Below are 41,874 nucleotides of genomic sequence, written 5' to 3'. Positions count from 1 at the left end.
CGAGGCGATGGAGGCGTACCTCAATTCGCGCTCGGTCGCCGTGATGAATACGTAAGCCGGCACGCTCCACCAACACGAGCAGATTCCCTGAGGAGAAAAGCAAGATGAAGACCATCGACTGGCGCGGTGTGTTCCCCGCCGTGACCACCAAACTGAAGCCCGACTTCTCGCTGGACCTGGAGGCCATCCGCGCCGGCATCGAGCGCCTGATCGACGCTCGCGTCGCCGGCCTGGTGATGATGGGCATGGTCGGCGAGAACGCCCAGCTCGACCCGGAAGAGAAGTTCGCGGTGCTGCGTACCGCCGTCGAAACGGCGCGCGGCCGGGTGCCGGTGCTCTCCGGGCTGGCCGAGACGAGCACGCAGCGCGCGTGCGCCTACGCCGACGAGGCGCAGAAGCTGGGCATCGCCGGCTTCATGGTGTTCCCGGGCCTGACCTACAGGTCGGATGCCCGCGAGACCGTGCAGTTCTATCGAACGGTCGCACGCGCCACGGAGCTGCCGCTGCTCCTGTACAACAACCCGCGCGGCTACGGCGTGGACCTCACGCCCGACATCGTCGAGCAGCTGCTCGCGGAACCCAACATCGTGGCGCTCAAGGAGGAGTCCTACGACATCACCCGTGTCACCGACCTGATCACGCGCTTTGGCGACCGCCTGAACGTGGTCTGTGGCGTCGACGACATGATCCTGGAGAGCGCGGTGCTCGGCGTCACGTCCTGGGTCTCCGGCATGGCGAATGCGGTGCCCGAAGTCTCGGTCAAGCTGCTGGAACTGGCCAGTGCCGGCGACTACGCCAAGGCGCGCGAGCTCTATCGCGTGCTGACGCCGCTGTACCACCTGGACACCGAGGTCAAGCTGGTGCAGCACATCAAGTTGGCCGAGCACATGATGACCGGCAGCAGCGAAGCGATGAAACCGCCGCGCCTGCCCCTGGCGGGCAAGGAGCGCGAGCGGACGATGGAGATCACGCGCAAGACGCTGGCGGGTCTGCGCGCGTTGGGTTATTGATCGGAGCCGGAGTGGACGATGCGGCCGCCCCGGTCAGCAAGCGAAAGCCGGGCTTTCCCTGACCGCTCAAAGCTCGTTCACACATCCTGATCGCGAGCGCGGCAGAGAATCCCGGAAGGCGACGGCTGGTAGGGGTCGAAGCTGCCTCCGTGCAACTTGCTGCGGAGAGAGAGCTTTGTTCGTCGCTGTCACCAGCTCCCTTAGGCGTGATGGGGCCTCGAGGACACGATCCTCAACATACGTCTCCCATGCGGTCATCGCCATCATGAGCCCAGTCCGCTGGAGGACCTCGATTACCGAGTGGCAGGCCAGCAGCGCGCCACGCCCCGAAGCCTGCGGACAGACCATTCCTACTTCTTCCCCGAAAGCAACTCCCAGATTTGCTCGACCATGTCGTTGCCGCGCTCGGCCAGGCGATAGAGCCTCACTTCCAGGTCGCATGACCAGCGCCGCGAACCTGCGGAGACCAGGCGCCCGTCGCTGACCTCTCGCGCGGCGGAGCTCTCCGGCAGCCACCCCAGTCCGTGGCCGGCGAGCACCATGGCCTTCAAGGCCTCTGCCATGTGCGTATCGAACGACCTGACGAGATGCAGCTGTTCACCGGAATTGAGCAGGATCATCTCGACCACCTGGCCAAGGTACGCGCCAGACGAATAGGACAGGAACGGCACGCCGCTTCCGCTCTGGCCAGGCAGCTTGAACTTGGGCGCGCCGCTGCGCAGCGGCGCCGAGAACGGCACCATGCGGTCGGTCGAGAGCGTCAGGTGCGGGAAGCGCTTGGGGTCCAGGAGGACGGGCAATTGGGGGTGGTGGTAGGCAAGCAGCAGGTCGGTCGCTCCCTCCGTGAGTGCTCTCGCGCCCTCGGGAACGTTGACCGCGTTGACATGGGCGAGCACGTTTCCGAGGACGCCCTTGAGTTCATTGAGCCAGCGAGGGAAGAACGTCACCGACAGGGTGTGGGCCACCGAGAAGCGGACCAGGCTCTCCGCCGTCGACGTCTGCCCTCGCAGCAGCGCGCGCATGTCGTAGGTCCGCCGGAGCATGTCGATGGCGAACTCCCGGAAGATGCGGCCCGACGGCGTCAACTGGACGCCCTGGACCCTGCGGTCGATCAGTTCGACACCCAGCCACTCCTCCAGGGACTGAATGTGCCGGCTGAAGGTGGGCTGCGAGACATGGCGCCGTTCGGCGGCGCGAGCGAAGCCCTTCGCATCCGCGAGGGTGAGGAAATCTTCTATCCACCGGATCTGCATCTGGACCGCCCCCCGATTCGGAAGATGGCTGCGCGTTATGCATATTGTGAATCAGTTGGCGCGTGGCGAACCGGGCAGACCTAGCATCCATGCACTTTCCTTTGGACGCTTCAGAACGCCACCCATGCCCAGCTCCCGCACCGAACACGACCTCCTCGGCGACCGTCAGGTCGCTGCCGACGCCTACTATGGCGTCCACACGCTCCGCGCGATCGAGAACTTCCCGATCACCGGCATCACGATTTCGGCCTACCCGGACCTGGTCAACGCGCTGGCGGCGATCAAGCAGGCTGCGGCCGTGACCAACAAGGAGCTGGGCCTGCTGGCCCCCCGGCTGGCGGATGCCATCGTGCAGGCGTGCGAGGCGATCCGGCAGGGCCGATGGCACGACCAGTTCGTGGTCGACGTGATCCAGGGCGGCGCCGGCACCTCCACCAACATGAACGCGAACGAAGTGATCGCGAATGTCGCGCTGGAGATGCTGGGACGCGCCAAGGGGGAGTACGGCGAGCTCCACCCGAACGAACACGTCAACATGAGCCAGAGCACCAACGACGTCTATCCGACGGCGTTGAAGCTGGCCGGCTACTTGGGCGTGCATCGCCTGATCGAGGCCATGGAGGTCCTGCGCCTGGCCTTCCACGACAAGTCCATCGAGTACGCCGATGTGCTGAAGATGGGCCGCACGCAGCTGCAGGACGCCGTGCCCATGACGGTGGGCCAGGAGTTCTCCACCTACGCGGTGATGCTGGAGGAGGACATCCAGCGCCTGCGCGAGGCGGCGCTGCTCATTCGCGAGATCAACCTGGGCGCGACGGCCATCGGGACCGGGATCAATGCGCATCCCGACTACGCGCGGACGGTGTGCCGGCACCTGGCAACCATCACGGGCGTGCCGCTCCTGACCGCGCCCAACCTGGTGGAGGCGACGCAGGACTGCGGGGCGTTCGTGCAGTTGTCCGGCGTCCTCAAGCGGGTTGCCGTCAAGATCTCGAAGGTCTGCAACGACCTGCGGCTCCTCGCCTCGGGGCCTCGCGCCGGCCTGGGCGAAATCAACCTGCCGCCCATGCAGGCCGGCTCCTCGATCATGCCCGGCAAGGTGAACCCCGTGATCCCCGAAGTCGTGAACCAGATCGCATTCGAGGTGATCGGCAACGACCTGACCATCTGCTTCGCCGCCGAGGCCGGCCAGCTCCAGCTCAACGCCTTCGAGCCCATCATCGCCCACAGCCTCTTCAAGAGCATCGGCCATCTGCGCGCCGGGCTCCTGACGCTTGCCGACAAGTGCGTGCGGGGCATCACCGTGAACCGGGACGCCCTGCGCGCGAGCGTTCAGAGCTCGATCGGCCTGGTCACCGCACTCAACCCGTACATCGGCTACGCGAATGCGACCGAGATTGCGCAGGAGGCGCTGGCGACCGGCGCCAGCGTCTATCAGCTGGTGCTCGCAAGGCAGCTGCTGACGAACGAACAGCTCGACCAGATCCTGCGACCCGAGGTGCTCACCCAGCCTCGCGCGCTCCTGCGGCTGCAATAAGCCCGGACCCCCGGGCCCGCCAGCCCATGTCACCCCACCCATGGCGCACCCAGGCGCCGCCACCCGCTCACCGCATCGAGCATGGAGACAAGCATGAAATTCAACAAACTGACCACCTGGATCGGGCTGGCGATGCTGCTCGGCATAGCGACCGGCTATGTATGCCATGCACTCGCGCCTGACGCCGCTGCGGCCAGGGAGGCGGGCAGCTACTTCAGCGCCGTGGCCGACATCTTCCTGCGCCTGATCAAGATGATCATCGCGCCCCTGGTGTTCTCGACGCTGGTGACCGGCATCGCGGGGATGAGCGACGGCAAGAGCGTCGGCCGCATCGGCGCGCGCGCGATGGGCTGGTTCATCTCCGCATCCCTGGTATCGCTCCTCCTCGGCTTGTTCTGGGCGAACCTCCTGCATCCCGGGAACAGCATGAATCTTCCGCTCCCGGACGCGCACGCCACCACGAACCTGGCGACCTCCTCGCTGAAGTTCAAGGACTTCATCGTCAACATCTTTCCGAAGAGCATCTTCGAGGCGATGGCAGGGAACTCCGTGCTGCAGATCGTCGTGTTCTCGCTGTTCTTCGGTTTCGCGCTGCGGGCGGTGAAGGAACGCGCCGGCCCGGCCATGATGTCCGCGATCGACGGCCTGGTTCACGTGATGATCAGGGTGACCGACTACGTCATGCTGTTGGCCCCCGTCGGCGTCTTCGCCGCGATCGCGGCGGCGATCACGGTGCAGGGACTGGGTGTCCTCGGCACGTTCGCGAAGTTCATCGCGAGCTTCTACGTCGGCCTGTCGTCGCTCTGGCTGGTGCTCGTTCTGGCTGGCTACCTGGTGCTGAAGGGACGCGTGCTGGAGTTGCTCGGGCTGGTGAAGGAACCCACCATCATCGCCTTCTCGACCGCGAGCAGCGAGGCCGCGTACCCGAAGACGATGGAGCAACTCGGGAAGTTCGGCGTCAGGAGCGAGGTGACGGGCTTTGTCCTGCCGCTCGGGTATGCCTTCAATCTCGACGGGTCCATGATGTACCAGGCCTTCGCGGTGCTGTTCGTCGCCCAGGCCTACGGTGTGGAGATGTCGTTCGCGACGCAGCTTTCCCTGCTGCTGTTCCTCATGGTGAGCAGCAAAGGCATGGCGGGCGTGTCCAGGGCTTCGCTCGTGGTGGTCGCAGCGACGCTTCCGATGTTCGGATTGCCCGAAGCGGGACTGCTGCTCATCATGGGTGTCGATGTGTTCCTCGACATGGGCCGCACCGCGACGAACGTGATCGGCAACAGCCTCGCGACGTCGGTGATCGCAAAATGGGAAGGCAAGTTGAGCGGATCCACCGTGGGTGAAGAGCGGACCTTCCATGAACCCCTCCAGGTGCCCACCCTCGCCCGTGACGCCGAGGCCGTGGCTTGATACTTCCCTGGCTTGACGTGGTGCATTCAGGGTTGTGCCAAGAAGTGCACAGGTGCGGCCTTCACCGACGCATGCGCGGATGCAGAGGGTCAATGCACGGGCCGGGCGAGCCGGCGGCTTTGCCTCGAAACGGCGTAGTTCACCGAGCAGTACAGCACGGCCACCGCAAGGTACACGGGCACCAGTGAGCGGTAGTTGGCGATCAGCACCTTGGCGTTCTGCATCAGTTCGCCATACGTGACGACGTAACCGAAGGTCGTGTCCTTGACCACGATGACCAGTTGTGCGACCAGTGCCGGAACGATGTAGCGCAGCGCCTGTGGAAAGACGACATGAGCGAAGACGCGTGCTTCGTTGAGCCCCAGGGCCCGAGCCGCATCCGTCTGGCCGCGGGGAACGGCGAGCACGCCTGCGCGGTACACCTCCGCGACCACGGCGGCGGTGCTGAGTCCCACGGGCAAGGTCAACATCCAGTAGGCACTCAGCTTGATCCCTACCGACGGGAGGACCAGGAAACACACATAAATGAGGAGCAGGGTCGGCACGCCGCGCAGGAATTCGATGACCGCGACAGCCGGCCAGCGCAGGAGGCGCAGGCGCGAGAGGCGGCCCACCAGCAGCACCAGCCCGAGGACCAGCGCGATGACGGCCGCCGCTGCCGCTGATGCCAGCGTGCCGAGCAGGCCCTTGCCCAGGAACACCCAGGTGGTCTCCCAGGCGAAGAATTCCCACAGCCGTGCGTCGAACTGGCCCGCGGCATGGAACCGGACCACGATGCCTGCCACCAGCACGAGCAGCGTCGCCGAGACGGTCACGCTCACGATGCGGGTGATGGCCTGCGCTTTGGGGTTCAGGTCGCCGAAGAGGATGTCTTCCAGGGCGCGGCTCATCGCAGGATCCGCACCTTCCTGTCCAGGGTGGCTCCCGCCCAGGCGATGAGCAATCCCGAGACCAGGTACATCGCAGCAGCCAGGGCGAAAGCGGGGATGCCGGCGGCGGAGTCGTTGGCGATCCTGGCCACCAGCGCTGTCAGTTCCCGGCCCGGAAGGGGCACCTGGGACGCCAACGAAGTCGACAGCATCAGCCCAATGAGCAGCGAGGTCATCGGCTGCACGACCGAGCGCAGCGCCTGCGGCAGGACGATCGACGAGACGATGACCATCGGGCTCATGCCCAGGCTGCGTGCAGCGTCGACCTGGCCGCCAGCGACGGTGTTGATGCCCGTACGCAGGTAGTCCGACGTGAAGGCGGAGCACACCAGGGCCAGGGTCAGGATGACGCTCGGCTCATAGTCGATCACGACCTGGAGATCGGGCAGCGCGAACACGATGAAGATCAGCAGCGCCACGCTCGGGATGTTGCGAAAGACCTCGACGTAGGCGGTCAGCACGAAACGAAGCGGCCGCAGCGGCAGGAGCCGGGCCACCGTCACGACGATCCCCAGCGCGAAGCCGGCCACGAACGACAGGGCCGTGAGCTTCCATGTGAGCAAAAGGGCCTGCCCGAAGGCAGGCCCGTGGTCGGCCAGGAGCCGGACGACACTGCCCATCGGTCAAGGAACCGCAGGCGGCGCCGGGACGTTGGTGCTGCCGGTACGCTGCCCGATGGTCACCGTCCACAGCCTGGCCCAGGTGCCATCCGCTTCGATCTTCTTCAGGAAGGCATTGACGAAGGCCACGCCATCCGAGCCCTTGGGAAGCCCGACGCCGTACGGGTCTTGCGGACCGAAGGGTGCCCCTGCCAACTGCGCATCGCCAGTGCCGAGGCTCAACACGTTGAGCAGGAGCGTGTAGTCGGTCACGTAGGCGTCCACGCGTCCCTGGCGCAGGGCGTCGACGGCTTCCTGGTGGGTCTGGAATTCCTGCACGATCGCCTTGGGCGCGAATTGCGCAAGGATCGCGGGCCCGGTCGATCCCGCCTGGGTGGCGGTTTTCTTGCCGGCGAGATCGTTATAGGACTGGATGGCCTTGTTGTTGGCCTTGACCAACACGCCTGCCTGCGAGGTGTAGTAAGGCCCGGCGAAAGAAATCTTCTCCGCGCGGGCAGGGGTGATGGAATAGGTCGCCAGCACCATGTCCACCTGGTCGTTGATCAGCACCTGTTCGCGTGTGGACGACGTGACCTGCGTGAACCGGTACCTGGACCCGTCGCCCAGGATGTAGCGGGTGAGGAGCTGGGCCAGACCCGCATCGAAACCGCGGATCCTGCCGTCCTTCTCGTTGAGCTGCGAGAAGAGGTTCGACGTCTGGGTGCCGCCGAGGCGCAGTGTGCCGGCCTGCTTGATCTTGCTGGCCCACTTGTTCGACGCGATGGTTGCGGCGTCGGCCACGGGGCCCTGGGCGACCAGCGAGTCGAATGCTGCCGCATTGATGGGGGTGCCTTGTGCGAAAAGCGGCGCACCGGTCGCAACTGCCAGTGCGACCGCGGAGGCTTTCAGGACGGATGAGATCCACATTGACATTGATTCCCTCGGTTGGTGTGTACCGCCGACGAATGTATCGCAGCCTGCGCGGGTCGGATGGGGCCCACCGGATGCCGGGCTGCACGATGCGTTGAGTGGGGACTGGGTGGCGAACAGCTTCTTGCCGACCTGCTGCACGACCTCCACAAGAAGCGCAGGCGCCGCAGATCCAGGTTGACTTCGCCGGAACGAACCCTTGTGGTCACTGCGTCCATGATGCGTGGGATCGGGGGGCGCACCAGCGCAGCCTGCAGTGCATCACTCCCGGTTCCCCGGGCCGTGTCGCAGCGATGCCGTGTCCTCGAGAAAAGCGGCATAGTCCTGCCTGGCCAGCGCGAGCAGCGTCATCAATGCCGTGGCGTCCGCAGCCTCGCTGCGCTCGATCTGGCGGCACCGCTGTGCCAGGCGCAGCGCACCCAGCATCGCAGCGCCGCCCAACACGCGATGCGCGATGCTGCGCGCTTGTTCGATGTCGCCGGCCAGCAGCGACTGTTCCAGCGCGTCGAGCCCGGGTCCGGTCTGGCGCTCGAACACGCCCAAGGCGCAGGCAATGGCCTCGCCGTCGGCTTCCAGGCTGCGGCCCAGCGTCGCGCGATCGAATGCGACAGGAGTGCCGCCGATCGGCCGGCTGGCAGCAGCCGCGGCAGGCCACGTGTGCACCCCGAGCCAGTGGCCCACCTTCTCTGCCAAAGCAGCCATGTCGGCTGGCTTGGCGAGGTGATCGTTCATGCCGGCTTCGAGGCAGCGATCACGGTCGTCCGCGCCCCTGCGCGTGGTGAACGCGACGATCGGGGTGCGCAGTCCCCTCGCGCGGAGCTCGCGGGTCGCCTGCAGCCCGTCCATCTCCGGCATCTGGCAGTCCATCAGGATCAGGTCGAATGGCTGCGCACGGCAGGCGGCAAGCGCCTCGCGGCCATTGGCCGCAATGGTGATCCGCTCGTATCCGAGCCGCTCCAGCATGCGGCGGGCAACCAACTGGTTCACCTCGGTGTCCTCCACCAGGAGGATGGAAGCTGCGGGGGTCGCCCCGGTGGAGCGCAGCGCGCCATCGGAGCGCCTTCGGTCGCCGATGTCCATGCAGCTTCCCACGATGCGCAGTGGCCGGCCGTCCGCCGCGCGCGCGCTGACCCGCGCCTGGCTCAGCACCCATGCCACGTCACCGCACGCGCGGCACAGCCTGTGCTCGAGCTCCACGCGGTCGGATTCGCCCGCGAGCAGTCGCAGCCAGAACGCCTGGAGTGCTTCGCCATCCTCGCTTCTCTCCAGATAGGGCAAGACCTTGGACAACGGGGCGATGCGTTCCTGCTGCGGCAGTCCCAGCAGCGCCCCCCAGCTGCCGGAGAGGTAGACCTCGCTCGAGCGAAGGTCCACCTCCCAAAGCGCAAGCCCGGTGGCCTCGACGGCGTGCGCCAGCCGCCTGGCGCCGGCTTCGAGCTCCCGCTTCAGGCGCACTTCGTCCGACACGTCGACCGCCGCGCCCACGAACGCGCAGGATCCGAGCGGTGGAGACAGCGATGCCAGCTGCACCCGGATCCACTGTTGCGCGCCAGGCCGGCCCCGGACCCGGAAGCAGGTGACGAAGCTTTCGCGCCTTGCGACAGCGGCCTTCCAGCCGGCGACGACCTCGCCGCGCATCTTCGGATGCACTGCCGCCACCCAGGGCAGGCCCGTGACCTCGTCGCCCTCGCTGCCTGTCAGTCGGCCCCAACAAGCGTTCGCATACAGAAGCAGCCCCTCGGCGTCGACGCCGAACACCCCGACCGGCAGGAGCTCGGCCCATTCTGCCGCTTTCGTCCACTCCATATCGACCACCAGAGCCTTCATGATCTTCCCGAGAAAGGATTGCGCGGGTGCAGTCAGGCATCAGGTGGCCGCTGCCGCCAGCGAAAAGCAAGCGGCGCTTCGCGCCAGTGGCGCGATGGGCGGCATCACCGACCCATGAACGGCTTCGTCGAATCATCTGACGACCCAGTTGGCTTCGCCCCATCGGTCCAAGATCGGGGCTCGGGACACTTTACGGCTCTCGATGTGGCGAGGAGTCCGGCAAACGTTTCCTGGCGTCGCCCGTGCAAGCGTGGCGGGCGCTGTGCTGGCCAGCAGCGCAAATCCGGGACTGCATTGACCGATGAGCCCGGTGGATCACTCAAGAGGCAGATAGGGTGACTCAGGCCTGAGCCGCCAGAGCTCCCGACCGACCTCACTCCCGCGCCGGAACGCTTCGTCGCACTTCGGAAGGATCCATTCCATAGGTTTTCCGAAAGGCCTTGATGAAGCTGCTGCGGCTGGCATAGCCGGCATTGCGGCCGATGACTTCTATGCCCAGGCCGCTTGCCTTGAGCTGGTGCATCGCCTGCCGCAGTCGCAGCTCCCGAAGGACCTGCATCGGCGGTTTGCCGACCACGCTGGTGAATCGGGCCACGAAGGCAGAGCGACTGAGGCAAGCCAGGTGGGCAAGGCTGTGGAGCGAATGGTCGTCGCCCGGGCGCATGGCCATTGCCGCAAAAGCCCGCGCAACCAGTGGATCACTCAGGATGGAGAAGTGCTCCACCCATGCGTTCATCGACACGAGGGACCTGCGCAGGAGCAGCACGATGACCTGCTTCAACAAGGCGGCACTCATCGCGCCGCTTCCGATCTCCTGCGTCATCAGTTCCGCGACCGCTGCCTGCAGTTTGGTGTCTACCTGGTCCTCGGGCCTGAACTGCTCGAAGATCGGCTCCGTCAGTCCGCCAAAGAGGTCCGCGCACGCGCCATAGGTCGCATGGAAGTAGCCGCACACGAGAACGAGGGAAGGCTCGCCACTGCCCGCCGTGACCTTGCGCACCGCGTCCGGGGACCTGTTCGGCGTTCGGCCGTTGATCGAAAGCAGGCCGGAGAAGCCGTTGCTGCCTTCGACCTCGATGCGGAACAGCGATTTCGCCGGAACGACGATCAGCGTGTGCGGCATCAAGGGAATGGGGTCCAGGTTGTCCACGATGGCCCGACCGTTGCCCACCAGGTTGTAGTGCATTCCCGGCGCATTCACGCCGCCCAACTCCAGGCTGTATCCCGTGCTGACCAGGCACTCGGTGAGGGCCACGAAGTTCACTTCCAGGGTTCCCAGCAGACTCTCGAGATCCGCGGGAGCGATGCGCAGGACCGGGGGTTCGTTCACGCTGCTGACTCCCAGGTGGCGTGGGGAAGAAGGCCGTCGACACCTTTATGGTACGAAATTGCCAATCGCTGACCCGTGCAGGATCCCCTCGGAACATGGTAGGTCGACAGCAGGTGTAGCGGCCCAGGATGCGGATCCGCTCGCGCGACGGTCGCCAGACGCGGCCAGCTCTTTTTTCCTGGAGTCTTGCCATCCGTTTCGACCTACGCACCTCCGTACCGTTCCGTCTTCACCGCTTCGGCCGGCACGCCGAGATCGACCAGTGCTGTCGCCGCCGCTTCCACGAAGTCCGTTGTGCCACAAACGAAGCAGGCGGGTTTGCCCAGGGGGCCGAAGCGCGCGAGCACCTTGGCCAGCATGTCCGAATCGAGACGTCGGGCGAAGTCGCCGCTCCGCCGGCTGGGCGCCCTGGTGGTCGTTGCGACGAAGGAGAAGCTCGGGTCGTTTGCGGCCAGGCGCTCCAGTTCATCGGCGAAAGCCATGTGAAGCCAGTTCCGGGCGCTATAGAGAAGCAGCGCCGGTGCCGCGGGATCCGGGGCGGCTGACCGATGTCTGATCATGGACATCAGCGGCGCGATGCCGGAGCCGCCAGCGATGAGAACAAGGGGTTGGCGATTCGAGGGCGCCCAAGTGAAATGCCCCCCGACAGGGCCGCGAATCTCCAGGGCATCGCCAGGCTGGAGTGCGTCTGCAATGAACGGCGACACCTCGCCATCAGCCAGGCGCTCGACCAGGAGCTCCAGGTCGCTGCTTCCTGGGGCAGACGCGATCGAGTAGCTGCGTCGTGCCTCGTACCCATCTTCCGCTACCAGGCGGACATCGACGTGCTGACCCGCCAGGTGATTGCCGATGGTGTTTTCCAGCAGCAGGCTGGTTGAACTCGGTGTCAGCAGGCGCTTTGCGCGCACCGCCGCAACTGACCAGTCGATTCGGTTCATGTCCTCAACGGTCGCCGGAATACCGTTGCTCCTTCCACGGATCGCCGCGCAGATGGTAGCCGCGCAGCTCCCAGAAGCCCGCCTCGTCGCGTTCCGTGAACTTGAGGCCGTTGCACCACTTGGCGCTCTTCCAGAAATACAGGTGCGGGACCAGCAACCGCGCGGGGCCGCCATGTTGTGCCGACAGGGGCCGGCCCCCGAACATGGTCGCGATCATCGCTTTCCCGTTCAGCAGGTCGGCAGTCTGGACATTGGTGCTGTAACCGCCGTAGCAGTCGGCCAGCATGAAGGGCGTCAGCTCGCCCACCGCCGCGGCAGTCAACAAGTCGTCGATGGATACGCCCTCCCATGTGGTGTCCAACCTCGACCAGGTGGTCACGCAGTGGATGTCACCCTGCCACAAGGTCCGCGGCAGCTGGCTGAACTCCAGCCATGACCAGCTGGCGATCGGCCTCGAACCGTGCTTCAGCGTGAATCTCCAGTCGCCCGGATCGATCTGCGGCGTGGGCGTTGCCGACAGCACGGGAAAGTCCTGCGTCACATGCTGCCCCGGCGGCAGGCGTGCTGCGGTCTCGGGATCCACGCGACGGCCCGTAAAGCCTCTGGTCACCATGAGCGAGCTCCTGTTTCTGAGTTGGACGGGTTGCGATCGTACGCAGCAAGCGCTGGTGGGCCCGGATGCATGCGACGCGTTGCAACGTTTTCCGGACTCCCGAGCACCCAAGCGCTTTTAAAGTGACTTCGAAGCGCTCCGTGTCCATGCCTGCAGAGGCGTCGCTTCGACGATAGCTGCAGGGCCGGGTGCTGAACCAAGGAGTGAGCGATGAAGGCAATCGTTGTGACGAACCGGGCTGCAGGAACGGCCGGGATGAAGCTGGTGGATCGGCCCGAGCCGCAGGCCGCGATCAACGACGTGGTCGTCCGGGTCGCTGCGTCGGGCTTTGTCGGGACCGAGTTGAGTTGGCCCTCGACCTGGGCCGATCGCCGCGGGCGCGACCGCACGCCATCGATTCCCGGGCACGAGCTGGCCGGGGTGGTCACCGCCGTGGGCTATGGCACGACGGGGCTGTCGGTGGGACAGCGGGTGTTCGGCCTCACGGACTGGTATCGCGACGGCACCCTCGCCGAGTACGTGGCCGTCGAGGCACGCAACCTCGCACCGCTGCCGGGCGACGTCGATTTCACCGTGGGCGCGAGCGTGCCGATCTCGGGCCTGACCGCATGGCAGGGACTGTTCGTGCACGGCCGCCTTCAGGCAGGGCAGAGCGTCATCGCGCATGGCGCGGCCGGCGCAGTCGGCGCGCTGGTGGTGCAACTCGCACGCCTGGCGGGCGCGTACGTGATCGGCACCGGACGCGCCGCGGATCGTCAGAAGGCGCTCGATTTCGGCGCGCAGGAGTTCGTCGATCTCGAGAACGACACCCTGGAAGATGTCGGTCACGTCGATCTGGTGCTCGATCTCATCGGCGGAGACGTCGGCCAGCGGTCCGCGCGCCTGGTGCGAGCCGGAGGAACGCTGGTGTCCATCGTCGGGCCGGTGCAGGCGCGGCCCGCCAACGGACTGGCGGTCGACTTCGTCGTCGAGGCCGATCGTGCCCAGTTGGGTGATGTCGTTCAGCGCGTGCGGGACGGGCGGCTGCGGACGAACATCGGCACCGTTGCGACCCTCGACGACGCCGTCGCCGCCTTCAACCGGACCGAACGGCGCCCGGGCAAGACGGTCATCCGCGTTGCTGCGTGACCGAAGGCGAAGGATGCACGACGCGATGCAATACGTGGCACCCGTGATCCACAAGCCCCGCCAGGGCGACAAGCTCCGGCTGGCATTCTTCTCTGCGGTCGTGTCCCTGGTGGCCGCGTTTGCCGCGGCGGCGGCTCCGATCCCCCTGTACAACATCTACCGGGCGGAGGACGGCTTCACCAACGCCGGCATCTCCATGGCCATCGTCGCCTACTCCGCCGGAACCATTGCCGCACTCCTTCTGGTGGGACGGCTGTCCAATCATCTGGGCCGCCGGCCCACTGCGCTCGCCAGCCTCGGCATGATCCTCCTGGGCTGCCTGCCGTTGCTGTACGTGCACGACATCGCCACCCTGCTGGCCGGTCGGCTCGTGGTCGGCATCGGTACCGGGCTGGCCAGCAGCAGCCTGACTTCCTACATCGTCGATGCCGCACCCGCCAAGCCGAAGTGGTTGGCCTCCGTCGCATCCAGCCAGGGACCGATGCTCGGGCTCACGGTCGGCGCCATCGTCTCCGGCGCCCTGGTCCAGTTCGGCCCCTGGCCGCGCGACCTCATCTACCTCGTTTGCGTCGGCCTCCTGTTGCTGTCCGCGGGTCTCATCGCCATCAGCCCGGAAACCGCAAGGCCGACGCCGGGTGCCTGGCGCTCCCTCGTACCGCAACTCCGCGTACCGTCCCGCGTCAGGCACCTGCTCCCCGTCGCGGCGGCGGTGTTCCTCGCCACGTGGGCGACGGGAGCCTTCTACCAGGCGTTCGTGCCTGCGCTGGTCAAGGACCAACTCCACACCCGCAGCCCGCTGGTCCTCGGGCTGGTGTTCGCCGCCTACATGACCCCCAGCGTTCTCGGCGCTCCCATCGGCGGCCGCTTCACATCCGCCATCGCCCAGCGCGTCGGCATGATCATCTTCCTGGCTGGAATGATCGGCATCGTCACGGCGATCGCCGCCGGCACACTGGCGTTGTTCATCATCGGAACCATCGGCGCGGGCGCCGGGCAGGGCATCGCCATCAGCGCGGCCACCCGCGGGCTGCTCGATCGCGGGACCGTCGCCGAGCGCGCGCCGATCTTCACCGCGATCTATCTGCTCTGCTACGGTGGCGCCGCCTTCCCCAGCCTCGTCTCGGGCCGGCTGTCGGAGATCTTCTCGCTGCCGCAGATCGCCTTCGGATACGGCGGGCTTGCCTTCGTCGCCACCGTGTTCACTGTCTTCGGCGCACGCAATCCGCACACCGATAGGAGCGGGAACGCCACCTGCGACGGATCGAGCGCCAGCGGTTCACCTGTGCATGGAACGTCATGAATGGAGGAGATGACGTGGTTCACATGACGACGGGAGAACACGCGAAGGGCGCGCCCGATGCAGCGTTGGTGCTCGAGGAGTTCGGGGATTTCGAGTGTGCGTATTGCAGGCGAGCCTTTCCCATCCTCGGAAAGCTCCTGGCCGGCAAGGAGGCCTCCATCCGGCTGGTCTACCGGCACTTTCCGGTCCATCCCTATACCCAGATTGCCGCCGAGGCGGCCGAAGCTGCCGGTGTCCAGGGCAAGTTCTGGGAGTTCCACGATCTCCTCTTCGGCCGAACAGGCGAGCTCGATGGGAGAGTTCTGGCCGGCTTTGCACGGCGTCTCGGCCTGGATATGTCCCGGTTCCATCGCGATCTCGAATTGCATGTCCACCGGGCGCGTGTCCTGCAAGACGTGGAAGCCGGTCGCATCCGCGGTGTGCGCGGCACCCCGGCTTTCTACCTCGATGGCAAGTTCGTCGACACGTCCTATGGATTGCATCACCTGCGCGACGCTCTACGGGAAGGCGTGCTTCAGGTCAAAGGCGGCGCGGAGAAGTAGGGGCGGCGATCCGCATGGCGCCCGGGTGTGACGGGGCTCGGGCTCGCCTCGGTCAGGTGAATGACTCTTTCAGGGTGGTGATCCTGTTGAAGACGAGTTTGCCTTCACCTGGCTGATGATCCTTCCTGTCCGCCACGAAGTAGCCCAGTCGCTCGAACTGGAAGCGCTCGTCGGCCTGCGCGTGGCCAAGGGTCCGCTCCACGCAGGCAGTGACACGCTGGACGCTGGCGGGATTGATCTCGCCCAGGAAGGACTCTTCGCCCGCGCCGGGTTCCGCCACCTTGAACAGGTGGCCATAGAGGCGCACTTCCGCCTGCAGGCAATCGGCGGCGCCCACCCAGGTGATGGTCCCTTTCACCTTCACGGCAGCTGCACCTGGCGTGCCGCTTCTTGTCTCCGGGAGCACCTCGGCGTGGATCTCCGCCAGTTCTCCGCTGCTGGTTCTGACAGCGCCCGTGCATCGCACCACGTAGCCGAACTTCAGCCGCACGAGGTTGCCCGGGAACAGGCGGAAGAAGCCGGGACCCGGCGATTCGGCGTAATCCGCCCGCTCGACCCACAGGTCGCGCCCGAACGAGAAGCTGCGCTCGCCGCGTTCGGGTACCCGGGGGTGGACCGGCGCCGAGCAGCGTTCCAGATGGCCCGTGCCCATGACCTGGTCCCAGTTGGTGATGACCAGACGCACGGGGTCCAGGACTGCCATGGCACGGGCGGCAACGGGTTCCAGGTCGTCTCGCAAGGCACCTTCGAGGACGGCGTAGTCGATCCAGCTGTCGGCCTTGCTCACACCCACGCGTTCCGCAAAAAGGAGAAGCGCCCCTGGTGTGTAGCCGCGGCGCCGCAAACCCACGATCGTGGGCATCCGTGGGTCGTCCCAACCATCGACGTGACCTTCGTTCACCAGCTGCCTGAGCTTGCGCTTGCTGGTCACCACATGGGTCAGTTTCAGGCGCGCGAACTCGTATTGGCGCGGGGCCGGTGTGTTGATGAGCCCTCCTTGTGCCAGGTGGGACAGGAGCCAGTCGTAAAACGGCCGCTGGTCCTCGAATTCCAGCGTGGCAATGCTGTGGGTGATGTTCTCCAGCGCGTCTTCGATGGGATGCGCGAAGGTGTACATCGGGTAGATGCACCACCGATCGCCGGTGTTGTGGTGGCGCGCGTACTTGATCCGGTACAGGGCCGGATCGCGCAGGTTGATGTTGGGGCTTGCCATGTCGATCCTGGCGCGCAGGATTGCTGCTCCTTCCGCCAGCTTTCCGTCTCGCATTTCGCGAAAGCGGTGCAGGTTGACCGCAGGGCTGCGGTCCCGGAAGGGGCTGTCGACACCGGGGCGGCCGAAATCCCCGCGGTTGATGCGCAGCTGCTCCGCACTCTGTTCATCGACGTACGCGAGGCCTGCCTCGATGAGGTATTCAGCCGCGCGGTACATGAAGTCGAAGGAGTCGCTGGCCTGGTACAGGTGGCGGATGCCGTGTTGTTCCCAGTCGAAACCCAGCCACCGTACGGTCTCCTGGATGCTCTCGACGTACTCGAGCCCTTCTTTCTCTGGATTCGTGTCGTCCAGGCGCAGGTGGCAGGCGCCCCCGTAATCCCGGGCCAGGCCGAAATTCACGCTGATGCTCTTGGCGTGGCCGATGTGCAGGTAGCCGTTGGGCTCCGGTGGGAAGCGGGTGCGAATCGGTGCCCAGTCCGGCGGGCCGCCGGCATGATGGCGGGCGTCTCCAGGGCTGCCGCCCCAGCGCCGGGAGGAGTAGGTGGCGGCAGCAATGTCGTGGCCGATCGCCTGGCGAAGGAAGTTTCCGGACGCAGCCGGCGCGGGCGATCGCGGCGCCGTTGTTACTCGACGCATCGCAGGGCCTTGGAGGAAGGACACGCAGGAGGGCCTGGCTCCTGCAAGAGCGTCGGGACGAGTTCGCTGATTGCCAGGGCAGGCCCGGCTTGACCCGCCCCGATCACCATCGCGTCCCAATCTTCGTGCTGCAAGCTGTGAACTCCGTCGTGTTTGGGGGCAATGTAGCGCGCACATTCCCAGAATTCGTCGGTCTCTGGCCCGTGACGATGATGGCGCGACGACGGGATGCCGAATCCGGACGCTCGGACACGCCGATTGCCGTGCGGGGCGTCTCGCGGGTTCGCGAAGAGGTGTGCGGTGACGGACGTCGAGCCCTTGATCGCGGCATCCGTTCCGCGTCGCTCGAGGCCCGTCATGCCCGGAGCGTGGTGTGTGTGATGGCGCCGGTCTCGACGCCTGGCGCGGGGGGCGGATGATGGTCATCAGTGCACGTGCCGATGTCGGCCCCTTGCTGGAAGCGAGGATTTCGCGAGCAATTCGCGCGGAGATCTCGCAACTGCCGGCCGACGTCGTGATTCGCCCAATCGAGTCCACGAGCGAATTCAATGACGCCGCCGTTCACCAGGCGTTTTGGCGCTTGCGCCGGCAAGGGTCTTCGCACGCGTGCGCCGCGGCAGCTATCGCCGCCGGGTCTGAAGCCACCTGAACCCGCATGAAACCCGAACCGTCACGTGACCCGATGTGCGACGCAGCGGTGCCGGCCTTGCGCACGCTGCCGCATCAAGTTGGCTGTCCGAGCCGCTCGATCAGCAGCTCCATCAATGCCCGAAGTCTGGGAAGCCGTCGCAGATCGCGGTGATACCCCAGCCACACGTCGCGCCCGGGTGGGGGCGAATCCACATTCACACGGCGCAGCCCGGGATGGGAGTCGCCCAGCAAGCAGGGAAGCACCGCCACACCGGCACCTGCAGCGCAGGCCACGGCCTGCACGTGCCTGCTGTTGCTGCGAAATGCCACACGTCCGCGCGGGTAACGGCTGCGCAGCCAGACCGCGTCGGGCATCTCGCTGAACCCCACGTCCATGGTCACGAGCCGCGGCTCCTGGTCCGGCAGGGGCGCGCCACTGATCGACGCATAGAGGGCATAGGACACGTGCATGAGGCGCCGCTGGATGACATCGGGCTCGTCGAACGGCACGATGCGCGCCGCCAGGTCGGCCTCACGACGCGCAAGGCTGAAGAGCCGGGCGTCCGTGAGCAGTTCGACGGTGATGCGGGGATGGACCGCCGTGAGCTCCGCGCATACCGGTGCGATCGCGTGCAGGCCGAACCAGTCCGAGGCCGACACGCGCAACATGCCTTCCAGGTGGGAGTCGGCGCCCTCGAGTTGCCTCGAGAACGAGAGCGCATCCGCTTCCATCCGCTCCGCGTCCGCCAGGACCGAGGCTCCCTCGTCGGTCAGCACGAAGCCTTCTGCCGTTCGCTGGAACAGGGCCTGTCCCAACGACGCCTCCAGCGCATTGAGGCGCCGGCCCATCGTCGGCTGGCTCTGGCCGAGCGCGCGTGCCGCCGCACTCAGCGTCCCGGCCCGGGCGATGGCCAGGAACACACGCACATCATCCCAGTTCATGGGCGGCGATCATACAAAAATGAATGGCATGCCTGCATTTTCGTGAATTCCCATGCAACTTCGAATGATCAACACTGGCGCACCTTCACCTGCAAACGAGGAATGTCCATGCCCGCCCTTCATGCCCCAACGATGCGCGCCATGTTGATGCCGGAACCCAACGCGCCCTTTTCCGAGAACTCCCTGCCCAAGCCCGTGCCGCGGGCGGGCGAAGTCCTGGTCCGCATCCATGCGAGCGGCGTCAATCCGCTCGACACGAAGATCCGGGCCGGCCGGGCCGCGCATGCTCGCCATCCGCTCCCGGGCGTCCTCGGCATGGACCTTGCCGGTACCGTCGAGGCCATTGGGGAGAGCGTGGCGTCCTTCCATGTGGGCGACGAGGTCTACGGCTTCACCGGCGGCATAGGCGGGGTGCAAGGCAGCCTCGCGGAATACGCGGCCGTCGACGCGAAGCTCATTGCGCGCAAGCCCGACAACCTCACGATGCGCGAGGCTGCTGCCCTGCCGCTGGTGTTCATCACTGCCTGGGAAGGGCTCGTCGACCGCGCCAATGTACGCAGCGGCCAGAAAGTGCTGGTGCATGGCGGCGCCGGTGGCGTGGGGCACGTTGCCGTGCAACTGGCACGCGCTCGCGGCGCCGAGGTCTTCGCGACAGGCACTGCGTCCCAGGCGGACTACATCCGCTCCATCGGCGCCACGCCGATCGATTTCGAGACGACACCGGTCGAGACGTATGTAGATCGCTACACCGGGGGCCAGGGGTTCGATGTCGTCTTCGACACGGTGGGGGGGCCGGTGCTCGATGCGTCGTTTGCGGCTGCGCGACGCTATACGGGGCACGTGCTGACGTCCCTCGGATGGGGCACGCACAGTCTGGCGCCGCTCTCGTTCCGCGGAGCGACGTACTCGGGCGTCTTTACTCTTCTTCCGATCCTGACCGGCGAGCTCCGCGAGCACCACGGGGAGATCCTGGCGGAGGCCACCGCGCTGGCCGAAGCCGGACTGCTCAAGCCGCTGCTCGATCCGGCGCGTTTCGCACTCGATGCCGTCGACGCTGCACATGCGAGGGTCGCCGCCGGCAGTGCGCGGGGCAAGGTCGTGGTCGATGTCCTGCCCTGAACAGCACCCCACGTCCCCCATCCCATTCAACCGGGAGACCCCATGCCAAAGACATTCATCCTGACGGGCAGCTCGCGCGGCCTGGGCCGCAGCATCGCTCTCGCCGTCCTCGAAGCAGGGCACCAATTGGTCGCGACCGCCCGCGACCCCAGGAGGCTCCAGGACCTCGTGGAGCAGTATGGCGGTCGCGTCCTGCCGGTCGCCCTCGACGTGACCGACTACGCCGCCGCGCAGCGCGCCGTCGCGGACGGCGTGGCTCGCTTCGGCCGGCTCGACGTCGTGGTCAACAACGCTGGCTTTGCGAACGTGGGGGCGGTGGAGGACATGCCGCCGGCCGCGATCGAGGCACAGTTCGCGACGAACTTCATGGGAAGCGTGCACTTGATCAAGGCAGCGTTGCCGGCCCTGCGCGCACAAGGATCGGGTCACGTGATCCAGATATCGTCCATCGGCGCGCGAATCGCGACCCCGGGCGCCGCCGCGTACTACGCAACGAAATGGGCGCTGTCCGGGTTCGTGGCGTCCCTGGCGCTGGAAGTCGCGCCGCTGGGCATCCATGTCACGGCGGTCGAGCCGGGTGGCATGAAGACTGACTTCGCGAAGGACTCCTCGGTCACCATGTTTCCCTCGAGCCCTCCGTATGCGGGTACGGCAGGCGCAGTCATCGCGATGATGAGTGCTGACGGATATGCGGACGACTACGCGGATCCTGCGCGCGTGGCGGCCCTGGTCCTCTCGATCTCGGAATTGGAGAACCCGCCGGTTCGCCTGCTCGCCGGAAGCGCTGTGCTGTCGCAGGGCGTCGACGCGGGTCGTGCACAGGCCGAATCAGACCGGGAGTGGGGCTGGCTGAGTCGGAAGGCGGATTGAGCACATCCAGTGCATGGGCCAAGTCCATGCATCGACGGCGGCCTTGATCCGTTTTCCCAACCATGCACGTTGAAGATTGACCCGATGGGTCGGCGCACGAGAATCGAAATCCGCCTCTGAGAAGCCAGGACTTCAGCGACGGTCCGCCTGGGTCAACCTGCTGCGGGCAGGAGCAGCATCACGCTTCTATAGCGCCAATGGATCGCATGCAGCGTCGGTGAATGACCGCTGCAGACTGGGGGCGGTCGGTCAAGGTGGGGCCGCCAAATGTCGGCGATCACAGATATCTGACATTGGCCAATGTGCGCAGTGACTGATCGCGATTAGCCGGGAGCTGCCATTCGCGGCGAACGGGCGCGACCTGCGCAGTCTAAGAAGGGCGGCCTTCTTGGGATCTGGCCTGCCATACGCGCATGGCGGGATGGAACTGCATGCGGGTCACACGTCTAACAGCGTGAACTGCCGCATTCCGGCATTTGTATGCTCGGTTACGTCCACCCGCCGTTCAGAGTGCCCCAACAAAGGTTCAACAGTTACGGTGACACAAAATGAGCCCCCCTCGCGCCGAACGTAGTTGGTTACGTGAAACACGGTGGTCATGGCCTTTTGCTTCTGAGCCATGTGCGCCTGCAACTCCGGCACGCTTATATCCGGATTGCTCTGAATCGCGCCTTGGAGATCATGAATGTAGTCGCTCAAGTAGTCTCGCAGAACTGGCCCCGCGTCGACGAGTTGCCTCCCCGGCAAGAGCTCGATGAGCTCAAAGAGCTGTCCGTACCGCGCTCTCAATTCATCGCGAGTTGTTGGCCTGGACAGGGCTTCGAGCTCAGATGCCAAGGCACTCTTCTTGGATTCGTCTGAAATGTCGTAGGGATTGCCAGCGAAGGAAGGTAGATAGTGCTCAAGTGTCCCGCCCGGCAACAGCAGAACGCTCCGACTCTTGAGAGTCTCGCAAATGAGCTTTAGTCGCCCTTCGACATCCGCCGTATCTGCGGCTCCGAAAAAGGAGAGAAAGGCAGCCCGCTCCCGGTTCAGAGCGACGAGAAGGGCAACCCGAGCCCTAGCGTGGGCCTTGCCGTTCCAATCCCGTCGCGGCCCCAGCGCGGAAAGCGACGCGCTTAGCGCATGCAATGCATGTTCTTCAGCTACGGCGCCGAGCAAGCGGTCGACCAACTCTGTTAGGCGACCCTCAAGCTGGCCAGCATACCTGGCGAGGTCGTGTCCGACTCCTGCTCGCGCTAGGAAGCTTTGCACCGTTCCGTCGCTCTTCAGGCATCCTTTGAGGCTGCCAAAGAACAGGCTGTCTAGGTCATACAAGAAGTGCGAGTTCTTCTTGAGCGCAAGGGACAGTGTCAGGTATTGATTGACTTCCTCGCACCCACCAGCGGCAATAACGCAGCTGCCAGCTCCCGCCACAGATACTCCCCTCGCCTCTTGGATGGTCTCGACAAGTTGTGCATCGATGATTCCTTCCACAAAGATTGGATTGTCGGAGAAGAAGAACTGCTTGTGCTGCGCGTTTAGTCTGGGAACTATTGCCGCGACGCGACGCTCCTGTTCCTCATTCAAGTTGGCAAGTGCAATGGGCGATTCGAGCTGCTGGGAGAAGCTGATGATGGCCTTCACGTCGTCGATCGACCGGAAATCGAGAATGAAGGGCGAGTGGGTGACCAGAAAAACAGCTTTCTTTCCCGGTTGCGTTTTTGGATTACCCGCAACTCGCCGGACTTCTTGCATCAAGAAGGACTGGTACTGGGGGTGTAGGTTGAGTTCTGGCTCGTCAACTATCAGATAAGGGTTCGCTTCGTCATACAGGTGAGTGAGAAGGACTAGAAGCTCCTTGATGCCGTGGCATTCTTCGCGGTCCAACCGGTAAGGTGTTCCGGCGGAGCCAAGCGTTGCGTATGGCACCAGATGGCCCGAATTCCATTCCAACCGTATTTTTCGATTGAAGAGGTGGCTCAGAGTGGCCTCGACCTGCACACGAAGATCTAGTCTCTCCTCAAGGAGGATCAGGGCGTCAATCCCAAGGCCTTGCTGCCGGCCTACCCCCTTCAAGTTCTCGAACTGATTCTTTTGAAATCCTTCTCTCCAGTTGTCCCCGTAGAGATGCCTGTAGCTCGCAGATTCCATCCCACTCAGGCGGTCGGTCGCCAAGAGCCGCGAGTTTGGGAGGTGGTCCCTGAGCAAACGTGCAAATACCGACTTCCCCGTACCGTTAGGGCCCACTAAGAAGTTGACGTCATTGAAGCCGCGGATCGAGAACGTTTGGCCTTTCCACGGTGCCGGTAACGCGAACTGAATTGCGTGCTCAATCATCGCCCCTCTCCTGCTCTAGACTCTGTGGACTGGAGATTAACAGGAGTCAGCGAGCAAGTTGCTCTGCGACAAACTCATGACGCGGTGAAGCCTGCGTCACCCGTGATTACACGTACGCGTTTCTGCCGAAACTCAAGGGAAGTGGGTGCAGTCGTTTCAAGACGCTCTCAGCAACGGTCGTTCGTACTCGCGTCCTGCAGGCTGCCGATGGACGGACAGCGCTGAACACGTCGCCGCCGCTCAATGGACCCACCCGTCTATGGCTGCTTCCGACCCGTCCCCGGCGTTCGCGCCTTTGTAGGTCGGGGTGGCCCAATGACCGCATTGAGGCCGGAACCGTGAACTCGGCGCCCCACGGGCGACCTTCCGCAACCGCTGCAAAGCAGTCGTTCTTCAGGAGCGGCAGTCAGAGGCCGTTGCTGCCCCAGTTGCAAGCGGGCGGGAAGTCCACTTCCGGCCTGGTCCAGCCTGTGCTGCGTGCTTCGTCGCTTCGCACGGGATTGCCCCAGTTCCCCGAGCCCGGCTGAGTCAGCTACCGTTCCGTCGTTGCGGGCTGCCTCGCACCAATACCTCATTCCACGAGGAGCCGGCTTGACCAAGTCGCGTTTACACCCGTGTCGGATTGCCTTGTTCTTTGCGTTGCTGGCGTGGCTGCCTCATGCTGCTTCGGCCGGCCTGGATGAGCTGACGGAACAGGAAAAGATGGCCGCGCCGCAGGACATCCGGCAGGTCTGGGATAACTTCGTCGTCGCAATAGCCCAGGGAAACTTGGAACAGGCGCTGGGCTACATCGAGCCGCACTCCGAGGCCGTGCCGGCGCTCCGTGCCCAAGGTGTACGAGGGATGCAGAATACGCTTGCCGACGTCGTTCACGTGGGCGAATGCGCGTACCAATTCAGCGTGTTCGCCAAATGCACCATGGTGCGAAGACTCTCACCGGAAAGTCATCGTGCCCTGGACGTTCGCTTTGTGCGAACCGGGGGACGCTGGTACCTGTCGTTCTAGCACTAGACAGTGGCTGCTTCAGCTTGTGGTCCAAGTCGCTCCGCCGCTTTGCCCGACAAAGCCAGATCCCAGTAACGCCGCATGGCGTCGACGGCCTGATGAAACGTCATGTCGATATGCGACTGACATTCTGCACGTCTGCACATAGGCTGCTCACGGCCAGACGCCATCGTTCTGAAATGCTGGTGAAGTCGCGCGCTGCCATCGGCCGTTTTCGGCGGCCGCGGCTCCCCTCAGGGTCGCGTGCGCAACACGTTTGCCTCCGCAGACGCGCGGACCAAGCGAGGGATCCCGGCCCCTGGGTCCTCACCGGGGCGCCGCAGGACTCGCCGGCCGTGTCAGCAGGCGCAGCGCGAACGGAAGCGGCCATTCACCGTCGATTCCAGCGGCGGCCTCGCTGCGCAGATCGAGCTGCGGCCACACGCGGGGACCGGTCCAGAGCTTGTCGTTCGCCGCGCGCACGCAATGCGCCGGGTAGCTGTCGACACCGCCCAGATCCATGAAGAGCCCGAGGCTCGGCAAGGTCTCGCGCCGCGTGCCCCACTCGTCCAGGAAGGCGACGCCCAGCGCGCGGCATGTTGCCGACATCACGGTGTAGCGATCGTTCCCCGCGGCGTCGACGAAGATGCCGGTGCTGTTCGCGTGCGCGTGCCCCAGGCCCAGCTGGCCGACGGTGTACTCGTCGTCCCCGCCCTCGTCGACGAACACGCCGACGGACAGGTCGTTCCCGGAGCCCAGCGCCATCTCGTGGGTGGAACGATAGACGTCGTTGCCGACGCCGCGCTTGAGCAGGACCCCCGCGGCGTCGTGGACCCCTGCGCCCATCGCGTACCAGGCCGCTTCGAAGCGGTCGCTGCCGCCGTCGTCCAGCAGCATGCCCAGGCCCTCGTGGTAGCCGACGCCCTGCGCGAAGACCTGTGCCTCATAGCGATCGTTCCCCGCCAGGTCCACCAGCATGCCGATCCCTCCGGCAGTGGAGCGGCCGTCGAGGAAGACTCCGCGCTCTCCGTAGCCGGCGCCTTGCCCCATCGACGTGTTGCGGTCCGGCAGCTGCGGGGAAGGCCGCACCAGCGGCACGTCGGTCAGCGTGTAGCGATCGTTGCCGCCGGTGTCCACCAGCACCGCGACGCCCCCCGGGCCGCCCGTGGCCTGCGAATAGGTTTGTGCGGTGTACTGGTCGTCGCCGCCCCCACTGGCCAGGACCGCGACGCCACCGATCGCGTGCGCCTGCGAACGGCTGCCCGCCACGAAGCGGTTGCTGCCGCCGCCATCGACCAGCAACGCTGCGCCGAAGAGCGCGGAAGCCTGCGCTTGTTGCGTTCCCTGGTAGCGGTCGTCGCCTTCGGTATCCCAGAGGATGCCGTAGCCGAGCGTCGCGCCCGATGGGTCCGCGCCGGGCGCCGTCGTCGCATACCTGTCGTTGCCGCGGTGGTCCAGGACTACGCTGATCGTGTGCGTGTCGCTCGGCGCCAGGAACTCGTACTCGTCGTCGCCGCCGACATCCAGCACCAGCAGCGGATCCTTCAGCTGGTGGCGGTTGTTGCGGCCGGTGGTGTCGACGACGATCCAGCCGAAAGGCGTCTGCAGCGACCACGCAACCGGGGGCAGCGCCGCTTCGTTCTTCACGAAAGCCTGCAGGCGGTCGACGGCCGCAACCAGATCGAGCATGCCGGCGACGACGGCTTCGCGCTCGACCAGCGGCAGCAGCTGCCGATAGTCCGGTGTCTCGAACGGGGAGAACCGGCCTTCGAACGCCTGCCGGCGCAGCAACTGCGGCGTCACGCCGGCGGGAAAGCGCTCGAACGCGCGTTGCAGGAACTGGTGCGATTGCGACATGGCCGCGAGAACGATCGCGAGCTCGTAGCGCAACGGGTTGGGCAGTTGCGCCTGGTCGGGCAGCGCCGGCACCCAGCCCGCGCCGGCTTTCGTCGATGCCATCCACGCCAGGCCAGCCGCGAGTGGGTCAGGCGCCGTGCGCAGCTGCGCTTCGATGGCGGCCATGGCGGAAGCGGCGGGACGGCGAAGCCGGACGCCCGAGAGCGCCCCTGCCAGGCCGACCAGTTCATGCGGCGATCCGGACGCGCCACGGACGCCATCTCCCAGCACGCCCACACGGTACGGCCCATCCAGCGGCGCGGCCATCACCGCCCGAAAGAACGGCAACTGCTGGCCCCGTGTCGGGGATGCGTCGAGCCCCGACAGGTCGGGGGCGCCGCGGCTCGCCGCCGCGCCCGCCCGTTGCAGCAGCTCCGGCAGTGGCGGCCGGTCCTGCGTTTGCGCCCGCGCAGGCCCTCCCAGTGCGAGTGCGATCAGGAGGGCGGCCGCAAGTCGATGCATCGGCTGCTACTGTAGCAACAGGGCGCCCCCTCTCGGCTCGGCTGCGCCCGATGGCGGCGGCGCGCGCTGCTTCCGGGGATGACAAGCCGTCGACCAGGCTGGCGGCGGAGAGCGCCTGAACCTATTCCCCGGTGATCCCCGCCTCCTTGATCACCCGGCCCCACTTCTTCGCCTCCGCGTCCAGGAAGCTTCGGAAGGCCGCCGGCGTGCCGCCCCGCAACTGCAAGCCCGCCGCCTCGGCCTTCTTCTTCACCTCGGGATCCGCGATCGCGGCGTTGGCATCCGCGTTCAGGCGCTGCACCACCGCGGCCGGAGTGCCCGCAGGCGCCATCAGTCCGTACCACCCGTAACCCACGACATCCTTCAGTCCCGACTCCAGGAAGGTCGGCACTTCCGGCTGCAGCGGCGTGCGCGCCTCGTTCGCCACCGCCAGCACGCGCAGCTTGCCGGCCTGGATGTGCGGAACGGCGGTGGAGATGGCCGTCAGCGTCGCATCGATGCGCCCGGCCAGCAGTTCCGTATAGGCGGGTGCATCGCCCTTGAACTGCGCCACCAGCCCCTTCGCGTGCGTGGCACGGATGAACATCTCCGCCGTCAGGTGCGGGGCCGAGCCCGAACCCGGCGAGCCGAAGGTGAAGCCCTTCGCGTTCGCCTTGCCCCACTGCACGAACTCCGCCACGGTCTTGTACGGAGCTTCGGCGTTCACCACGAGGAACAGCGGCGCGATGGCGGTGCTGACGATCGGCTCGAAACTCTTGCGCAGGTCGTAGGGCAGGTTCGGGTACAGGGCCTCGCCGATGGCGATGGGCGCGGCCGCATGCAGGATCGTGTAGCCGTCGGGCGCGGCCTTGGCCACGTAGTCGTTCGCGATGCGGGTGCCGGCGCCGGCGCGGTTCTCCACGACGAAGGTCTGCCCCACGCGGTGCGAGAGGAAGTCGCCCAGCACGCGCGTGAGGATGTCGCTCGACCCACCCGCGGCATAGGGGCAGACCAGCTTGATCGGGCGCGAGGGCCAGGCCTGCGCGAAGGCGGAAAGACCGAGGGGCGCGAGGCCCGCGGCGGCGGCGGCGCCCAGCAGATGACGGCGGCTGATGTTCGGCATGCTTGTCTCCTTGTGGTTCTTTGGCTCGCGCGGCGGTTCAGATGCGGCGCAGCGGTGGATAGGCGTAGCGGTATTCCAGGTGGTCCGCCTGCGGCTGGTACAGGCGCAGCACGACGTAGAAGGGTTCATCGCGCGGCGTGGGCAGCCAGTTGCAGCCCTCGCCGGGGTCGTCGGCCTGCAGGCGGATCGCCAGGCTGCCGTCCGGCTCCAGCCTCAGGCCGGGCGTGCGGTCGCCGATGGAGTAGCGCTGGATCGGGTTGGCGACGAACAGGCAGTCGCTGCGACGATACATCGTCAGCGACCAGAAGGCGCCCACGCGCAGCCCCTGGCCCGGCGCGAAGCGCAGTTCGTAGGCACGCGAGCCGTGCAGGGGCTCGCCGTCGGCGTCCACTTCGGCCGCCGGATACATCGCCTCCTCGATGCCGAGCGCACCGATGAAGTTGCGCGCGATGCGCGCGCGCGTCAGCACGTCGCCGCCCCAGTGGTCGCGCACCGCAACCTGCAGCGCCCAGCCCCCACCCAGGGCGTGCGGCTGCTCCTTGCGGCGCAGTTGCTCGAAGACGCGCGGCAGCGCCGCCGCCAGTTCGTCCTCGTCCACCGGCCACTGAAGGCGCTCGCCCTGCGGCACCGGGTTGTGCGCCAGCGCCTCGTCGACGATCGCGCGATAGAGCGGTGCCGAGGGCACCGCGACCGAGCGGCCGTCCAGCCGCGTGTCCACGCGCAGGGCGGCATCGCCGCCATCGAGGCGGCGCGCGACGATCTGCGCCTGCAGCGCGCGCACGGATTCGATGTCCGCAGGCGTGTCGTCCACCAGGATGCGGCCGATGATCCACACATCGCGGCCGGGCGCCGCGATCACGTTCGTGACGCCCGCCGGCACCTCGCCTTTCCAGCCCGGCCCGTGCACCAGCGTGCGCTGGCGCCGGTTGCCGGTGGTGCGCCGGCCCACGTAGGCGAAGGGATTGGTCCATGCGTCCAGCAGGCCCAGCACCCAGTAGCGCTCCCCCATGTCAGGGGTCTCGACCAGCACGGGGCCCTGCGACAGGTCGAGCCAGGCATTGCTGTACACGGTGTCGTTGTTCGGGCTCACCACCTCGCGATCGTCGGGGCCGAGCTTGCGGTGGGTGTGCGTGAACTGGTTGACCCAGCGCATGCGCGAGTCGCGGTCTTCGCTGGCGAAGCCGAGCGTGGGATGGCGCCGCGCCGTCGTGGCCGCGCGCATGCGCATCATCTCGAACAGCGGCAGCGTCTGGACCACGGCGGCGTGCGTGGCGGTGGAAGAGGGCGAGAGGGTTGCTGTCGTCATGATGTTCAGGCGATCACGCCGTCCTGCCGCAGTGCGGCGATGTCCTGTTCCGAGTAGCCGGCTTCGGCCAGCAGGGCGGCTCCATCGGCGCCGCACTCGGGAGCAGCGGCAAGCGCGGGTTGCGGCGCATCGCCCAGGCGGTACGGCAGCCCGAGCGCGCGATAGCCGCCGCCGTCCGCGGCCACGGCTTCGACCAGCATGCCGCTGGCCTGCAGGTCGGCACTGGCGAGCACGTCGCGGTAGCGACGCACGGCGCCGGTCACGATCTGGTTGCGCCCGAGCAGGGCCACGCATTCCTCGGTGCTGTAGCCGGAGAGGCACTCCTTCAGCACCGCCCGCAGTTCGGCGCGATGGGCGACGCGGCTCGCGTTGGTGGCAAAGCGCGGATCGCTCGCCAGCTCCTCTCGGCCCATCACGCGGCAGAACCGCTGCCAGTGCTCCTGGGCATAGGCAGACAGCACGATGTGGCCGTCGCGCGTGGGCACGACGTCGGCCGCGGGCGCGTTGTGCGGCTGGCCGTCGCCGATGCGCGTCGGCTCGGGCCCTCCGCCCAGGTACTCGCACCAGGTCGCCGCCTGCAGGTGCAGGGCGGTCTCCAGCAGCGAGGTCTCCAGCGTCTCCCCCTGTCCCGTGCGCTCGCGCCCGTACAGCGCGGCCAGGACGGCCTGCGCGCCGACATGCGCGGCCGCGGCATCGATGATGGGCACGCCCACCTTCTGCGGCAGCCGGTCGGGCTCGCCGGTCACGGACATCAGCCCGCTCTCGGCCTGCGCCGCGATGTCGTAGCCGGGGCGATCGCGCGAGGGCCCCGCACTGGGAAAACCGGAGATCGACAGGTAGATGACGCGCGGATGCCGCTGGCGCACTTCGGCGGCGCCGAGCCCCAGCTTGTCCATCACGCCCGGCCGCAGGTTCTGGATGACGACGTCGCTGCCGGCGATCAGCCGCCATGCGACCTCCCGCCCCGCCTCGCTCTTGAGGTCCAGCGCGATCGAGCGCTTGCCCCGGTTGTAGGCGCGCACCATCGATTCGCCATAGCGGCCGATGTGGCGCGCCTGGTCGCCCGCGAGCGGCTCGATCTTGGTGACGCTCGCGCCCAGCTCGGCCAGCACCATGGCGGCGCCGGGGCCGGCGATGTACTGGCCGAAATCGATGATGCGCACGCCCGACAGGGGCGCCGCGGGCCGGGGGGCGGTGCGGGAAGGGGCAACGGACATGGCCGCACGATAGGCCGTGGCGCCATTGCTGAAAAGTCGATAATCCTGAAGGCGCGATCACCATCGGTGATCACCTCCACCGCACACCTTGAGCACCAGCCCCGACTACCTCGTGCGCCGCCTGCGGCTGCGCCACCTCGAACTGCTGGTGGCCCTGGCCGACGCGGGGACCATGCGCGCGGCCGCCACCCGGCTGCACCTGAGCCAGCCCGCGCTCAGCAAGATGCTCGGCGAGGTCGAGGCCGGCTTCGGCGCCCGCCTGTTCGAGCGCAGCCCGCAGGGCCTGTCGCCCAACGCGCTGGGAAAGGCGGTGACGTACCGCGCGCGGGTCATGCTCGGCGAACTGGCGCGCGGCAAGGACGAGGTCGATGCCCTGCGCACCGGCGCCGAAGGCGTGCTGCGCGTGGGCACCCTCTCGGTGACGGCCGCGGTGCCGCAGGCCGTGGTGCAGCTGCGCGAGCGCATGCCCGGCGCCCGCGTGCAGATCCAGGAGGGCCGCGTGCGCGAGATGGTCCAGCGGCTGCTGGATGGCGAGCTCGATTGCGTGTTCGGCGCCATCACGCCCGAGTTGCTGACCAGTGGCCTGCTGCCGTTGCTGCAGCCCGAGGTGCTGCTGGAAGACGAACTGTGCGTGCTGTGCGCCGTGGGCCATGCCCTCGCACGCACCCGGCAGCTGCGCTGGGCCGACCTGCATGCGGTGCCGTGGGTCGCGCCGCCGAAGGACACGCTGGTGCGCCAGGCGCTGATGACGGCCTTCCTCAACGAGGGCCTGGAGCCACCGGAGCCCGCGATCGAGGTGCTGTCCTCCGTGACCGTGGGCAGCGTGATCCGTCTCGCCCCCACGCTGGTCGCCGCGGTGCGCTTCGAACATGCGCGCGACGAGCTCGCACGCGGCGGTGTGCGCCGCGTGGCGGTGGCGCCGGTCATGCCGCTGCCCTTGCTGGGCCTCTACACGCGCCGCGCCACGGAAGGCCCGGCGCCGCTGGTGCAGGCCTTCGCGCAGGCGATCCGGAAGGTGGGCGTGCGGCCGCGGACGAGGGCGGAAGGCGGAATGCGGCGGGTGTCTTAGCGATCCGGCCCTGCGCCTTGGGCCATGGCAGCCGTCGCCGATGGGACGGTGCGAGATCCTCCACTGCACGCGCGGAGCGTGAGTCCGCCAGCCGGGACATCGGCTTGCGGCCCATATCGGCCGAAGCCAGGCAGCCGTCGGCCATCCCGACGTCTCTCGGCAAGGGACCGGGCCGTCAGTAGACTCCGAGCGCCAGCCCCGCCGCCAGCGCACCGCCCAGCTCACGGCATCGGGCGAGATCGGCGCCGCCGATCTGCTTGCGCCGCGCGATGTCTTCGGGTGTCTGGGCATGGGTGCACACGATCAATGCCGGAGCCACCGCGCGCAGTCGCCAACCGGTGGCGATGCGATCGATCTGCCGGGCGGCATTCTGCCCATCGCTGCCAGCACAGACCAGCACGGCGTAGGGGCGGCCGCTCACACGATCCAGTGCGGCGTAGTAACAGCGGTCGAAGAAGTCCTTCATGAGCCCGGCCATCGCAGCAAGGTTCTCGGGCGTAGCGAACACATAGCCGTCGGCACCCAGCACGTCCTGGGGTTGTGCCTCCGGCGCCCGCAGAAGGCGCACATGCACGCCGGGTTCGTCACGCGCGCCCTCGACGGCGGCCTGCGCCATCTGCTCCGTGCCCCCGGTCATCGTGTGGTAGACGACGAGAAGCGTCTTGGGAGTCATGTTGTCCAGAATAGCGGGAGATGGCCAAGACCGGGCAGGAGCAACCGCCCCCGCAAGCGCTGCCCGCCTGTCGCCCGCGTGCCTGACGAGCCCCCGCCGCCGACGCTACGCTCCGCCCATGGGACCCGGCCCCGGCACCGCCCCGCATGCACGCTACGACGCCATCGTGGTGGGCGCCGGGCTGGCCGGGCTCGTCACGGCGAAGCAACTCCTCGATCGCGGCCTGCGCGTGGCGCTGGTCGACAAGGGCGGCGAAGACGCCCTGGGCGGGCTGGCGCTGCAGGCGTTCGGCGGGATGATGCTGGTCGACACGCCGCTGCAGCGGCGCGCCGGCATCCGCGACAGCGCTGCACTGGCGTGGTCCGACTGGCTCTCTTTCGCCGAGTTCGACGACGAAGACCTGTGGCCGCGCCGTTGGGCCCAACGCTACATCGAGCGCTGCGTCCCCGACGTGTACGAATGGCTGCGGGCCCTGGGCGTGCGCTTCATCCCCGCGGTGCAGTGGGTCGAGCGCGGCTGGATGCGCCCCGGCAACTCGCTGCCGCGCTACCACGTGATCTGGGGCACCGCCCGGTTCATGACGCAGCGCGTGCTGCTCGCGCTGCGCCGGCACGCGCGCGCCGACCGGCTCGCCGTGCTGCCGCGGCATCGGGTCGAGGCGCTCGTGCGCGAAGGCGGCACCGTGTGCGGCTGCCGCGGTCGGCGCGAGGACGACGGCAGCGAATTCGTCCTGCGCGCCGGTGCCGTCGTGATCAGCGGCGGCGGCATCACCGGCGACCTGGCGCGGGTGCGGCGGCACTGGCCAAAGGACTGGGGACCCGCGCCCGCCGTGCTGCTCAATGGCTCGCACCCGGCAGCGGACGGACGCCTGCATGATGCCGTGAGCGAAGCGGGTGGCAAGGTCACCCATCTCGATCGCATGTGGAACTACGCCGCAGGCGTGCGCCACCCGAATCCGCAGTTCGAGGGCCAGGGCCTGAGCCTCATCCCCTCGCGCACCGCGATCTGGACCGACCCCGACGGGCACCGCATCGGGCCGGTGCCCTTCGTCACCGCGTTCGACACGCTGCACATGGTGCGGCACATCGCGCGCGCCCAGTGGCCCCACACCTGGCAGGTCCTGAATCGCCGGATCGCGCAGCGCGAGCTGGCCGCCTCGGGAGCGGAGCACAACCCGCTGATCCGCGACCGGCGCTTGCTGCGCTTCGCCCTGCAGATGCTGCGCGGCAACCCCGCGCTGGTGGACGAACTGCTCGCCAAATGCAGCGACTTCGTGCAGGCCCCGGACCTGCCGACGCTCGCGAGCCGCATGAACGCACTGGCCGGCGACGCGCGCATCACGCCGCAGGCCCTGGAAGCCTCCATCCGCCCGTACGATGACCAGATGCTGCGCGGACCGCGCTTCCACAACGACGACCAGCTGCGCCGCATCGCGCAGCTGCGCGCCTGGACGGGCGACCGCGTGCGGACCTGCAACTTCCAGCCCATCCTCGACGCGAAGGCCGGCCCGCTGATCGCCATCCGCTGCCAGCTGCTGACGCGCAAGTCCACCGGCGGGATCCAGACCGACCTGCACTCGCGGGTGCTCGGTGAGGACGGCCAGCCGCTCGCGGGCCTGTATGCGGCGGGCGAGGCCGCAGGGTTCGGCGGCGGCGGCTGCAACGGCCGCGGCTCGCTGGAAGGCACCTTCCTTTCCGGCTGCATCCTCACCGCGCAGGCGGCGGCCAACCACATCGCGGACGCGATGGCCTGAACACGATCGGAGGAGACGAATGAAGAAGACCGGTGCCAGCCTGGTGCGCCACGCGCTGGAGCAGCTCGGCGTGCGCTACACCTTCGGCATCCCCGGCGTGCACAACACGGAGATCTACGACGAACTGGCGTCGTCGCCCACGATCACGCCGGTGCGCGTCACGCACGAGGGCGGAGCGGCCTTCATGGCCGACGCCGTCGGGCGGACGACTTCGTGCCCCGGCGTGCTCCTCATCGTGCCGGCCGCCGGCACCGCGCTCGCCTATGCCGGGATCGGTGAAGCCTTCCTGGACGGCATCCCCATGCTGGTGATCACGGGCGGCATCCACAGCAGCCACGGTTTCCGCTACCAGCTGCACGGGATCGACCAGCTCGAGATGGTGCGCAGCGTCACCAAGGCGCGCTGGCGCGTGGCGCGGCACGAGGACATCGTGCCGACGCTGTTCGAGGCGTGGCGCATCGCCACCGGCGGCGAGCCGGGACCGGTGTTCGTCGAAGTGCCGGTGGACGTGCAGCTGTTCACCGGGGACGTGTCGGACCTGCCGACGGCGCCGCAGCTGCCCGCCGCCGCCGCACCGGACGCTGCCGCCCTCGACCGCGCGGCGGCCCTCCTGCGCTCGGCGCAGCGGCCGGGCCTGTTCCTCGGCTGGGGCGCGCGCGACGCCACCGAGTCGGCGATCCAGCTTGCCGAGCGCCTGGAAGCGCCGGTGGCCACCACGCTGCAGGGCATCAGCGTGTTCCCCGCCACGCACCCGCTGCACACCGGGATGGGCATCGGCCCCGCGGCGGTGCCGGCGGCCACGAACGCCTTCGCCGATCGCGACGTGCTGCTGGCCATCGGCACGCGCTTCGGCGAGATCGCCACCGGCAGCTACGGCATCGATCCGCGCTGGAAACTGGTGCACGCCGACATCAACCCCGAGGTGTTCAACGCCAACTATCCGGCGGAAGTCGCGATCGCGGGCGACGCGCTTCAGGTGCTGCAGGCCTTGCTGGAGCGGCTGCCGGCCGGTGCGCCCGCGACGGCCGGCACGGGGGACCTGCGCGCGCGCATCGCCCGCGACAAGAAGGCCTACCTCGACGAATGGCTGGCGCACGACAGCGGCGATCGCGTGAACCCGGCGCGCTTCTTCCAGGCCTTGCGGCAGCGCCTCGCCGACGACGCCTACCTGCTCGCCGACGACGGCAACCACACCTTCCTGACCGCGGAGCTGTTCGCCGCCACGCGCAGCAAGCACGTGCTGTCGCCCACCGACTTCAACTGCATGGGCTACTGCGTGCCGGCCGCCATCGGGGTGAAGCTCACGCATCCCGACCAGCAGGTCGTGGGCATCGTCGGCGACGGCGCCTTCCTGATGACGGGGCTGGAGATCCTCACCGCCACGGAACTGAAGCTCGGGATCGTCTACTACGTCTTCAACGACGGAGAGCTGTCCCAGATCTCGCAGGCGCAGCAGCTGCCCTACAACCGCAAGACCTGCACGGTGCTGCCGGAGGTCCGCTTCCGCGGCATCGCGGAAGCCACGGGGGCGGTGTACCTGCCGATGCCGGGCGATGCCGACATCGCCGCGGTCATGGAGCAGGCGGACACACACGCGCGGCAAGGCCGGCCCGTGGTGGTCGACGTGCGCATCGACTACAGCAAGCCGACGCGCTTCACGCGCGGGATCGTCCAGACCAACCTGCAGCGCATGGCGTGGGGCAGCAAGGCGCGCCTGATCGGGCGCGCCGCGTGGCGGCGCGTGGTGAAGCCGGCCGGGAGTGCCTGAAGCACGCGTGCAGCGCCGGCCCTTGCGGATGCGCAATATCGCAAGAGGGAAATTCCGGATAATCGATCCGGCAAGCGCGGACGGGGATGCTCGGGGGGCAGCAGCCGAAGTCCGCGCCTTGGCCGTCGATGCACCCGGGGGAACTCAAGGTGGCCACGGAAGATACAAGAAGCAATAACCCGTACCCAAACCGCACATTTCTCGCCTTTATGGCGGCACTCGATCAACATTCCGCCCGGCGCCAACGACTTCTCGAGGGGATCCGCATGGTTCGCAAGCCTTCTGGCCGCGCGCTCGCGCGGGCATGGGGTGTCGCCCTCGCGGCGATCGCGCTTCCGCTGTGCGCCCAGATCAGCAATTCCAAGCACAATCTCACCAGCACCGGGACGGGGGTGAACCACTTCAGCGACGTCGAGGATATCTGCGTGTTCTGCCACACGCCGATGGGCCTCGACGCCAGCGCCGCCGTGCCGCAGTGGAACCGCACCCTGGCATCCCCGGCCACCTACCAGACCTACGACATGCTGGGAACCTCGACGCTCGCCGGCAGGGTGGCGCCGGTAGGGTCCGTTTCGCTCGCCTGCCTGTCCTGCCACGATGGGGCGCAGGCCATGAGCGCGATCATCAATGCCCCGGCGGGTTGGAGCGGCGGCGTCTGGAGCGGCGCCAACCAGTCGGACGGCAGGCTGCGCGTCGGCATCGGCAGCAACCTCGGTTCGGACCTGCGCAACGATCATCCCGTCGGCGTGCAATACGGCGGCGGCGGAATCACCGCATCCGCGCCGGGTGCGACGCCCCAGAATCCCGATTTCCGTTCGCCTGAATCCGCCGTGCTGAACGAGATCCGGGTCTGGTGGGTCGGGACGGGGCCCGACGCGACCGGAACCCGCCGCAAGACGGACCTGATCCTGTACACCCGCACGCGCACCGACGGCTACACCGGGCAGACGGATGCCGAGCCCTTCGTGGAGTGCGCCAGCTGCCATGACCCGCACACCGACAGGGCCCTGTTCCTGCGAATCAGCAACGCCTACAGCGCCCTCTGCCTGTCCTGCCACATGATGTAGCGCGCCGTTGGCGATGGGGAGCGGTCATGCCAACCAGGCGGCAAGCCTGGCCGCCACGGAGGCATCGCTCAGGAGATCCAGGTGGTGAACGCCCCGCGCCACCCACGTCCGCTCGCGCGGAATGCGCAGCGCATGGCTGCGCCTTGGGTGCCGGCCCAGTGCGCTGTCCACCGACACGAGGCCATCGCCCCACGGCTTTCCCTTGCCGGCGGGACCGAGCGCGCCGGCGACCGCGTAGCAGGCGACGCCGGCCGGCAGGGGCACCGGGGTGCGCGTGTCGTGATGCAGGTGCCGGCCGTTGCGCCAGTCCGCTGCCAGCAGGTTGCCGTGCCGCAGGTCGGTGATGCCGTCGCTGCGCAGCGTGCCCAGGCGCGTGAAGGGCGCGAGGTACGGGCTCGTGCCGAGCACCGCGTGGAGCCAGTTGCCGCCGCGCTCCAGTGCCGCGCCATGGTGCGGCGTGCCGAGGAACACCATCTGCCGCAGCCTCCGGGGCCAGGCCATCCCGGCCGCCTGCGCCCGGTGCACTGCGCTGCGGGCGACCAGGCCGCCCATGCTGTGGCCGACGATCGCGAGGCTTTCCACCGGCACGGGCCAGTGCGCCAGCAGGTCCTCCAGCCGGGCGGCGAGTTCGTCGCCGTTGGTGGAGACGTGGAGCCCGGAGTTGTAGCGCACGTACACGGGGGTCCGGTCCAGGGCTTGCGCGAGCGCCTGCCCGTGGTCCACGCCCTTGCGCGTCCATGCCGCGTCGCTCATGCAGAGTCCGTGCACCTGCAGCAGGATGCGCGGCGTCGCCGGGCCGCGCACGATCAGCTCCATCGGCAGCGCGAGCGGGTTGCCGGTGCGCGCCAGGTGGTCGCCGACGACGCCGTTCAATGCGGCGCGCCAGGCCAGGCCGGCGGGAGAGTCGTCGCCGTGCGCCTCCTGGTCGAAGGGCGCCAGCAGGGCGTCGAGCCCCTGGCCGACCAGGCTGCTGCTGCCGCGAACGGTGCGGTACACGAACCCGGCGATCCCGCCGGCGGGCGCCTCGCGCACGCGCCCGACCGGCAGCGCCAGCCGGGCGATGCTGCCGTGCAGCCCCTCGGCGATGCGCGTGACGCCGTGCACGCCTTCGATGGCGAGGCGCACGGCACCGCGGGCGGCGGCCACGCGGCCGAGCCGGCGCGGCGGGGCCGGCCGCACGGCGCTGCGCGAGGATGGGGCCATGGCAACCAGTGTAGGGCAGCGGCTTCGGGGCGCCGGAGGGACAGGCCGCGCCGCGCAGGTCGGCAGCGCGCACGCTCGTACAATGCGCGCCCTGAGACCTCGCGAGACATTCCCATTCCTTTCATCCTCTCCCACCAGCTGCTGGATGAGATCCTGCAGAACCATCGGATCAAGTCCAACGACCTGACCGGCATCGACAAGCTGTTCGGCGGGGCGGACGGCTACTACTGGTACCACACGCTCAGGCACATGTGCCCCAGGAACGAGGTGATCGTCTGGGGCAGCGAGGAGGCGATGCGCGCGGCGGTGCAGAACCAGGAGAACGAGTCCGCCGCCGAGGACGAGGTGAAGCCGCAAGTCCTCGGCGACGCGCACGTGGCCGCGATGGCGCGGCTGCTGGCGGTGCGCGGCTGACGCCGGGCGGACCGACCGCGTCAGGCGCCGCTGGCCTTGCCGGCGAGCTCCGCCCGCAGCCGGTCCTCCTGCTGGCGCAGCTCCGGCGTGAACGCCTCGCCGAAGTCGGCGGCCTCGAACACCTGCCGGATCTCGATCTCGGATTCGCCGGGCATCGGGTTGGGGCAGCGCTTCACCCAGCCGATCGCCTCCTGCAGCGAGGCGCACTGCCAGAGCCAGAAGCCGGCCACCAGTTCCTTGGTCTCGGCGAACGGCCCGTCGATGACCTTGCGGTCCGGGCCGCAGAAGCGCACGCGCGCGCCCTTGGCGCTCGGATGCAGGCCCTCGCCGGCCAGCATCACGCCGGCCTTGACCAGTTCCTCGTTGAAGCGGCCCATCTCGGCCAGCAACTGCTCGCTGGGCATCACGCCGGCCTCGCTGTCGCGGGTGGCCTTCACCAGGATCATGAATCGCATGCGGAACTCCTCGGTCGGGTTGAAGAAGCTTGACGGTTCACCCCCACGACGAACCGGCGGCGCCGGAATCGACAGCTCGCAGGCACCGGGTTGCGTAAGCCGATGCGTACGGGCGCCTGCGTGTGCAAGGCCTTCGCGGGCCCGACACTTGCCACCCGCCAGCGGCACGGGTAGGGTGCGGCACTTTCAACTCCAGGTGGCCTGCCCATGTCGCTCGTCCTCTACGGACATCCTTTTTCCTCGTACACCCAGAAGGTGCTCATCGCCCTGTACGAGAACGGTACCCCGCACGAGTTCCGCTGCATCGGCCCGGACACCCCGCAGCACGCCGCCGAGTGGCTGCGGCGCTGGCCGCTGGCGAAGTTCCCGCTGCTGGTCGACGGCGACCGCACCGTCGTGGAAACCAGCATCATCATCGAGTACCTGCAGCTCGTGCATGCCGGGCCGGTGCGCCTGCTGCCCCCGGATCCGATGGCAGCCCTGCAGGTCCGGTTCCTCGACCGCTTCTTCGACCTGCACGTGATGACCCCCGTGCAGCATGCGGTCGTCGGTGCGATGACGGGGGACCCGGTGAAGCGCCAGGAGGCGGGAAGCCATGCCGCGGACAAGCTGGAGCGCGCCTATGCCTGGCTCGAAGGAGAGCTTGCCGGCAGGACCTGGGCCAGCGGTGCGGACTTCACGCTGGCCGACTGCGCAGCCGCCCCATCGCTGTTCTACGCCGACTGGACCCATCGGATTGCCGAGGCCTATCCGGTCGTGCGCGCCTACCGGGCCAGGCTGCTGGCGCGCCCGTCCTTCGCCAGGGCGGTGGAGGAGGCGCGGCCCTTCCGTGGGCTCTTTCCCCTCGGGGCGCCGGACCGCGACTAGGGATCGCCGGCGGCGCGCGACGCGTGCCCATGCATGCGCCTGTTGCGCCGCGGCCGCACAAACAGGCTGGCGCCGCGCGCCGGGCTGGCCTACAGTGGCCGTTCCGCACCACGAGGATCTGCCACATGCCCGTTCGTATTGCATCGATGACCAAGAGGATCTCGGCCAATGGCCAGGCGCTGCACCGCGCCATGATGAGCCGCCTGGAAACCGCCGGGGCGAACCAGGAGCCGTCCGAAGCCGAGGCCGCCCTGATCGAGGAGCGAAAGCAGCTCAAGGCGGAGCGGGACAAGCGCAAGGCGCAGGCCTTGCTGCCCGGGCCGACCGCCCTCGACCGGCTGGTGCGAACGCATCATCCCCAGGCGAAGGCCAACAAGGCCGCCAAGGAAGCGCACGACGCCAAGGAGGTCAAGAAGCCCAAGGCGCGCAAGTCGCGCGCCGAGAAGCACGCGGAAAAGGCAGCGGCCCTGGAAGCCGCGCGCAGGTCACCCAAGAAGCCGGCGAAGTGACGCCGGGGCCCTCTGCCGAGGGCCTGGTCACGGCGCGGGCGCATCCCGTCCTGGATCCTGCCGCAAGGCGGAGGGGGCATCCATGCGCGTCCTGGTCATCGAAGACAACCCGGACATCGTGGCCAACATGCACGATTTCCTGGAGCCGCTCGGCTACGAGCTGGACGCGGCGCGCACGGGCAAGGCGGGGCTGGGTTTCCTGCGCGACTACCCGTACGACGTCATCGTGCTGGACCTCATGCTGCCCGGCATGGACGGACTCGACGTGTGCCGCGAGCTGCGCACGTCGCTGGGCGTGCGCACGCCCCTGCTGATCCTCACGGCCCGCGACACCGTGCCGGACAAGGTCGCCGGCTTCGAGGCGGGTGCCGACGACTACCTGGTCAAGCCGTTCTCCCTGGCGGAGCTCGACGCGCGCCTGAAGGCGCTGTCGCGCCGCGGCCCGTCGCTGACCGCGCAGACGGTGCTGCGGTTCGGCGAGCTGGAGCTGGACCCCAGTACCCATGAAGCGCGTCGCGCCGGGCAACTGCTGCGCCTGACGCCCACCTGCTACCAGCTCCTGTGCGTCCTGGTGCGGGCGGCGCCGCAGCTGGTCACCCGCGAACAGCTCGAACACGAGATCTGGCGCGACGACCGCCCGGACAGCGACGCGCTGCGCACGCACATCCACGCGCTTCGGCATGTGCTGGACAAGCCCTTCGGCACGCCCATGCTGCGCACCATCCCGGGCGTCGGGTTCCGGCTGGTGGCTTCCGATGAGGCATAGCCCGTCGCTGCGGCTGCGCATCGTCGGCGCGTACGTGCTGCTGGCCTTGTTCGTCGGGGCGTGCTTCAGCGCGATCGGCTTCGAGGCCCTGGACAGGATCGAGAACGCACTCGTCGACCATCGGCTCAAGGAGGCCGCCGACCGGCTGATCGACGACCACCTGGGCGGCATCGACCACCAGCTGCCGGGATATCCGTCGGTCTTGAACGCATCGGAAATGAGCTCGGTGCTGCGGGCCCTGCCGCCTGGCCTGCACGAGTTGCGCTACACCCACCAGCACGTGCACGTCCTGATCCGCGATCGCGGCGGCCAGAGGTTCGCCGTGATCGAGGACGAAAGCGAGTTCGAGGTCATCCAGGGCCATGTATCGATCGCGCTGGCGGCGGCGTTCGTGCTGTGCGTGGTGCTCGCGCTCGTGTCCGGCTTCATCACGGCGAGCAAGGTCATCGCGCCGGTGACGCGCCTGGCGGAAGCCGTCACGGGCGGCTCGCTGCGCCCGGATTCGCCGCTGCTCCATGCGGACGACGAAGTCGGCCTGCTGGGCCGGGCGTTCTTCGATTCCACGGAGACCCTCAAGCGCTTCCTCGAGCGGGAACAGCTGTTCACGGGGGACGTGAGCCACGAGCTGCGCACGCCGCTCACCGTCATCCTGGGCGCCGCGGAAGTGCTGCAGGTGCGGCTGGCCGGCCAACCCGAGCTGCAGGACATCGCCGAGCGCATCCGGCGCGCCGCGGCCGAGGCCTCCGGCCGCCTCGGCGCCCTGCTCCTGCTGGCCCGGGCGCCCGAGACCCTGCACGCGCCGCTGACCGAAGTCGCCGGGATCGTGCAGGCGGAAGCCGAGCGTTACCGACCCCTGCTGCAGGGAAAGCCGGTCGAGCTCGCGGTGTCGGTGGCCGCCGGCTGCGTGAGCGTGCCGGCCCGGCCGGAGCTCGTCGCGACCGCCGTCGGCAACCTGATCCGCAATGCCTGCCAGTTCACCGAGCGCGGGCAGGTCCTGGTGCGGGTGGAGCCCTGCTCGGTCGTCATCGAGGACACCGGCCCCGGGATCCCGCCGGAGATCGCGGCCCGGGTCTTCGAGCGCCGCGAGCCGGGGCCGGTGGGCTCCGTCCAGGGCACCGGCCTGGGGCTGACGATCGTGCGGCGGGTGGCCGAACACCTGGGCTGGAAGGTGGAACTCCTGCGCGGCGCGGAAGGCGGCAGCCGCTTCGTGCTGCACCTTCCGGCCGCCTAGTGTCCTGTCCCGTAAATATCTAAGCTCTCGCTGCCCCGTATCGGGCCGCAGGCAAGGCGCGGG

Annotated in this window: 36 protein-coding genes; 18 read left to right on the top strand and 18 right to left on the bottom strand. The window is 67.7% G+C overall.

Going from position 1 to position 41,874, the window contains the following annotated elements; all coding sequences use genetic code 11:
• Positions 1-104: 104 nt before the first annotated feature.
• Entirely contained in the window at positions 105-1,010 is a 906-nt protein-coding gene (locus WG923_RS29200; RefSeq protein WP_340354550.1) for a dihydrodipicolinate synthase family protein, read from the top strand.
• Positions 1,011-1,360: 350 nt separating this feature from the next.
• Here WG923_RS29200 and WG923_RS29195 read toward each other — a convergent pair whose 3' ends face one another.
• Positions 1,361-2,263, bottom strand: a complete 903-nt coding sequence (locus WG923_RS29195) for a LysR family transcriptional regulator (RefSeq protein WP_340354549.1) — start codon at positions 2,261-2,263, stop codon at positions 1,361-1,363.
• A 124-nt stretch (positions 2,264-2,387) separates the two neighbouring features.
• On the opposite strand from WG923_RS29195, the gene aspA reads away from it, so the two are divergent.
• The gene (aspA, locus tag WG923_RS29190) at positions 2,388-3,800 is read left to right on the top strand and encodes an aspartate ammonia-lyase (protein WP_340354548.1); all 1,413 of its coding nucleotides are present in this window, start codon (positions 2,388-2,390) and stop codon (positions 3,798-3,800) included.
• Positions 3,801-3,893: 93 nt separating this feature from the next.
• Entirely contained in the window at positions 3,894-5,204 is a 1,311-nt protein-coding gene (locus tag WG923_RS29185) for a dicarboxylate/amino acid:cation symporter (RefSeq protein ID WP_340354547.1), read from the top strand.
• An 89-nt stretch (positions 5,205-5,293) separates the two neighbouring features.
• On the opposite strand, the gene WG923_RS29180 is transcribed toward WG923_RS29185, so the two are convergent.
• The 7 genes from WG923_RS29180 to WG923_RS29150 all read right to left on the bottom strand — a co-directional run bounded on the left by WG923_RS29180 (position 5,294) and on the right by WG923_RS29150 (position 12,370).
• On the bottom strand, positions 5,294-6,094 hold the full coding sequence (locus tag WG923_RS29180; protein WP_340354546.1) for an amino acid ABC transporter permease: 801 nt from the start codon (positions 6,092-6,094) through the stop codon (positions 5,294-5,296).
• Positions 6,091-6,753 carry an amino acid ABC transporter permease gene (locus WG923_RS29175; RefSeq protein WP_340354545.1) on the bottom strand — a complete coding sequence of 221 codons (663 nt, stop codon included), beginning with the start codon at positions 6,751-6,753 and terminating at the stop codon, positions 6,091-6,093. Before WG923_RS29175 ends, WG923_RS29180 begins: the two co-directional genes overlap by 4 nt.
• Before the next feature lie 3 nt (positions 6,754-6,756).
• Positions 6,757-7,659, bottom strand: a complete 903-nt coding sequence (locus WG923_RS29170; protein ID WP_340354544.1) for a glutamate ABC transporter substrate-binding protein — start codon at positions 7,657-7,659, stop codon at positions 6,757-6,759.
• A gap of 264 nt (positions 7,660-7,923) precedes the next feature.
• Complete coding sequence (locus tag WG923_RS29165) at positions 7,924-9,489, bottom strand: response regulator (protein WP_340354543.1); 1,566 nt, start codon at positions 9,487-9,489, stop codon at positions 7,924-7,926.
• A gap of 373 nt (positions 9,490-9,862) precedes the next feature.
• Positions 9,863-10,819, bottom strand: coding sequence for an AraC family transcriptional regulator (locus WG923_RS29160; protein WP_340354542.1), 957 nt, complete (start codon positions 10,817-10,819; stop codon positions 9,863-9,865).
• Between the two features lie 203 nt (positions 10,820-11,022).
• A complete protein-coding gene (locus tag WG923_RS29155; RefSeq protein ID WP_340354541.1) occupies positions 11,023-11,757 on the bottom strand; it encodes an FAD-binding oxidoreductase in 735 nt (244 codons plus the stop codon).
• A 4-nt stretch (positions 11,758-11,761) separates the two neighbouring features.
• Positions 11,762-12,370 (bottom strand): molybdopterin-dependent oxidoreductase, encoded by a 609-nt coding sequence (locus WG923_RS29150; RefSeq protein WP_340354540.1) that lies wholly within the window; start codon positions 12,368-12,370, stop codon positions 11,762-11,764.
• A gap of 210 nt (positions 12,371-12,580) precedes the next feature.
• Here WG923_RS29150 and WG923_RS29145 point away from each other — a divergent pair, with 210 nt between their 5' ends.
• The 3 genes from WG923_RS29145 to WG923_RS29135 are packed head-to-tail and all read left to right on the top strand — an operon-like array spanning position 12,581 to position 15,340.
• Positions 12,581-13,498 carry an NADP-dependent oxidoreductase gene (locus tag WG923_RS29145; protein ID WP_340354539.1) on the top strand — a complete coding sequence of 306 codons (918 nt, stop codon included), beginning with the start codon at positions 12,581-12,583 and terminating at the stop codon, positions 13,496-13,498.
• 13 nt (positions 13,499-13,511) lie between these two features.
• Positions 13,512-14,798, top strand: a complete 1,287-nt coding sequence (locus tag WG923_RS29140; RefSeq protein ID WP_340354538.1) for an MFS transporter — start codon at positions 13,512-13,514, stop codon at positions 14,796-14,798.
• Between the two features lie 23 nt (positions 14,799-14,821).
• Positions 14,822-15,340: a DsbA family protein gene (locus WG923_RS29135; RefSeq protein WP_340354553.1), complete on the top strand. Its 519-nt coding sequence runs from the start codon at positions 14,822-14,824 to the stop codon at positions 15,338-15,340.
• Between the two features lie 52 nt (positions 15,341-15,392).
• Here the strand turns inward: WG923_RS29135 and WG923_RS29130 are convergent, their stop codons facing one another.
• On the bottom strand, positions 15,393-17,189 hold the full coding sequence (locus WG923_RS29130) for a glutamine--tRNA ligase/YqeY domain fusion protein (protein ID WP_340354552.1): 1,797 nt from the start codon (positions 17,187-17,189) through the stop codon (positions 15,393-15,395).
• Between the two features lie 723 nt (positions 17,190-17,912).
• A complete protein-coding gene (locus tag WG923_RS29125) occupies positions 17,913-18,761 on the bottom strand; it encodes a LysR family transcriptional regulator (RefSeq protein ID WP_340354537.1) in 849 nt (282 codons plus the stop codon).
• 147 nt (positions 18,762-18,908) lie between these two features.
• On the opposite strand from WG923_RS29125, the gene WG923_RS29120 reads away from it, so the two are divergent.
• The gene (locus tag WG923_RS29120; RefSeq protein ID WP_445322996.1) at positions 18,909-19,880 is read left to right on the top strand and encodes a zinc-dependent alcohol dehydrogenase family protein; all 972 of its coding nucleotides are present in this window, start codon (positions 18,909-18,911) and stop codon (positions 19,878-19,880) included.
• Positions 19,881-19,922: 42 nt separating this feature from the next.
• Entirely contained in the window at positions 19,923-20,750 is an 828-nt protein-coding gene (locus WG923_RS29115) for an SDR family NAD(P)-dependent oxidoreductase (RefSeq protein ID WP_340354536.1), read from the top strand.
• Between the two features lie 438 nt (positions 20,751-21,188).
• Here WG923_RS29115 and WG923_RS29110 read toward each other — a convergent pair whose 3' ends face one another.
• A complete protein-coding gene (locus WG923_RS29110; protein ID WP_340354535.1) occupies positions 21,189-23,069 on the bottom strand; it encodes an ATP-dependent nuclease in 1,881 nt (626 codons plus the stop codon).
• A 591-nt stretch (positions 23,070-23,660) separates the two neighbouring features.
• Between WG923_RS29110 and WG923_RS29105 the strand changes: the two genes are divergently transcribed.
• Positions 23,661-24,074: a hypothetical protein gene (locus WG923_RS29105; RefSeq protein ID WP_340354534.1), complete on the top strand. Its 414-nt coding sequence runs from the start codon at positions 23,661-23,663 to the stop codon at positions 24,072-24,074.
• 306 nt (positions 24,075-24,380) lie between these two features.
• On the opposite strand, the gene WG923_RS29100 is transcribed toward WG923_RS29105, so the two are convergent.
• From WG923_RS29100 to WG923_RS29085, 4 genes are all read right to left on the bottom strand, one after another.
• A complete protein-coding gene (locus tag WG923_RS29100) occupies positions 24,381-26,411 on the bottom strand; it encodes a hypothetical protein (protein ID WP_340354533.1) in 2,031 nt (676 codons plus the stop codon).
• 121 nt (positions 26,412-26,532) lie between these two features.
• A complete protein-coding gene (locus tag WG923_RS29095) occupies positions 26,533-27,513 on the bottom strand; it encodes a Bug family tripartite tricarboxylate transporter substrate binding protein (RefSeq protein ID WP_340354532.1) in 981 nt (326 codons plus the stop codon).
• 37 nt (positions 27,514-27,550) lie between these two features.
• Positions 27,551-28,819: a DUF1254 domain-containing protein gene (locus tag WG923_RS29090; RefSeq protein ID WP_340354531.1), complete on the bottom strand. Its 1,269-nt coding sequence runs from the start codon at positions 28,817-28,819 to the stop codon at positions 27,551-27,553.
• Between the two features lie 5 nt (positions 28,820-28,824).
• The gene (locus WG923_RS29085) at positions 28,825-30,036 is read right to left on the bottom strand and encodes a CaiB/BaiF CoA transferase family protein (RefSeq protein WP_340354530.1); all 1,212 of its coding nucleotides are present in this window, start codon (positions 30,034-30,036) and stop codon (positions 28,825-28,827) included.
• 88 nt (positions 30,037-30,124) lie between these two features.
• On the opposite strand from WG923_RS29085, the gene WG923_RS29080 reads away from it, so the two are divergent.
• Positions 30,125-31,105: a LysR family transcriptional regulator gene (locus WG923_RS29080; protein WP_340354529.1), complete on the top strand. Its 981-nt coding sequence runs from the start codon at positions 30,125-30,127 to the stop codon at positions 31,103-31,105.
• Between the two features lie 175 nt (positions 31,106-31,280).
• On the opposite strand, the gene WG923_RS29075 is transcribed toward WG923_RS29080, so the two are convergent.
• Entirely contained in the window at positions 31,281-31,778 is a 498-nt protein-coding gene (locus tag WG923_RS29075; protein WP_340354528.1) for a flavodoxin family protein, read from the bottom strand.
• 118 nt (positions 31,779-31,896) lie between these two features.
• On the opposite strand from WG923_RS29075, the gene WG923_RS29070 reads away from it, so the two are divergent.
• The 3 genes from WG923_RS29070 (at position 31,897) to WG923_RS29060 (ending at position 36,366) form a co-directional block, all read left to right on the top strand.
• Entirely contained in the window at positions 31,897-33,531 is a 1,635-nt protein-coding gene (locus tag WG923_RS29070) for an FAD-binding dehydrogenase (RefSeq protein ID WP_340354527.1), read from the top strand.
• A gap of 19 nt (positions 33,532-33,550) precedes the next feature.
• Positions 33,551-35,299: a thiamine pyrophosphate-binding protein gene (locus tag WG923_RS29065; protein ID WP_340354526.1), complete on the top strand. Its 1,749-nt coding sequence runs from the start codon at positions 33,551-33,553 to the stop codon at positions 35,297-35,299.
• Positions 35,300-35,565: 266 nt separating this feature from the next.
• Entirely contained in the window at positions 35,566-36,366 is an 801-nt protein-coding gene (locus WG923_RS29060; RefSeq protein ID WP_340354525.1) for a cytochrome c3 family protein, read from the top strand.
• Between the two features lie 24 nt (positions 36,367-36,390).
• On the opposite strand, the gene WG923_RS29055 is transcribed toward WG923_RS29060, so the two are convergent.
• Positions 36,391-37,569 (bottom strand): esterase/lipase family protein, encoded by a 1,179-nt coding sequence (locus WG923_RS29055; RefSeq protein ID WP_340354524.1) that lies wholly within the window; start codon positions 37,567-37,569, stop codon positions 36,391-36,393.
• Positions 37,570-37,818: 249 nt separating this feature from the next.
• Here WG923_RS29055 and WG923_RS29050 point away from each other — a divergent pair, with 249 nt between their 5' ends.
• On the top strand, positions 37,819-37,983 hold the full coding sequence (locus WG923_RS29050; RefSeq protein WP_340354523.1) for a hypothetical protein: 165 nt from the start codon (positions 37,819-37,821) through the stop codon (positions 37,981-37,983).
• Positions 37,984-38,003: 20 nt separating this feature from the next.
• On the opposite strand, the gene WG923_RS29045 is transcribed toward WG923_RS29050, so the two are convergent.
• Positions 38,004-38,438, bottom strand: a complete 435-nt coding sequence (locus WG923_RS29045; protein WP_340354522.1) for a YciI family protein — start codon at positions 38,436-38,438, stop codon at positions 38,004-38,006.
• Between the two features lie 207 nt (positions 38,439-38,645).
• Between WG923_RS29045 and WG923_RS29040 the strand changes: the two genes are divergently transcribed.
• The 4 genes from WG923_RS29040 to WG923_RS29025 all read left to right on the top strand — a co-directional run bounded on the left by WG923_RS29040 (position 38,646) and on the right by WG923_RS29025 (position 41,811).
• Positions 38,646-39,305 carry a glutathione S-transferase family protein gene (locus WG923_RS29040; protein WP_340354521.1) on the top strand — a complete coding sequence of 220 codons (660 nt, stop codon included), beginning with the start codon at positions 38,646-38,648 and terminating at the stop codon, positions 39,303-39,305.
• 125 nt (positions 39,306-39,430) lie between these two features.
• Complete coding sequence (locus tag WG923_RS29035; RefSeq protein ID WP_340354520.1) at positions 39,431-39,814, top strand: hypothetical protein; 384 nt, start codon at positions 39,431-39,433, stop codon at positions 39,812-39,814.
• Between the two features lie 82 nt (positions 39,815-39,896).
• Entirely contained in the window at positions 39,897-40,580 is a 684-nt protein-coding gene (locus WG923_RS29030; RefSeq protein ID WP_340354519.1) for a response regulator transcription factor, read from the top strand.
• Complete coding sequence (locus WG923_RS29025; RefSeq protein WP_340354518.1) at positions 40,570-41,811, top strand: sensor histidine kinase; 1,242 nt, start codon at positions 40,570-40,572, stop codon at positions 41,809-41,811. Before WG923_RS29030 ends, WG923_RS29025 begins: the two co-directional genes overlap by 11 nt.
• The last annotated feature ends 63 nt before the right edge of the window (positions 41,812-41,874 follow it).

It is taken from the genome of Ramlibacter sp. AN1133 (assembly GCF_037890035.1).
In the GTDB taxonomy this organism is placed as follows: domain Bacteria; phylum Pseudomonadota; class Gammaproteobacteria; order Burkholderiales; family Burkholderiaceae_C; genus Ramlibacter.
Note: the sequence above shows the minus strand (reverse complement) of the source record. Positions and strands in the feature narration are given on the sequence as shown.

Excerpts from the sequence above, each read along its gene's own strand:
- WG923_RS29090 (WP_340354531.1), bottom strand. The coding sequence starts at position 28,819 with ATGACGACAGCAACCCTCTCGCCCTCTTCCACCGCCACGCACGCCGCC.
- WG923_RS29185 (WP_340354547.1), top strand. The coding sequence starts at position 3,894 with ATGAAATTCAACAAACTGACCACCTGGATCGGGCTGGCGATGCTGCTC.
- WG923_RS29115 (WP_340354536.1), top strand. The coding sequence starts at position 19,923 with ATGCCAAAGACATTCATCCTGACGGGCAGCTCGCGCGGCCTGGGCCGC.
- WG923_RS29025 (WP_340354518.1), top strand. The coding sequence starts at position 40,570 with ATGAGGCATAGCCCGTCGCTGCGGCTGCGCATCGTCGGCGCGTACGTG.
- WG923_RS29195 (WP_340354549.1), bottom strand. The coding sequence starts at position 2,263 with ATGCAGATCCGGTGGATAGAAGATTTCCTCACCCTCGCGGATGCGAAG.
- WG923_RS29125 (WP_340354537.1), bottom strand. The coding sequence starts at position 18,761 with ATGAACTGGGATGATGTGCGTGTGTTCCTGGCCATCGCCCGGGCCGGG.
- WG923_RS29075 (WP_340354528.1), bottom strand. The coding sequence starts at position 31,778 with ATGACTCCCAAGACGCTTCTCGTCGTCTACCACACGATGACCGGGGGC.
- WG923_RS29170 (WP_340354544.1), bottom strand. The coding sequence starts at position 7,659 with ATGTGGATCTCATCCGTCCTGAAAGCCTCCGCGGTCGCACTGGCAGTT.
- WG923_RS29130 (WP_340354552.1), bottom strand. The coding sequence starts at position 17,189 with ATGCGTCGAGTAACAACGGCGCCGCGATCGCCCGCGCCGGCTGCGTCC.
- WG923_RS29175 (WP_340354545.1), bottom strand. The coding sequence starts at position 6,753 with ATGGGCAGTGTCGTCCGGCTCCTGGCCGACCACGGGCCTGCCTTCGGG.
- WG923_RS29145 (WP_340354539.1), top strand. The coding sequence starts at position 12,581 with ATGAAGGCAATCGTTGTGACGAACCGGGCTGCAGGAACGGCCGGGATG.
- WG923_RS29050 (WP_340354523.1), top strand. The coding sequence starts at position 37,819 with ATGTGCCCCAGGAACGAGGTGATCGTCTGGGGCAGCGAGGAGGCGATG.
- WG923_RS29045 (WP_340354522.1), bottom strand. The coding sequence starts at position 38,438 with ATGCGATTCATGATCCTGGTGAAGGCCACCCGCGACAGCGAGGCCGGC.
- WG923_RS29150 (WP_340354540.1), bottom strand. The coding sequence starts at position 12,370 with ATGGTGACCAGAGGCTTTACGGGCCGTCGCGTGGATCCCGAGACCGCA.
- WG923_RS29060 (WP_340354525.1), top strand. The coding sequence starts at position 35,566 with ATGGTTCGCAAGCCTTCTGGCCGCGCGCTCGCGCGGGCATGGGGTGTC.
- WG923_RS29155 (WP_340354541.1), bottom strand. The coding sequence starts at position 11,757 with ATGAACCGAATCGACTGGTCAGTTGCGGCGGTGCGCGCAAAGCGCCTG.
- WG923_RS29040 (WP_340354521.1), top strand. The coding sequence starts at position 38,646 with ATGTCGCTCGTCCTCTACGGACATCCTTTTTCCTCGTACACCCAGAAG.
- WG923_RS29110 (WP_340354535.1), bottom strand. The coding sequence starts at position 23,069 with ATGATTGAGCACGCAATTCAGTTCGCGTTACCGGCACCGTGGAAAGGC.
- WG923_RS29070 (WP_340354527.1), top strand. The coding sequence starts at position 31,897 with ATGGGACCCGGCCCCGGCACCGCCCCGCATGCACGCTACGACGCCATC.
- WG923_RS29135 (WP_340354553.1), top strand. The coding sequence starts at position 14,822 with ATGACGACGGGAGAACACGCGAAGGGCGCGCCCGATGCAGCGTTGGTG.
- aspA (WP_340354548.1), top strand. The coding sequence starts at position 2,388 with ATGCCCAGCTCCCGCACCGAACACGACCTCCTCGGCGACCGTCAGGTC.
- WG923_RS29095 (WP_340354532.1), bottom strand. The coding sequence starts at position 27,513 with ATGCCGAACATCAGCCGCCGTCATCTGCTGGGCGCCGCCGCCGCCGCG.
- WG923_RS29180 (WP_340354546.1), bottom strand. The coding sequence starts at position 6,094 with ATGAGCCGCGCCCTGGAAGACATCCTCTTCGGCGACCTGAACCCCAAA.
- WG923_RS29065 (WP_340354526.1), top strand. The coding sequence starts at position 33,551 with ATGAAGAAGACCGGTGCCAGCCTGGTGCGCCACGCGCTGGAGCAGCTC.
- WG923_RS29100 (WP_340354533.1), bottom strand. The coding sequence starts at position 26,411 with ATGCATCGACTTGCGGCCGCCCTCCTGATCGCACTCGCACTGGGAGGG.
- WG923_RS29055 (WP_340354524.1), bottom strand. The coding sequence starts at position 37,569 with ATGGCCCCATCCTCGCGCAGCGCCGTGCGGCCGGCCCCGCCGCGCCGG.
- WG923_RS29200 (WP_340354550.1), top strand. The coding sequence starts at position 105 with ATGAAGACCATCGACTGGCGCGGTGTGTTCCCCGCCGTGACCACCAAA.
- WG923_RS29085 (WP_340354530.1), bottom strand. The coding sequence starts at position 30,036 with ATGTCCGTTGCCCCTTCCCGCACCGCCCCCCGGCCCGCGGCGCCCCTG.
- WG923_RS29030 (WP_340354519.1), top strand. The coding sequence starts at position 39,897 with ATGCGCGTCCTGGTCATCGAAGACAACCCGGACATCGTGGCCAACATG.
- WG923_RS29035 (WP_340354520.1), top strand. The coding sequence starts at position 39,431 with ATGCCCGTTCGTATTGCATCGATGACCAAGAGGATCTCGGCCAATGGC.
- WG923_RS29120 (WP_445322996.1), top strand. The coding sequence starts at position 18,909 with ATGCCGGAACCCAACGCGCCCTTTTCCGAGAACTCCCTGCCCAAGCCC.
- WG923_RS29140 (WP_340354538.1), top strand. The coding sequence starts at position 13,512 with ATGCACGACGCGATGCAATACGTGGCACCCGTGATCCACAAGCCCCGC.
- WG923_RS29165 (WP_340354543.1), bottom strand. The coding sequence starts at position 9,489 with ATGAAGGCTCTGGTGGTCGATATGGAGTGGACGAAAGCGGCAGAATGG.